At 27.6% G+C, this 57,563-nt stretch carries 48 protein-coding genes, 1 rRNA gene, 1 other RNA gene, 2 pseudogenes and 1 riboswitch; of the genes and pseudogenes, 41 read left to right on the top strand and 11 right to left on the bottom strand.

The features are described 5' to 3' along the window. From rrf to addA, 11 genes and pseudogenes are all read left to right on the top strand, one after another. A 5S ribosomal RNA gene (rrf, locus tag AC11VW_RS00980) occupies window positions 1–116 on the top strand. 159 nt (window positions 117–275) lie between these two features. Next, the gene (locus AC11VW_RS00975) at window positions 276–722 is read left to right on the top strand and encodes a hypothetical protein (protein ID WP_484299523.1); all 447 of its coding nucleotides are present in this window, start codon (window positions 276–278) and stop codon (window positions 720–722) included. A gap of 55 nt (window positions 723–777) precedes the next feature. Continuing rightward, the gene (locus AC11VW_RS00970) at window positions 778–960 is read left to right on the top strand and encodes a hypothetical protein (RefSeq protein ID WP_484299522.1); all 183 of its coding nucleotides are present in this window, start codon (window positions 778–780) and stop codon (window positions 958–960) included. A gap of 108 nt (window positions 961–1,068) precedes the next feature. After that, window positions 1,069–1,182 (top strand): annotated as a pseudogene (locus AC11VW_RS00965) (transposase); the annotation flags it as partial. A 268-nt stretch (window positions 1,183–1,450) separates the two neighbouring features. Further along, entirely contained in the window at window positions 1,451–2,032 is a 582-nt protein-coding gene (locus AC11VW_RS00960) for a hypothetical protein (protein ID WP_484299521.1), read from the top strand. 225 nt (window positions 2,033–2,257) lie between these two features. Further along, window positions 2,258–3,262, top strand: coding sequence for a PTS sugar transporter subunit IIC (locus tag AC11VW_RS00955; RefSeq protein WP_484299520.1), 1,005 nt, complete (start codon window positions 2,258–2,260; stop codon window positions 3,260–3,262). A gap of 200 nt (window positions 3,263–3,462) precedes the next feature. Then, window positions 3,463–5,421: a hypothetical protein gene (locus AC11VW_RS00950; protein ID WP_484299519.1), complete on the top strand. Its 1,959-nt coding sequence runs from the start codon at window positions 3,463–3,465 to the stop codon at window positions 5,419–5,421. Then, a complete protein-coding gene (locus AC11VW_RS00945; RefSeq protein WP_484299518.1) occupies window positions 5,414–7,636 on the top strand; it encodes an ATP-dependent helicase in 2,223 nt (740 codons plus the stop codon). Before AC11VW_RS00950 ends, AC11VW_RS00945 begins: the two co-directional genes overlap by 8 nt. After that, window positions 7,629–8,408 carry a PD-(D/E)XK nuclease family protein gene (locus tag AC11VW_RS00940; protein ID WP_484299517.1) on the top strand — a complete coding sequence of 260 codons (780 nt, stop codon included), beginning with the start codon at window positions 7,629–7,631 and terminating at the stop codon, window positions 8,406–8,408. The genes AC11VW_RS00945 and AC11VW_RS00940 overlap by 8 nt, the downstream gene beginning before the upstream one ends. Continuing rightward, entirely contained in the window at window positions 8,398–11,850 is a 3,453-nt protein-coding gene (gene addB / locus AC11VW_RS00935; protein ID WP_484299516.1) for a helicase-exonuclease AddAB subunit AddB, read from the top strand. The genes AC11VW_RS00940 and addB overlap by 11 nt, the downstream gene beginning before the upstream one ends. Next, window positions 11,850–15,617: a helicase-exonuclease AddAB subunit AddA gene (gene addA, locus AC11VW_RS00930; protein WP_484299515.1), complete on the top strand. Its 3,768-nt coding sequence runs from the start codon at window positions 11,850–11,852 to the stop codon at window positions 15,615–15,617. Before addB ends, addA begins: the two co-directional genes overlap by 1 nt. 63 nt (window positions 15,618–15,680) lie before the next feature. Here the strand turns inward: addA and AC11VW_RS00925 are convergent, their stop codons facing one another. Beyond that, window positions 15,681–16,070 (bottom strand): DUF2500 domain-containing protein, encoded by a 390-nt coding sequence (locus AC11VW_RS00925; protein WP_484299514.1) that lies wholly within the window; start codon window positions 16,068–16,070, stop codon window positions 15,681–15,683. A 647-nt stretch (window positions 16,071–16,717) separates the two neighbouring features. On the opposite strand from AC11VW_RS00925, the gene AC11VW_RS00920 reads away from it, so the two are divergent. Next, a complete protein-coding gene (locus tag AC11VW_RS00920; RefSeq protein WP_484299513.1) occupies window positions 16,718–17,926 on the top strand; it encodes a metallophosphoesterase family protein in 1,209 nt (402 codons plus the stop codon). Continuing rightward, on the top strand, window positions 17,913–21,440 hold the full coding sequence (locus AC11VW_RS00915) for an AAA family ATPase (protein WP_484299512.1): 3,528 nt from the start codon (window positions 17,913–17,915) through the stop codon (window positions 21,438–21,440). The genes AC11VW_RS00920 and AC11VW_RS00915 overlap by 14 nt, the downstream gene beginning before the upstream one ends. Window positions 21,441–22,042: 602 nt before the next feature. Here AC11VW_RS00915 and AC11VW_RS00910 read toward each other — a convergent pair. Beyond that, window positions 22,043–22,714, bottom strand: a complete 672-nt coding sequence (locus tag AC11VW_RS00910) for a nitrite/sulfite reductase domain-containing protein (protein ID WP_484299511.1) — start codon at window positions 22,712–22,714, stop codon at window positions 22,043–22,045. A gap of 277 nt (window positions 22,715–22,991) precedes the next feature. Between AC11VW_RS00910 and AC11VW_RS00905 the strand changes: the two genes are divergently transcribed. Then, the gene (locus AC11VW_RS00905) at window positions 22,992–24,245 is read left to right on the top strand and encodes an HlyC/CorC family transporter (RefSeq protein WP_484299510.1); all 1,254 of its coding nucleotides are present in this window, start codon (window positions 22,992–22,994) and stop codon (window positions 24,243–24,245) included. 336 nt (window positions 24,246–24,581) lie between these two features. Then, window positions 24,582–25,805 (top strand): peptidase T, encoded by a 1,224-nt coding sequence (gene pepT / locus AC11VW_RS00900; RefSeq protein WP_484299509.1) that lies wholly within the window; start codon window positions 24,582–24,584, stop codon window positions 25,803–25,805. Between the two features lie 87 nt (window positions 25,806–25,892). Here pepT and yfcE read toward each other — a convergent pair whose 3' ends face one another. Further along, the gene (yfcE, locus tag AC11VW_RS00895) at window positions 25,893–26,468 is read right to left on the bottom strand and encodes a phosphodiesterase (protein ID WP_484299508.1); all 576 of its coding nucleotides are present in this window, start codon (window positions 26,466–26,468) and stop codon (window positions 25,893–25,895) included. A gap of 24 nt (window positions 26,469–26,492) precedes the next feature. Beyond that, window positions 26,493–27,293, bottom strand: a complete 801-nt coding sequence (locus tag AC11VW_RS00890) for an NAD(+)/NADH kinase (RefSeq protein ID WP_484299507.1) — start codon at window positions 27,291–27,293, stop codon at window positions 26,493–26,495. Window positions 27,294–27,603: 310 nt separating this feature from the next. Between AC11VW_RS00890 and AC11VW_RS00885 the strand changes: the two genes are divergently transcribed. The 6 genes from AC11VW_RS00885 to AC11VW_RS00860 all read left to right on the top strand — a co-directional run bounded on the left by AC11VW_RS00885 (window position 27,604) and on the right by AC11VW_RS00860 (window position 32,975). Further along, window positions 27,604–28,506 carry an RluA family pseudouridine synthase gene (locus AC11VW_RS00885; protein ID WP_484299506.1) on the top strand — a complete coding sequence of 301 codons (903 nt, stop codon included), beginning with the start codon at window positions 27,604–27,606 and terminating at the stop codon, window positions 28,504–28,506. Between the two features lie 18 nt (window positions 28,507–28,524). Then, complete coding sequence (locus AC11VW_RS00880; protein WP_484299505.1) at window positions 28,525–29,529, top strand: nucleoid-associated protein; 1,005 nt, start codon at window positions 28,525–28,527, stop codon at window positions 29,527–29,529. Between the two features lie 273 nt (window positions 29,530–29,802). Continuing rightward, window positions 29,803–30,681 (top strand): pyridoxal 5'-phosphate synthase lyase subunit PdxS, encoded by an 879-nt coding sequence (pdxS, locus tag AC11VW_RS00875; RefSeq protein ID WP_484299504.1) that lies wholly within the window; start codon window positions 29,803–29,805, stop codon window positions 30,679–30,681. 1 nt (window position 30,682) lies between these two features. Beyond that, window positions 30,683–31,249, top strand: a complete 567-nt coding sequence (pdxT, locus tag AC11VW_RS00870; protein ID WP_484299503.1) for a pyridoxal 5'-phosphate synthase glutaminase subunit PdxT — start codon at window positions 30,683–30,685, stop codon at window positions 31,247–31,249. 365 nt (window positions 31,250–31,614) lie between these two features. Then, window positions 31,615–31,694: riboswitch (NiCo riboswitch) on the top strand. Between the two features lie 54 nt (window positions 31,695–31,748). Next, window positions 31,749–32,618, top strand: a complete 870-nt coding sequence (locus AC11VW_RS00865) for a cation diffusion facilitator family transporter (protein ID WP_484299502.1) — start codon at window positions 31,749–31,751, stop codon at window positions 32,616–32,618. A gap of 129 nt (window positions 32,619–32,747) precedes the next feature. After that, a complete protein-coding gene (locus tag AC11VW_RS00860) occupies window positions 32,748–32,975 on the top strand; it encodes a hypothetical protein (RefSeq protein ID WP_484299501.1) in 228 nt (75 codons plus the stop codon). A gap of 51 nt (window positions 32,976–33,026) precedes the next feature. Here AC11VW_RS00860 and acpP read toward each other — a convergent pair whose 3' ends face one another. After that, complete coding sequence (gene acpP / locus AC11VW_RS00855) at window positions 33,027–33,254, bottom strand: acyl carrier protein (RefSeq protein ID WP_484299500.1); 228 nt, start codon at window positions 33,252–33,254, stop codon at window positions 33,027–33,029. Between the two features lie 148 nt (window positions 33,255–33,402). Between acpP and AC11VW_RS00850 the strand changes: the two genes are divergently transcribed. The 12 genes from AC11VW_RS00850 (at window position 33,403) to AC11VW_RS00795 (ending at window position 43,677) form a co-directional block, all read left to right on the top strand. Next, window positions 33,403–33,807, top strand: a complete 405-nt coding sequence (locus AC11VW_RS00850) for a hypothetical protein (protein ID WP_484299499.1) — start codon at window positions 33,403–33,405, stop codon at window positions 33,805–33,807. A 64-nt stretch (window positions 33,808–33,871) separates the two neighbouring features. Continuing rightward, window positions 33,872–34,075, top strand: a complete 204-nt coding sequence (locus AC11VW_RS00845; protein WP_484299498.1) for a hypothetical protein — start codon at window positions 33,872–33,874, stop codon at window positions 34,073–34,075. Window positions 34,076–34,272: 197 nt separating this feature from the next. Further along, window positions 34,273–34,485 (top strand): hypothetical protein, encoded by a 213-nt coding sequence (locus AC11VW_RS00840; RefSeq protein ID WP_484299497.1) that lies wholly within the window; start codon window positions 34,273–34,275, stop codon window positions 34,483–34,485. Between the two features lie 223 nt (window positions 34,486–34,708). After that, window positions 34,709–34,909 (top strand): hypothetical protein, encoded by a 201-nt coding sequence (locus AC11VW_RS00835; protein ID WP_484299524.1) that lies wholly within the window; start codon window positions 34,709–34,711, stop codon window positions 34,907–34,909. A 240-nt stretch (window positions 34,910–35,149) separates the two neighbouring features. Continuing rightward, on the top strand, window positions 35,150–35,335 hold the full coding sequence (locus tag AC11VW_RS00830; protein ID WP_484299525.1) for a hypothetical protein: 186 nt from the start codon (window positions 35,150–35,152) through the stop codon (window positions 35,333–35,335). Window positions 35,336–35,466: 131 nt separating this feature from the next. Then, window positions 35,467–35,664: a hypothetical protein gene (locus tag AC11VW_RS00825; protein ID WP_484299496.1), complete on the top strand. Its 198-nt coding sequence runs from the start codon at window positions 35,467–35,469 to the stop codon at window positions 35,662–35,664. A 220-nt stretch (window positions 35,665–35,884) separates the two neighbouring features. Beyond that, complete coding sequence (locus tag AC11VW_RS00820; RefSeq protein ID WP_484299495.1) at window positions 35,885–36,898, top strand: LacI family DNA-binding transcriptional regulator; 1,014 nt, start codon at window positions 35,885–35,887, stop codon at window positions 36,896–36,898. 213 nt (window positions 36,899–37,111) lie between these two features. Beyond that, window positions 37,112–38,680, top strand: coding sequence for a histidine ammonia-lyase (hutH, locus tag AC11VW_RS00815; RefSeq protein ID WP_484299494.1), 1,569 nt, complete (start codon window positions 37,112–37,114; stop codon window positions 38,678–38,680). Between the two features lie 21 nt (window positions 38,681–38,701). Beyond that, window positions 38,702–40,741: a urocanate hydratase gene (locus tag AC11VW_RS00810; RefSeq protein WP_484299493.1), complete on the top strand. Its 2,040-nt coding sequence runs from the start codon at window positions 38,702–38,704 to the stop codon at window positions 40,739–40,741. Between the two features lie 106 nt (window positions 40,742–40,847). Continuing rightward, a complete protein-coding gene (gene ftcD, locus AC11VW_RS00805) occupies window positions 40,848–41,741 on the top strand; it encodes a glutamate formimidoyltransferase (RefSeq protein ID WP_484299492.1) in 894 nt (297 codons plus the stop codon). Between the two features lie 5 nt (window positions 41,742–41,746). Continuing rightward, complete coding sequence (hutI, locus tag AC11VW_RS00800; RefSeq protein WP_484299491.1) at window positions 41,747–43,015, top strand: imidazolonepropionase; 1,269 nt, start codon at window positions 41,747–41,749, stop codon at window positions 43,013–43,015. A 17-nt stretch (window positions 43,016–43,032) separates the two neighbouring features. Further along, window positions 43,033–43,677 (top strand): cyclodeaminase/cyclohydrolase family protein, encoded by a 645-nt coding sequence (locus AC11VW_RS00795; RefSeq protein ID WP_484299490.1) that lies wholly within the window; start codon window positions 43,033–43,035, stop codon window positions 43,675–43,677. A 74-nt stretch (window positions 43,678–43,751) separates the two neighbouring features. Here the strand turns inward: AC11VW_RS00795 and AC11VW_RS00790 are convergent, their stop codons facing one another. Continuing rightward, window positions 43,752–44,210 (bottom strand): hypothetical protein, encoded by a 459-nt coding sequence (locus tag AC11VW_RS00790; protein ID WP_484299489.1) that lies wholly within the window; start codon window positions 44,208–44,210, stop codon window positions 43,752–43,754. A gap of 234 nt (window positions 44,211–44,444) precedes the next feature. Between AC11VW_RS00790 and AC11VW_RS00785 the strand changes: the two are divergent. After that, a pseudogene (locus AC11VW_RS00785) lies at window positions 44,445–45,242 on the top strand (hypothetical protein); the annotation flags it as partial. Between the two features lie 86 nt (window positions 45,243–45,328). Beyond that, window positions 45,329–45,516, top strand: a non-coding RNA gene (ssrS, locus tag AC11VW_RS00780) — 6S RNA. Window positions 45,517–45,560: 44 nt separating this feature from the next. Here the strand turns inward: ssrS and AC11VW_RS00775 are convergent. After that, complete coding sequence (locus tag AC11VW_RS00775; protein WP_484299488.1) at window positions 45,561–46,571, bottom strand: hypothetical protein; 1,011 nt, start codon at window positions 46,569–46,571, stop codon at window positions 45,561–45,563. A gap of 182 nt (window positions 46,572–46,753) precedes the next feature. Here AC11VW_RS00775 and AC11VW_RS00770 point away from each other — a divergent pair, with 182 nt between their 5' ends. Continuing rightward, entirely contained in the window at window positions 46,754–47,920 is a 1,167-nt protein-coding gene (locus tag AC11VW_RS00770; RefSeq protein WP_484299487.1) for an exosporium morphogenetic protein CdeC, read from the top strand. Between the two features lie 49 nt (window positions 47,921–47,969). Here the strand turns inward: AC11VW_RS00770 and AC11VW_RS00765 are convergent, their stop codons facing one another. The 3 genes from AC11VW_RS00765 to AC11VW_RS00755 are packed head-to-tail and all read right to left on the bottom strand — an operon-like array spanning window position 47,970 to window position 50,806. Further along, a complete protein-coding gene (locus AC11VW_RS00765) occupies window positions 47,970–48,626 on the bottom strand; it encodes a hypothetical protein (RefSeq protein WP_484299486.1) in 657 nt (218 codons plus the stop codon). Window positions 48,627–48,635: 9 nt separating this feature from the next. Further along, complete coding sequence (locus AC11VW_RS00760) at window positions 48,636–49,961, bottom strand: polysaccharide biosynthesis protein (RefSeq protein ID WP_484299485.1); 1,326 nt, start codon at window positions 49,959–49,961, stop codon at window positions 48,636–48,638. 50 nt (window positions 49,962–50,011) lie between these two features. Beyond that, window positions 50,012–50,806 (bottom strand): histidinol-phosphatase HisJ family protein, encoded by a 795-nt coding sequence (locus AC11VW_RS00755; protein ID WP_484299484.1) that lies wholly within the window; start codon window positions 50,804–50,806, stop codon window positions 50,012–50,014. 109 nt (window positions 50,807–50,915) lie between these two features. Here AC11VW_RS00755 and pdxR point away from each other — a divergent pair, with 109 nt between their 5' ends. The 3 genes from pdxR (at window position 50,916) to AC11VW_RS00740 (ending at window position 54,099) form a co-directional block, all read left to right on the top strand. After that, the gene (gene pdxR / locus AC11VW_RS00750) at window positions 50,916–52,337 is read left to right on the top strand and encodes a MocR-like pyridoxine biosynthesis transcription factor PdxR (protein ID WP_484299483.1); all 1,422 of its coding nucleotides are present in this window, start codon (window positions 50,916–50,918) and stop codon (window positions 52,335–52,337) included. A gap of 60 nt (window positions 52,338–52,397) precedes the next feature. Then, entirely contained in the window at window positions 52,398–52,616 is a 219-nt protein-coding gene (locus AC11VW_RS00745) for a DUF896 domain-containing protein (protein ID WP_484299482.1), read from the top strand. Window positions 52,617–52,704: 88 nt separating this feature from the next. Beyond that, entirely contained in the window at window positions 52,705–54,099 is a 1,395-nt protein-coding gene (locus tag AC11VW_RS00740; RefSeq protein WP_484299481.1) for an aminopeptidase, read from the top strand. Window positions 54,100–54,138: 39 nt separating this feature from the next. Here the strand turns inward: AC11VW_RS00740 and AC11VW_RS00735 are convergent, their stop codons facing one another. Next, on the bottom strand, window positions 54,139–55,044 hold the full coding sequence (locus tag AC11VW_RS00735; protein WP_484299480.1) for a selenium metabolism-associated LysR family transcriptional regulator: 906 nt from the start codon (window positions 55,042–55,044) through the stop codon (window positions 54,139–54,141). A 355-nt stretch (window positions 55,045–55,399) separates the two neighbouring features. On the opposite strand from AC11VW_RS00735, the gene AC11VW_RS00730 reads away from it, so the two are divergent. Both AC11VW_RS00730 and AC11VW_RS00725 read left to right on the top strand, forming a co-directional pair. Further along, entirely contained in the window at window positions 55,400–56,128 is a 729-nt protein-coding gene (locus tag AC11VW_RS00730) for a hypothetical protein (RefSeq protein ID WP_484299479.1), read from the top strand. A 147-nt stretch (window positions 56,129–56,275) separates the two neighbouring features. After that, window positions 56,276–57,562 (top strand): ABC transporter transmembrane domain-containing protein, encoded by a 1,287-nt coding sequence (locus AC11VW_RS00725; protein ID WP_484299478.1) that lies wholly within the window; start codon window positions 56,276–56,278, stop codon window positions 57,560–57,562. Window position 57,563 lies beyond the last annotated feature (1 nt).

Below are 57,563 nucleotides of genomic sequence, written 5' to 3'. Positions count from 1 at the left end.
GTGGTTATAATAGCAAAGAGGATACACCTGTTCCCATTCCGAACACAGAAGTTAAGCTCTTTAGCGCTGATGGTACTTGGTGGGCAACTGCCTGGGAGAGTAAGACGTAGCCACGTAGTCTTTTTTTCATGTCTAAAAACATTTCTATAAATATCTTAATACAAAATAATCATCAAATTCTACTATTTTATATAGATTCAATTTATATAAAAATAAATTATCACATTTTAATTTTATCTTATATATAATAAAATAAAGGAATTTGGGGTGAGCATATGCAAAAAGTATTTGATGTAGGACAAAAGTTATTCTTTGACGTATTAATTATATGCCTGGTGTCATTTATCTACTTTAAAATAGTTCCTATGAATGAAATAACGTTCTTTATTGGAATATTAATATGTGCATTTTATTTTGGAGTAAATTTCTATACAGGATATAAATATAATTTAACAACAACAGAAGCCTTATTTGTAGGAATTATGGGGTGTGGAGTAGGAATATTTCTATCTTTTTTTGCAGTATATACGAACTTCATTTTACAAAACCCTATTGGAGCTATATGGATTACAATGCCTTATTTAACTCCAACTACTCCTATAATTGAGTTATTTATTAAAGACCTAAGTATTTTATATGTATTTCAGTTAATGTTTGTGAATATATTATTAGTTATATTTGGTTCTTTTAGTAGAAAAATTATGAATAAATTAGCGCCTTAATTACAATAATTATAATGTAGGATAAAACTTATAATATAAAGGGCTTGGTGATAATATGTATGAAGTACAAATGAGATATATGTATTCAGAAAATAATGGAAATCAATTTAATTTTAGATGTGAAAAATTTAATATAGAGAATAATAGATATAAATTTGAAAATATATTTATGGATAATTTTATTATACGTGATATGGAAGTAAGTAATGAAGATATAGCTTTAATAAAGATTAGATAAAAGGCAGCCGAAAGGTTGCTTTTTCATATATTAAGGGATTATAAAAACATGACACTGTGGATAAGTAATGTATAACATGAGTATGAAGATAGTAAACAGGTAGAGGTATAAATGCTAGTACTTGAATTCATAGGTAAAGTAACTCAATAAATACATAGTAAAGGTTTTAAAATAGTCAGAAGATATGGGTTGTATTCAAGAAGGAAGAACAAAATAAGCCAACAAAGCTAAAGAGAAAGCAGTTAAATATATAATATATCCTTTAAGAGTAAACGATGATCAAGAAAAGATAGCTATTGATACAAAGAAAGATTTTGTAAAAAACTACAATAATATTTTAACTAAAAAAGTAAAGACTACACTTAAAACTTAAAAATCTATTTATTAATTATAAAGGAGTTATGGTTGGTAATGGGTAAATATGGTTTAGAGCTTCACCTTCAGAAAATTCAAAGTATGGAATTATATCTATAAATAAAGGAGGAATCATATGAAAAAAATTATAAGTATTATTATGACATTGACATTAGTTATTGGATTATTAGGATGCACAAAGGAAAGTTCAAATGCGAGTAATTCAAAATCAAAACCAAAGCAAAATATAATAAATGTAAAATCAGAAACGATTAGAGATGTAAAACTTGAAGATGTTATTAAGACAGCATTAGGTGGGTATAACAAAGAAATTGACGGAGAAATTAAGTATTTATACAATAAAATTGATCTTAATGGAGATAAAAAAACAGAAACATTTGTAATGTTAATAGGATCTTATGTTTGTGGAAGTGGAGGATGTACAGCTTTTATATTTAATAATGATTATACTTTAGCTTCCAGATTTACATTAGTAAATTCTCCTATTGTTATAAGTGAAACTAAAACAAATGGTTGGAAAGACATTATAATGCCTGTATCAGGTGGAGGAGCGACGCCATTTAATGCTATAATGAAATTTAATGGCAAGAAATATCCATCTAATCCGTCTGTCCAACCAGCAGTAAAAGATATATCAAAAATTAAAGGGACAGCTATAATATCTGAAAAAGAATTAAAAGGAATAGAACTTCAATAAACTCAAGACTCCTAGAAATAGGAGTTTTTTATATATGCTATAGTAGTAGAAGATTAATAATTACGTCTAGTTAGTATATTAAATGATTATAAGAGAATTTATGCTAAATTTGTTAAATATATTGATTTAAATATACAATATATGAAATAATATAAAATGAAAAGGTCTAGACTTTCATAAAAATAAATTATAAAACAGAATAATTAATGATGAGGGGTATTTAAATTGAAGCAATATTTTATAAAAACATTAAATGGAATGGGACTAGGATTATTTGCATCTCTAGTTATAGGAACTATATTGCAACAAATAGGAATTTTAACAAATATTGAGCTATTACAAACTATAGGAATAATGGCAAAGAATATGATGGGAGCAGCAATAGGAGTAGGAGTTGCCTATTCTTTAGGAGCATCATCACTAGTTATGTTTTCATGTGTAGTTGTAGGGATGATAGGAGCAGGAAGTATAAGTATTGTAGAGAGGGTGAGCACTTTATCAATAGGAGATCCTGCAGGAGCATATATAGCTTCCTTAATAGCAGCAGAAGTAGGAAATAGACTATATAGAAATGGTGGATTAGATATAATTATTGTACCAGCAGGAACTATAGTAATTGGTGGAGTTATAGGCGTATTTGTATCTCCTATAATTTCAGGTATAATAGGTATAATAGGACAAGTAATAAATAGATCTACAGAATTACAACCTTTATACATGGGACCTATAGTTGCTGTAATAGTAGGATTAGTATTGGTATCTCCTATAAGTTCAGCAGCATTAGCAATTGGACTTGGATTAGATGGAATAGCAGCAGGCGCAGCAGTTGCTGGATGTGCATGTCAAATGGTTGGGTTTGGAGTGATTTCATATAAGGAAAATGGATTTTCCGGTTTAATATCTCAAGGATTGGGAACTGCTAAAATTCAATTTCCTAATGTAGTTAAAAATCCACGAATATTAATTCCTACCACGATTTCTAGTATAATAGTAGGAGCATTATCTGCTAGAGTATTTGCAATAAGGTCTAATAGTACAGGAGCAGGGATGGGAACTAGCGGACTAGTAGGTCAGATACAAGTGATAGATGTTATGGGAACTAATGCATTACTTCCTATATTATTATTACATTTTGTCCTACCAGCATTAATAAGTATTATAATAAGTGAATATATGAGAAAAAAAAGACACATAAAGTTGAATGATATGAAATTATATAAAATAGACTAAAGTAATTGAAAACTAAGCCTATAGTTTGGATAATTCCAGATTATAGGCTTTATTATATTTATCACAGTATCATAAACTAAAAGTATTGATTAATGATTTTATGTACATAAAACTTATAGGACTGCTAATCACAATAGAAAATATAAAATTTCACATATGATATAATTAAAATATAAAATAAATAAAAAGAAGGTGTTCAATTGAAATATTTATTTAAAGAAAATAATTTTGAAAACAAAAAAAATCAAATAATAGAAATATATAAACGGTTAGTAAAATCAAATAACAATCAAACAAAAAAAATAATGCTGTTAGTTCCAAATAACATAACTAAATTACAATATGATAGAAAAATAAATATAGAATTTAGTGAAGAATTAAATATTATTACATATATAAGCTTTGTAAAAAAAGAGTTAATAAAATTTTGGCCAGTAGTTTCAGAGAGTTGCGACAAGATAAAAAAGGATGTAGTTTCACCAATTTTTATATCAAGTAGTTTAACTGATTACATAATAAATAACAAAGTAAAAACAAAAAGAAATTTAGACGGCTACTTTGAAGATATAACAGGTACTAACAGAAATATTTCTATGAGTATAAATACAAATATAAATAAGGCGGCATTAAGTTTAATTGATTTTAAGACTATAGGAGAAAAAATTTATCTATCTAAAAAGAATAGAGATAGTATAATGAGATTTTCTTACAGTCAAATGAATGAGATTATAAACTATTATACAGATACGTTATTAGAAAATTCAATGTTAGACAACTCTTTAAGTATATATTTATATAATAAATACCTATTAAATAATGAATTATATAGAAATAACTTAAAAAAAGAAATAAAATATCTTATAGTTGATACTCTAGAAAGTTGTAGCACGGCAGAAATAGATTTTATGAAATTAGTACAAGATTATGCAGAGGATACGTATATTTATTTTAATAGTACAAGAGACTACTCTGTATTCAATAATGTAGACATGGAATATATCTATGAAAGTATACTAAAACAAAACGGTATAAATGAAATGAAATATGATCACGGACAAGAAATTAATATGGTAGCGGATAGTATAGAAACTATAAAACAAAGTTTTAAAAAGAATGTAGATATAGAAGATATATATTTATTACCAGTAGATATAAATTTAAATGAATCTAGCCAGTTATATAGTGAAATGATTGAAGAAGTTTCAAATAAGGTTATAGATATGATATCTAGCGGAGTGCAACCTAAAGATATAGCTATAATATCACCTATAAATAATACTGTATTAGATTATCAAATAAACAATAAATTAGAAAATAATAATATAGATGTATTTAATATTAAAAAAGATAAGAAATCAGTAGATTATCCATATTCAAATGCTTTAGTAATAGCAGCTTGTATTTTTTATGATTATATAGAAAGTATAAAAGAAGAAGAGTATATAAGTTTAATAGAAATAGTATTAAATGTAAATAGAGTACAAGCTTTTAAAATATTCAAGAATAAAGGTGAAAGTGAAGAACTCAATAATCTTTTAGGATATATAGAAGACAAAAAGGATAAGAATTTAAAAATAAGTGAATTCTTAATTCAATTTTATATCGATAAAATGCTTAACCTTAAATATGGACGAGAGAATGTACACATATGTAAGCAAATAATACATGAAAGTGAAGTATTTACTGAAAATATAAGTTTACTAGGAATAGACAAGAATAATGATAAAGAAAAAATATTTATAGATGCATTAAGGACTACAATAAATGATTATTATTCAGTATCAGAGTTACAAGAATTACATGAATCTAACAAAGTAGTTATAACAACGCCATATTCTTATATATCATCAAATATGGACAGACCTATGCAAATATGGATAGATATAGGTAGTAACGCGTGGAACATGAAAATAGAAAAAGATATAAGTAATGTTATAGTACTTAGAAAATCTTTTAAAGAAAATAGAATTTATACTGATGCAATGGAAGAACACTATAAAAAATATTACTTATATAATATGATATATAATCTCTTAATAAATGCAAAAAAGGTTTATGCATATAAAAGTGAATATACTGTAAATGGATATATTCAAGAAAGTATATTATATAGCCTACTATTAAAAATATTAGATAAAGGGGAAAACTCATATGAATAATATAAACTACAGAGAAGACCAATTGCCAATAATAGCATATGAAAATGGAACTATGGCAGTTCCAGCAGTTCCGGGAGCCGGTAAAACCTTTATAGTTACAAACTTAGTAGCAAAGCTCTTATCAGAGAAAAAACATAATAAATCAAAGATATTAATACTTACTTATATGAATAGTGCAGTTAACAACTTTAAAGGTAGAATAAAGAAAATACTGCAAGATAATGAAATAAAAGAAGAAAATTCATATGAAGTTATGACTATACATAGCTTAGCTGTAAAAATAATAAAAGAAAAACCAGAAGTTGTAATGTTAAGTGAAGAATTTAGTATTGCAGATGATCTGCAAAAAAGTATTATACTAGGAGAATGTATACATAAATTCAGATTAAGTGGTGGAGAAGCAGCATTTCAGTGGTTCCTAAAGGATCAAAAGGATGGCGAGTGGAAAGATAGAATGCTTGATGCTTGGGAAAATGGATTTTATGATCTTGTGGGAAATGCAATAGGTGAATTAAAATACAAAGAGATTTCTACTGAAAAATTAGAAGGTATAGTTTCAAATGAATATAAAGGAATATTAAAAATAATACTTCCTATTTATAAAGAGTACGATAAAAAGTTAAAACAGAATGGATTATTAGATTATGATGATATTTTAATTTTAGCATATAGGGCCTTAACACTTGATGAGAACTTAAGATCAAAATTTCAAAATAGATATAAATATATATTTGAAGATGAATGCCAAGATTCAAATGAGATTCAAGGTAAAATCATAAAGTTAATATGTAAAGAAAATAACAATTTAGTTAGAGTGGGAGATATAAATCAAAGTATTACGGGCACATTTTCATCATCAGATCCAAAATACTTTAAAGAATTTATACAAGATGCAGACAATTGTTATAAAATGGACATGTCTAATAGAAGTTCTAAAGACATACTAGATTTAGCAAATAAGCTAGTTAAGTATGTAACATCAGAATTTAGACAAGAAGAATGCAGAGATGCACTAGAGGATATGAAAATAAGAACAGTTACAAGTGGTATGGGATATAAGGAAAATCCGAATCCTGAGATATATAGCATAAATACCAAAAGATACGAAACTTGGAATGATGAAATAAAAAAGACAGTAGCTTATACAAAAGGGATAAAAAAGAAGTACCCAGATAAAAGTATAGGAATACTCGTACCATTTAATGATCAAATTACACAAGTAGCAAAAGAGTTAATGGAAGAAAATATGGAGTTTGAAGAATTAGGACCAAATTCCTTAAGCAAAAGAAAGATACTAAATAATATTGCTTATATTATTGATTTTATATTAAATTGTGATGAAATAGAAAAGCTTATAAGTGCTTTAGATAAGGTATTTATACATAGCGATAATGATTTAGGGAAAAAAGATTTTTTAAACATGCTTAGAAAATATACAGTAGAAGAGCTTATATATGAGGAACAAAAAAATGGTTCTATTATAATCGATAAAAATAGCGATATATATATAGGATTTTTAAATGGAATAAAGATTTTAAAAGAAGTTTTAGAGCATTCTACTGTCAGATTAGATATACTAATTTTATTCATAGGAGAAAAATTAAACTTAGAGAAAGAAGATAAAGCAGTTATAGATTATTTAGCTTTTTATATAAAATTTATTACATCAGATAACATTAATACGAATTTAGTAGATGTTTATAATATATTATTTAATACTAAAAATAAAGTGTTTAATCATATTATTGAAGTAGTTTATGAAATGAATGGATATGAACCACAACCAGGAAGTATAACAGTATGTAATTATCATAAATCAAAAGGTATGGAATGGGATTGTGTATTTTTACTAGGTCTTGTAGAATATAATTTTCCAGATAATGTTACCCAAAAATTCCAATGTGATAAATGGTACTTAAAGGAGAAATACAAAAACCCAACAGCTATTATTAAATCAGAAATAGAAGCCGTATTAATGGGAGAAGCTCCTACAAACTATATGTATACAAGTAAAATAGATTTAATAAATGAAAAAATAAGGTTACTATATGTAGGTATAACAAGAGCTAAAGAAATGCTAATATTATCATGTAGTTCTTATAAAGATAAAAGTGAAGTTGGCAAAAAAAATAAAGAACAAAAACCATCGTTATACTTAAATGAATTAGAGCAATATATAGAAAGAAGAAAAAAGGAAGTGATTATAAATGAATAAAAAATTAAATCATTTTACATATAGTCAAAATTCAATAAATACCTATAAATCATGCCCTTTAAAGTTTAAATATAAATATATTGAAAAAGTTAATTGGAAACATGACGATATAGAAAGTAGAGAATACTACGAGAGTTTAAAAGTAGGTACAGAATTCCATTTACTATGTGAAAGGTATTTTAGCAATATACCCTTAGGAATAAAAGTAAGTACACAATCTAAATTCATAAAATGGATAGAGAAAGTAAAAACATTAATTCCTATGCAGCAGGAGTATACTTATTTACCCGAATATGAAGTAAGATATAATCTAAATGGAAATATAATACAGGCAAAGTATGATTTAATAATAATAAAAGAAAATGAAATTGAAATATGGGACTGGAAAACAGAAAATAAAAAAGTAGATTATAAAAATGCAGAAAATAGAATGCAAACTATTGTGTATATGCTTTTAGCTAAAGAAGCAATACCCAAATTATTGAATATTAATATAGCCACAGAAAATATAAAAATGAAATACTACCAACCAGAGTTTGATACTGATTGTGTTACTATATCTTATAGCGATGAAAAACATGCTATAAATAAAAAAAATATAATATCGTATATAGATAAAATACAAAACACTAAATATGATGATAAACAAGAAACTTATAAATATGATTTAATAAAAGATAAAAAGCATTGTAAATTTTGTGAATTTAATAAGTTATGCAATGGAGTAGACTTAGATTATAGTGTTTTTGAGGAGGAAATTTATGGGCGTTAAATTTGTATTAGGTAGAGGTGGAAGTGGAAAATCTACTTATGTACTTAATGAAATAAAAAAAAGAGTGCAAGATGATGAAACATCTCCAGTTATACTGTTAGTTCCAGAACAGTATACCTTTGAGATGGAAAAAAATATGAGTAAACTTTTTCTAGGGCAGGAAAAAGATAAGTTTTTAAGAGCAAGGGTATTAAGCTTTAAGACTATGAGTAGCATAGTTTTTTCTCATGTTGGAGGATTAACTGATGTTAACATAAATTCAAGTGGAAAAGCTATGATGACTTATAGAGCTATAGAAAGTATAAGTAGTGAGTTGAATATATTTTCAAAATCAGCTTCACAGTCAGGTTTTGTAAGCTCTATATCAGATATGATATCAGAATTAAAACAATATAATGTAAGTCCTGAGATGTTAGAAAATATATCAGGTGAAGTAGAAAATGAAACATTAAGCTTAAAGTTAAAAGATGTAAGCAAGATATACAAAGAGTTTGAAGAAAAACTACATGAAAATTACGTGGATTCTCAAGATATGCTAAAAGCATTAGCAGATAAGTTAGATATATGTGATTATTTTAATGGTGCATATATTTATGTAGATGAATATACAGGATTTACTCCCAATCAGTATAGAGCTTTAAAATCAATATTTCACAAAGCAAAAGAAGTATGTATATCATTAACAGTAGATAATTGTAGTAATATTACATATAACAAGACAGATGCATTTTCAAGGACTAAATTTACATATCAAAAACTTATAAAGCTATGTAATGAAGAAGGTGTATCATTACTTCCATCAGTAAATTTAAATAGTTCGGTTATACCAAGATTTAAAAATAGTGAAGAACTTCAACATTTAGAAAGATATTATCATTCATATCCATATAAGGTGTACGATAAACCAACTCAGAATATAAAAATAAAAGAATTCAATAATTTATATTCTGAAGTAGAGGAAATAGCAAAAGAAATAATATCCTTAGTAAGAGATAAAAATGTTAGATATAGAGATATAACGGTAGCAACAAGAGATTTAAATAAATATGACTTTTTAGTAAATTCGATATTTAATGAATATGAAATCCCAAACTTTATAGACAAAAAAAGAGAAGCTAAAAGTAATCCTATAATAGTGCTTATTATATCAGCACTAGAAATGAGAAATAGAAGATATAGTTATGAAACTATGTTTAGATACTTAAAAAGTGGACTTATTGGGATAAGTAATGAAGAAATTAGTTTACTTGAGAACTATGTACTTGCTAATGGAATAAAGGGTAAGAAGTGGTTTGAAGAAAAGTGGGAGTATAGAATAAACCACAATATAGTAAGTGATGAAAAAGAACATGAAATAGAGATAAGAGAAAAAGTAAATGAAATAAAAGATAAAGTTTTAAAACCTATAATAAAGCTACAAGAAAATTTAAAAGGAAAAAATAAAGTAGAAGATATCTGTAAGTTTATATATGAATTCTTAATAGATATAGATATGCCAACTACTATAGAAAATTTAATAATGAAGTTTAAGGATAAAGGTGAATTAGATATAGCAAATCAATATTCACAAGTATGGAATATAGTAGTAGAGACTTTTGACCAAATGGTAGAAATAATGGGTGATGAAAAAATAGCTTTAGATAAGTTTATAAAACTTATAAGTTTAGGATTTGATGAATATGAGTTAGGATTAGTTCCTCCAAGTATAGACCAAGTACTTGTAAGTAGTGTTGATAGAGTTAAAAATCCTAATACAAAGTATCTTTATTTGATAGGAACAACAGATGGTACATTCCCACTTATAGCGAAAGATAATGGTTTGCTTAGTGATAATGATAGAGCGAATTTAGGTCAAAAAGGTTTAGATGTAGATATAGATAGTAAGACTAAAACATTTGAAGAACAATATTTAGTATATAAAGCACTTACATCAACAAGTGAAAACCTAACAGTAAGTTATCCAATCTCTGATCACGAAGGAAAAACAGTAAGACCATCAGTAATAGTATCTAGACTTAAAAAGATATTTCCAAATATAGATAATCAAAGTTATTTAGTAGAGGTAGATGCAAAAACTGATGAAGAAGTACTTAATAAAATAACTGCAAAATCACCAACTTTCAATGAACTTATTAATAAAATAAAAGAGTTTGATGAGGGCAAAGAAATAAATAATATATGGTTAGATGTATATAGATATTATTGTAATGACAAAGAGTATAAAGAAATATCTAAAAAAGTTATTAGTGGATTAAATTATACAAATCAAGTTCAAAAAATTGAAGAAGAGAAAATAAGAAGTTTATATGATACTAATTTAAGTGTTTCTAGATTAGAAAGATATGCTCAGTGTCCATTTGCGTACTTCATTCAATATGGATTAAAAGCAAAAGAAAGAAAAGAATATGAATTTAGTGCACCAGATTTAGGAACCTTTATACATAATATATTAGATCAATTCTCTAAACAATTAAGTGTAGATAACTTAGACTGGAGAGATATAGATTATACATACATACAAAATAGAGTATCTCAAATAGTAGATGAAATAGTATCAAAAATACCAGGATATATATTAGAAAGTTCAGAAAGATATAGATATCTCGCTTATAGACTTAAAAATATGCTTGTATCAGCGATAAGTATAATTAGTGAACAAATAAAGCAAGGTTCATTTGACCCAGTTGATTATGAAGTTGACTTTGGTAGTAAAGGAAAGTATCCTCCTATAAAAATAATATTACAAAATGGAGAAGAAATAAACCTAAGAGGTCAAATAGATAGAATTGATGAATTTGAAAATGAAGATGGAAAATATATAAGAATAGTTGATTATAAATCAGGAAAAAAAGATTTAAGTTTAACAGATATATATCATGGACTTCAATTACAATTATTAGTTTATTTGGATGCGATACTAGAAAGTGGAAAAGATAATGCTCAAAACTTAAGTCCAGCAGCAATATTATACTCTAGAATTGATGATCCTATAATCAAAGCTGATGAAAACAAAGAAGATGAAGAAATAAGAGAAGAAATATTAAAGAACCTAAAGATGCAAGGTCTTTTAATTAAAGACTCTGATATAATAAAACAAATGGACAAGTCTTTAGCTAGTGGAGAGCGAACTACATCTTTAGTTATACCTGCCAATTTAAACAAAGATGGGACATTAGGAAGATATACAAAAGGTGTAACAAATGAAGAATTTGAAGTAATAAGAAAGTACGTTAAAAATCTTATAAAAGATTTATGTGAAGACATGTTAGGTGGGAATATAAGCATAGCTCCATATAAAAATAAAGATAAAAACTCATGTACTTTCTGTAATTATTCTTCAATATGCCAGTTTGATACAACTTTAAAAGATAATAAATATAAAATAATAAATAAAAAAAGTGATGATGATGTAATAAATACAATGAGAGGAGAGGTGAAATAATGAGTTCTCCTAAATGGACAAATGAACAACAAGCAGTTATAGATAGTAGAGATTGCAACTTACTTGTAGCAGCGGCAGCAGGCTCGGGAAAAACAGCCGTATTAGTTGAGCGTATTATACAAATGATAACAGATAGGGAAAATTCTATTGATATAGATAAGTTACTTGTAGTTACATTTACAAATGCAGCAGCATCGGAAATGAGAGAAAGAGTGGGAGATGCTATAGGAAAAGCCTTAGATAAAAATCCAGAAAATAAGCATCTACAAAGCCAGCTTGTGCTTTTAAACAAAGCCAGTATAACAACAATACATTCATTTTGCTTAGAAGTCATAAAGTCAAACTTCCATAAAATAAACTTAGATCCTAACTTTAGAATAGGTGATACCACAGAATGTACACTACTAAAAGTAGAAGCTATAGAAGAAGTTTTTGAACAACTTTACTTAGATAGAGATAAAGGATTTTTAAATTTAGTTGAAAGTTATGCAGAAAAAAGAGGCGATAATAATTTGCAAGATATCATACTTAGTATATATAATTTTGCAATGGCATCTCCTGACCCAAAGGAATGGTTAGAATTTTCAGCAGAACAATTTAATATAGATGATAACTTTGAGTTTTCTAAATCTATATGGGCAGAGGCGATACTTGATAGTATAAAAATAGAAGTAAGTGGCATGGAAGTTAGTATGAAAAAAGCATTAGATAACATAGATGGAGTAGAAGAGCTTGAAACTTATACTGATAAATTTAAAAGTGATTATAGTTGTATTAAAAGAATATTAGATGGATGTAATGAATCGTGGGATAAAGCTTTTGATGCAGTAACATCTATAAAGTTTGAAAACTATGTAAAAGGAGTAAAAAGACTTCCAAAGGATGCGCCATCATATATAAAAGACATAAAAGATAGAGCTGATGATATAAGAAAAAAAGTAAAAAAATCAGTAGAATCAATGTTAGATTCAACGTTTAGTATGCAAAAAGAAGATATAAATGAAGAAATTAAGTATTTATATAATGTAGTAAAATCTATATCAGAAACTGTAATAAAATTTGAAGAAGCTTATCAAAGTAAAAAAAGAGAAAAAGGAATAATAGATTTTAATGATATAGAACATTTTGCACTAGAAATATTAACAGCAAAAAATGAAGAAGAAAAAGTTATACCATCTGACATAGCTCTTACCTATAGAGATAAATTTTATGAAATATTCATAGATGAATATCAAGATAGCAACTTAGTACAAGAAGTACTACTTAGTACAATTGCAAAAATTAAAACTCCAAATAGATTTATGGTTGGGGATGTAAAACAAAGTATATATAGATTTAGACAAGCAAAGCCAGAAATATTTTTAAAGAAGTACGCAGACTACGATAATGAAAAAGGTTCATTATATAGAAAAATAATGCTATACAAAAACTTTAGAAGTAGAGCTGAAGTAGTAGACTGTGCAAATTATATATTTGAAAATACGATGAGTGAAAATATAGGTGAAATTAATTATACTGAAGAAGAAAGACTTAACTTAGGAGCAGCATTTAAAGAAAATAATGATGAAAATGCTATTGTAGGTGGCCCATCAGAAATACATATAATGCAAACTAGAGCTAAAACTGAAGAAAAAAATTATGATAAAGAAATTGAGAATAATACTGAAGAAGAGCAAGAAGAAATAGACAACATACAACTTGAAGCTAGAATGGTTGGTAACATAATAAAAGATTTAATGAACACTAGTGATGATGAAAAAATACAAAAAATTTATGATAAAAGATTAGATGATTATAGACCGGTACAGTTTAAAGATATAGTAATACTACTAAGAGCAACATCTGCTTGGGCACCTGTATTTGCAGATGAACTTATGAATATGAATATACCAACTTATGCTGATACTGGAATAGGATACTTTGATACTATAGAGATAAAAACTATTATGTCACTACTTCAAGTAATAGATAATCCAATGCAAGATATACCACTTCTTGCAGTACTTAAATCTCCAATTTGTGGATTTGATCCAGAAGAATTGATAGATATAAGAGTAGAAGAAGGCCAAAAAAGTTTTTATGAAGCCTTGGAAATTTTTAGCCAATATGAAGATGAAAAAGGACAAAAATGTTTATGGTTTATAAATAAACTAAAAGATTTTAAAGAAAAGTCATTATATATGAGTACTGATGAATTTTTATGGTACTTATACACTAAAACAGGATACTATGCTTATGTAGGTGCATTACCTGGAGGGTCACAAAGGCAAGCTAACTTAAAAATACTGTTTGAAAGAGCTAAGCAATTTGAAGAAACTAGTTTCAAAGGTATATTTAACTTTATAAACTTTGTAAGCAAACTTAAAAAATCTAACACAGATATGGGTAGTGCAAAAACACTTGGAGAAAATGCTAACGTAGTTAGAATAATGAGTATACATAAAAGCAAAGGACTAGAGTTCCCTATAGTTATTTGCTCAGGAATGGGGAAAAACTTCAATACTCAAGATTTTAAAAAGAATATACTATATCATCATAACTTAGGATATGGACCTCAAGTAGTTGATTATGATAGAAAAATATCTTATCCAAGTATAGCTAAAGAAGCTTTAAAAAATAAGATAAATGTAGAAAATTTATCTGAAGAAATGAGAGTTTTATACGTTGCTTTTACAAGACCAAAGGAAAAGTTAATAATAACAGGTTCTACGAGGAACATAGAAAAAAGTTTAAAAACATGGTCAAATGGAATAAGTGGCAATGAACCAATATCACAATACAAAGTTTTAAAAGGTAAAGGATTCTTAGATTGGATAATGCCATCAGTTTTAAAACATAGGGACTTAGAAAACTTAAGAGATTTTGCTGACATAGATTTAGATAATATAGATGATCATTCATCAAAATGGAGTGCTAAATTATGGTACAAAGATGATGTAGTACTAGAGGAAAAGCAAGAAGATGAAAATGAAAGTGTAGCAGATATTTTAGAAAATTTAGATATGGAAAAGCCGGATAGTGAGTATTATAAACTTATTAAAGATAAATTAGACTTTAATTATCCATACGAAGCATGTGTTACAAAACCTGCGAGTATATCAGTTACTGAAATTAAGAAAATACAAAATACTTATGAAGAAAATGAATTCACACAACAAATATTTAATAATCAAATTACTTTAAAGAAACCTTTATTTATGCAGGAAAATGAAGATAAAGATAAAATAACTGGAGCAGAAAAGGGTACAATAGTTCATTTAGTTATGGAAGTCTTTGATTTTAATAAAATAAATAATGTAGGTGAGATAGAAGAACAAATAAATGGTTTTGTAAAAAAAGATATAATGACACAAAAGCAAGCAAGTATTATAAATCCATATAAGATATATAAATTCTTTAAGTCAAACTTAGGTCAAAGAATGTTAAAATCTGAATTTGTAAAAAGAGAGCAGACAATTTATGCTCAGATAAAAATGAAAGATGTATATATATATGAAGATTTAATTAAAGAAGATAATACTAATATTTATGGAGAAGAAAGTCTTATGCTAAGAGGTATAATAGATGCGTACTTTGAAGAAGATGGAAAAATAGTTCTTGTTGATTACAAGACGGATTTTGTAAATGAAGAAAATAAAGATGAAGTTATAAATATATATAAGAAACAATTAGATTTATATAAAAATGTACTTCAAGAACTTACAGGAAAAGAGGTAAAAGAAAAGTATGTTTATTTATTCGGAATAGATGAAGGTATTTCAATATAAAATATAAAAAAGAGATAAGAAAAAGTATAAATTTCTTATCTCTTTAAATTCTCAAAATATAAACTAAATATCTCTTTTAAAATCTAAAAACCTAGTTCCCTGAAACTTTAATATACCAATATCACCTTCTGTAATAAGACCAAATTCCTTTCCTGAAATACTAAATTCCATTCTATCTTTACTTTCAAATTCGAAAGTAACATAATAGTCTGTAGAAGAATGTCCACTATGGTGAATGCCATTAGCATCAGTATGACCAGCATGATTTGTGACATTAGTTCTTTTAGAAATAATCTTACATTTAATATCTAATATTGGTTGAGAATTATTGTAAGACCACTGTTTGCAACCTTTTACAGCATTGATTATAAACGTAGAAATAACTATACAAAATATAATGAAAAACATTATAGAGAATAAATCAAATCTTGCATCAAATCCATACATACTCATAGTATATCAATCCATTTCTTATATATTTATTATATATTATATAATGAAAATATGTGAAATGCTTATCAATAAAGTTACAAATACAGTTCATATTTTCAAAGATGCAGAATAATTAATTAAAATTGTAGTATTTAAAATAATATTAGATAAAATAAGTACTAATAGGCAAAGTGAATATTTTTCAGATGTGTTTTTGCTAACTGTTATTTTCATAGCAACTATAGCAGACTTTAGCATAAAGTATAGATATTATGAATTTACAAATTTTATAGCTAGTATTAGTATAGTTTTGTACATAGAGAGTAAAAATATATATGAAGAAAGTTTAAAAGTTCATTATAGTATTTATGAGAAGGGAAGATGTTTAGACATCTTCCTTTTGTGATATAATCAAGTTATCAAGGATACGTTAAATTTATATGAAAATCTTTCGTAACAAATATAAGAAAGATTTATTAAAGTACCTTCTAGTAAAATAAAAGAATAGTATATAATTTAATAATTGTACATATTTTCACTATATCGTGAAATAGAAAATTAATTACTTTAATTCAGTATGATTTGTTTAAGTAATATAGATTATTTTTTGAAATTTATAATAAATAAAGTTTAGTATATAAATAGGATTGTAAAATATGGAGGTAGAAATGCGATTTATTCATACATCTGACTGGCATCTGGGAAAGACTCTAGAAGGCTATTCTAGAATAGAAGAACAAATAAAGTTTTGTGAAGATTTTATAAATATAGTAAATGAAAATAATATAGATATGGTAATAATTGCTGGAGATATATATGATACATCAAATCCACCAGCAGTAGCGGAGAAATTATTTTATAAAACAGTTTCTAAACTTGCAAACAATGGACAAAGATGTGTTCTTATAATTAGTGGTAATAATGATAATCCTGAAAGATTACAAGCAGCGTCACCACTAGCACATGAACAAGGAATAATAATACTTGGGAATCCATTAAGTTGTACAGAAATAGCAACGCACAATGGATTTGAAATAGTAGAAGCTAAAGAAGGTTGCGTGAAGTTAAAAATAAATGATGAAAAAGTAGTAGCAATAACACTCCCATATCCAAGTGAAAGAAGACTTAATGAAGTAATGCTTAAAAATGATGAGGACAAAGAAAGACAACAAACATACTCACAAAAAATAGGAGAAATATTTACTGAGCTGCAATCAAACTTTGAAAAGGATGCTATAAATATAGCAGTGTCTCACCTTTTTGTAACAGGTGGAGAAAGCACAGATTCAGAAAGACCAATAGAACTAGGTGGAAATTTATTAGTTGAGAAAAAGGATTTACCAAGTAAAGCTCAATACATAGCACTTGGTCATTTACATAGATCGCAAAAAGCATCTCAACGATTGAATGCTTATTATTCAGGTTCACCTATACAATATAGTAAAGGTGAAAGAGCATATACAAAAGGTGCATACATAGTAGATATTAAGGCTGGTAAAAAGCCTAAAATAGAAGAAATTTATTTTAATAACTATAAGCCAATAGAAGTTTTTAAATGTAATGGAATAGAAGAAGCGCTGCAATTATGTGAAGAAAACAAAGAACGTGATATATGGTCTTATTTTGAAATAAAAACAGAAGAAGTAATATCTCAATCAAATATAAAAAAAATGAAAGATATTCTAAAAGATATTGTAGAAATAAAGCCAATAATAGCATCACAATATGAACATGTAGATATAAAAGAAAAATCTATGGCAGAAATGTTCAAAGAATTTTATACATTTAGTAGAGGATTAGAACCTAAGGGAGAACTTATGGATTTATTCTTAGATATAATAAATGAAGAAGGTGATACACAAGATGAAACCAATTAAATTAGAATTAAGTGGATTAAATAGTTATATAGAAAAGGTAAGTATAGATTTTGAAAAATTAACGGACAGAGGATTGTTTGGTATATTTGGAAATACAGGTAGTGGTAAATCTACAATACTTGATGCTATAACTATAGCCATGTATGGAAATATATCAAGAAATACAAATGAATTTATAAATAGTAGTTGTGATAAAGCTATAATCTCATATGAATTTGAAATCGGAAGCAAGAATACTAAAAGAAAATATATAGTAGATAGAACTATAGTTAGGAGCAATACAGGTATAAAAACTTCATATGCAAGATTAGTAGAAATGTACAATGATGAAAAAGAAACAGTACTTGCTGATAAGGTTGAAGATGTAAATTCAAAAATAACACAAATTGTGGGACTAACAGCAAATGACTTTGCAAGATCGGTAGTATTGCCACAAGATAAATTTAATGAATTTTTAAAATTAACAGGCTCTGAAAGACGTGATATGTTAGAGCGAATATTCAATCTAGAAAAATGCGGAAGAGAATTAATTAATAGAGTTAGAAAAAGAAAAAATAATGAGTTACAAAAATTAAGGGATATAAATGTAAAACTTAGTCAATATGATGGGGTGAGTGAAGACGCTTATAATTGTATAGAAAAAGAGTTAGAAGAATTGAAAAGTTTAGAGATAGAAACTAATAAAAATTTTGAATTAGCTCAGAAAACACATATAGAAAATGCAGAAATTTATGAAAAGCAAATAAAGAAAGATGCTTATGAAAAAAGAAAAAAGGAATTAGATTTAAAAAATCAAGAAATAAAAGATAAGGGTGTTCAATTAGAAAATTCAATTAATGCAGATAAAATAAATCCATGTATATATACAGTTCAAAGTCTTGAAAAAAAATTGAATGAAGATACTTCTAATACTGAGATTCTAGATAGGAAGTTAGATATTCTAAATAAAGAACTTTCGATTACTAAGAGTAAATACGAAGAAATATATTTATGTAAAAATGAGAAGATGCCAAAATTAACAGAAGAAAAAACAAAACTTCAAAGAGCATCTGGATTAGAAAAAGAATTAATATTTTTAGATGAAGAGTTAAAAGAAATAAAAGAAAAAAGTAAAAACTTAGGTAAAGAAAAGGAAATTTTAGAAAAAGCTAAAAATAATTTAGAGTCTGAAAAAGATAAAATATTTAAGTCTATGAAAGAATTAGAAGTAAATATAAATAAGCTGAAAATAGGAGCAGATTTAAAACAAAAAATATTCTTGGCTTATGAATATGAAAAAGAATACAATAAACTCGTAGAAGAAAAAACTGTGAAACGTGATAAAATAAATGAATTATCTAAGCTTTTAGATGAAGTAAACTTGAAAATGAAATATGTGCAAAAAGATAAAAATATAATAGAGAGTAAGCTAAATGAAGTAGAACTACATCAGGATTGTTTATTGAAAAAATCGCCTGGAGAAAATGAAAATATAGTAAGTAAAACGAAATATATAACTGAACTAAGGATAAAATTAGATATTTCAAAAGAAAATGAATACAAAAAAAATAATTTACAAGTAGAATTAAATTCAATTTTAGAAAATAAACATCATATTGAAAGAGAAATAAATGTACTAAATGATAAACTAGAAATCACTAGAAGAAATATAGGAGACTTAGAAAAAGAAATAGACAAATTAAGATATTTAAATCTAGCATCGGAGCTTAGAAAACAGCTAAGTGAAAATATGGCTTGTCCAGTTTGTGGGTCTAGACATCATGAAAACTTAGGGCAAAGTAACAATGATGAAAAAATATCATTTACTGAATCTAAACTAGAAAAATTAAAACAAGAAAAATCCTTTATAAAAAATAATATAGATGAGCTAAATGGACGCAACAGTGAACATATCTCTGCTGAAAAAATAAAGATGAAAGAAATGCAAGAATTAAAGTCTAAAATAGGAGAGATTAAATCAAGTGAATTGTCAAAGAAATTAGATGATGAAACTATAAAGTTAGAAGTACTAAAAGCGAATATACAAAGATGGCAACAAGATAAAGAAGAAACACAAGTAAAACTTAATAAATTAAGAGAAGAAAAAAACTCGATAGAAAAAGAAGAATTAAAATTACAGGAAAGTATAAATACATATAAAGAATCAGCTAAAGCAATGAAAGAAGACTTAGAAGTAATAGAGAGCAAATTTAAGAAAGTAAAAGATGAATATGTAGGTCTTAAAACTATAGTAAAAATACAAGAATTAAGTAATAAAGTAGTTGAAATAAATAAAAATGAAAAGACTATAGAAGAATTAAATAATAATTATTTGAACGTAACTCAAAATAAAGAAAAAATAGAAGAAGAAATTAAAAATTATCAAAATAATCTACATAAAACTGAATTGGAATTAATGAAAGCTAGAGAAGTGCATGGTGAAAAGAAAAAGGTAAGAGAAGAGAAATACAATGATATTATAGCTATAACAAAGGGAGAACAATCAAACTCACTTCTAGAAAATCTAGAAACAAACATAAATATGTTAATAGCTCATGAAGAAATAGCTAAGAAAAACTTAGAAGAAAAAAGAATAGAGCATGATAAATATAGCTCTGAAAAATCAAATGTTGAAGGTAGATTAAAAACTACAAGAGAACAATATAAACTTCAATCAGAAATATTAAATCAATTACTTATAGACTATAAATTTGATAGTATATATGCTGTTAAAAGAGCATTGCTAGAACCTGACCATGCTAGAAGGCTCCATGATGAAATAACTGAATATGAAGAAGAAGAAAAAATATTAATTTTAAAAATTAAAGAATTAAAAGATAATCTATGCGGAAGAAAGATAAAACAAGAAGACTTTGAAAAGTTAAAAAATGATATATATACACTAAAAGTAGAAGTAGGTCGTATAGCACAAGATATAGGAGCTAAACAAAATATATTAAAGACAGTACAAGAATCCCTAGTTAGAGCCAAAAAATTAAATACAGAACTGAAAGTGATTCGCCACCAAGTAGACTTACTCGAAGATTTAGACAAGATAGTTCAGGGAAATAGGTTTGTAGAATATGTTGCAACTAACCAGCTAAAATACATAGCTTTAGAAGCGTCAAAAAAATTAGAAGGAATAACTAAAGGAAGATATGCTTTAGAAATAGATTCTACATTAAACTTTGTAATAAGAGATAATTTCAATGGAGGACAAAGAAGAAGTGTAGATACTTTATCTGGAGGGGAAACTTTTTTAACTTCACTATCATTAGCCTTAGCACTATCATCTCAAATACAACTTAAAGGCAGTGAGCCATTAGAATTTTTCTTCTTAGATGAAGGATTTGGATCACTTGATAATGAATTATTAGAAGTTGTTATGGGATCTTTAGAAAGATTACATAGTGATAAATTGAGTGTAGGAATAATAAGTCATGTTGAAGAACTTAAAAACAGAGTCCCAATTAAGTTAGTGGTATCATCAAGTGAAGTTGGAACAGGATCTAAGGTCAAAATAGAGTATAGTTAAGAAAATTTTAGTGCTTTTGTATAAATTATAAAATTACTTTTAAAGCTTTATGCTTGCTGAGAATAAGCATAAAGCTTTTTTATAGCACATAGGAAATTATATTCGTTTTAAAATTGTCGATAACTACAATTTTCGTATATGTGCTTCAAAAAAGTCTTCCTTAATAAATCTTTAATTGAAGACTTTTTTATTATACAAAAAAGTGACGCCTACGAGGGGGAATTCGTAGGCATCATATATATACTTATTAGGGGGAGAGATACATAATTTCCGCTCTCATTCATAATTATTAACTAAAATTCATTTTATATACATTTAAAATTAAATTTAGTTAATAAAAATTTATTATTTTTACACAAAGAAAAAGCCACCTAAACAAGGGGGGAGAATAGGTGGCTAAGAATATTTTCTTTGGGGGGGAAATTTTTTTTTTATATCCGATCACTAATTAGAATATTAACAGGAGTTTTGATATTCATATTATTTTTTTAAGAGAAACTATTATTTGTTTTTTAAGCTTCTCTTAATATAACATATGCATTAACCGCAAAAAATGACACATTATAATAAAAAAAAACTAAAAAATATTTTATTGCTATTTATTAGTTATATTTGTCTAAATTTATCATAGATTTAAATTCATCAAACCCTATTCTATCTATGTAAGCACCTAAACGTTCTTTTCCAGTTCCATTGTTTGCATATACATTTACTATTTCATCAACTAAATCTAGAACTTTATCGTCAGCAACATTTATAATTAATTTATCTCCAAGTCTAGGCATTGTTCCACCCTTTCCACCTACGAATACAGCCCATCCCTTAGGCATACCCATTAATCCTATATCACGAGTATGATTATCAGAACAGCTATTAGAACATCCACTTACACCCATTTTTAATTTATTAGGCAGGTCCATACCATGATATCTATCATCAAGTTTTAACCCTATAGATACAGAGTCTCTAAACCCTCTTTTACAAAAGGCTGTACCTGGACAAGTTTTTATACTCCTAACACATAAACCTATTGCAGCCCCAGGTGACATTCCTAAATCATTCCAAGCTTTATCTATATCATCTTCTTTTAATCCAACCAATGCTATACGTTGTGCTGCTGTAATTTTTATTGCTGCTACTTTAAATTTATCAGCGACATCGGCAAGTTTTCTAAGCTGATCAGATGTGACAAGTCCAGCAGGAATATGTGGTGCTATAGCATAAGTTTCTTTATCTCTTTGAAGAACAGCTCCTTTATCAAGTAAATCATTCATAAAAAAGACCTCCATTTTATATTTTATATTAGTATATGGATATATTAGAATTTTTATAAACTAAATAATAATTTAGCTTATATATACATATATGTATATATAAGCTAAGCAGTTCATCCTATATATAACATCTAAATAAGTAAATATTTATCATGGTTATTAGGGAATAATATTTTAAGAATCTTAACTTATTAGCTATTCGCATTATTTCCTAATTATTCTTAAATGTGCTATAATATATTAACATAAAAACATAAAACGAGGAGTGTGGTAAAGGTTGGAATCAGCCAGTATTTTGATTCAAGTTGTCATTTTAGCAATATTGCTTATGGCTTCAGGATTTTTCTCAGCATCAGAAACAGCATTGATGTCATTAAGTAAGATAAGAATGAGACATATGAAAGAAGAAGGAATAAAGGGTGCTAAATTGGTAAGTAATTTAATAGAAGACCCAAATAAGCTATTAAGCTCAGTATTAGTTGGTAATAACGTTGTAAATATAGCAGCGACATCTATATCTACATCATTATTCATAACTTTAATGGGGGGATCAGAAGGAGTACCTGTTGCAACAGCTGTAATGACTGTATTAGTATTAATATTTGGAGAAATAACTCCAAAAACTATAGCAGCTAATAATTCAGAAAAAATAGCTATTTTAGTATCTAAACCAATTAAATTGATTATAATGATATTAACACCTATAGTATGGATATTTAATATAGTTACAAATGTAATATTTAAACTGTTTGGAATCCAAAGTAAAGGAGTTCAACCATATATAACTGAAGCAGAATTAAAAACTATGGTTAATGTAAGTCACGAAGAAGGAGTACTTGAAACAGAAGAAAGACAAATAATAAATAATGTATTCCAATTTGGAGATATGCAAGCCAAAGAAGCTATGGTACAAAGACTAGATATGGTAGCTATAAATTCAGAAGATTGCTATGAACAAATCATAGAAATGTTTAAAAATGAGAAATTGAGTAGGATGCCAGTATACTATGATTCTATAGATGATATTATAGGTGTACTTAATATAAAAGATATAATATTTTTGAATAATGAAGAAATATCTAAATTTGACATTAAAAGTTATATGAGAGAGCCATTCTTCACATATGAATTTAAGAAAATCACCCAACTTCTTGAAGAAATGAAAATTGAAAAAAATCAAATGGCTATAGTTGTAGATGAGTATGGTGGAACAGCTGGTCTAATAACTATAGAGGACTTAGTAGAAGTAATAGTTGGAGATATAGAAGATGAGTTTGATGAAGAAGAAGAAGATATAATAGTAATAAAAGAAGATGAATATATTGTTGAAGGTAACATTAAAATTAGTGATGTAAATGAATTTATAGGGATTAAATTAGAATCAGAAGAATTTGATTCTATAGGTGGATTTATAATAGGGCATTTAAGAAGATTACCTGAAGAAAATGAAGTCATTGAAGTTGATAATATAAGATTCTGTATAGAAAGTTTAGATAAAAATAGAATAAAGAAAATAAGGATTTTTACTTAAAATAAAACACTGCTTATAAGCAGTGTTTTATTTTAAGTAAAATGTAACATTATTTTGTTGCTATACATACCATAGTTTTATCTTTACTCAGACAAATATTAGAGCCAAGTTAGTATTAATAAATATAGGGCTTAGCCAGTTAGCAATATTAGGAATAATATTTATAGGAGTACAAGTAAAGGGATAATAGGAATTATTTTTTGTCTTGAATTAGTCATGATGCACCCAATGTTAAAAAAGGTAGATATACTTTAATGTTATTTTGTAATATAATGTAAGTAATTAAATGTATATACCATTTACTTATTAATACAACCAAAGAAAGAAGGATAAAACATGAGAGAAAAAGTAGTAGAGAGATTTTTAAAATACGTTGCATTTGATACAACTGCAGACCCTAAAAATGCAAATTGTCCATCGACTGAAGGTCAAAGAGTATTTGCTAATTATTTAGTAGAAGAATTAAAAGGATTAGGATTAAGTGATGCAAATGTAGATGAAAACAGCTACGTTATGGCTACGTTAAAAGGAAATACTGAAGGAGTAGAGACAATAGGATTTATAGCTCATTTAGATACAGCTCCAGATGTTACAGGAAAAGATGTTAAGCCTAGAATAGTTGAAAATTATGATGGAAAAGATATCATATTAAATGAAGAATTAAATATAGTTACTAAAGTGAAAGATTATCCAGAGCTTGCAAATTTGGCAGGTGAAGATTTGATAGTTACAGATGGTACTACATTATTAGGAGCAGATAATAAAGCTGGTATTGCGGAAATCGTTACATCTATAGAATATTTAATAAATCATCCAGAAATAAAGCATGGTGATATAAAAATAGGATTTACTCCAGATGAAGAAATCGGGAGAGGAGCAGACTTATTTAAAGTAGAAAATTTTGGAGCTAAATATGCGTATACTATAGATGGTGGTATAGAAGGAGAACTTCAATATGAAAACTTCAATGCAGCAGCAGCAACTATAACTGTACAAGGAAGAAATGTACATCCAGGTAGTGCTAAAAATAAATTAGTTAATGCTCTACATATAGCAGCAGAGATATCTGAAATGTTACCTGCTAATGAAAGACCTGAAACTACTGAAGAATATGAAGGTTTCTATCATTTAAATGATATAAATGGAAATGTTGAAAGTGCAAATATGGTTTATATAATAAGAGACCATGATAAAGCTAAGTTTGAAGAAAGAAAAGAATTTATGCAAGCTGCTATAGCTAAAATAAATGAAAAATATGATGGAAGAATAACTCTAGATTTAAAAGATCAATACTACAATATGAGAGAAAAAGTAGAACCTGTGAAATTTGTAGTTGATATAGCTGAAGAAGCTATGAAAGACTTAGATATAAATCCATTAATAATACCTATAAGAGGTGGTACTGATGGAGCTAGATTATCATTTATGGGATTACCTTGTCCAAACATATTTACTGGAGGATTAAACTTCCACAGTAAGAATGAGTGTATATCAGTAACAGCTATGGAAAAATGTACTCATCTTATCGTTAAAATAGCAGAAAAATATGCACAAAGATAAGTTTATAATAATAAAAAGCACTATGTATTAAATTACATAGTGCTTTTTCTGTAAGTAATAAAATTTAACATAATTGATAATGAAAAATTATTCTTCTTCTTCACTATTTATATGTAGAATTTCTCCTGTATTTATGTCTATTAAATTAAAATCCATATCAAGCTCATCTTCACTTTGAATTACATCAATAATTGCTACAGAGTGAGTACCATCCTTTGGAATAGAGGTACTTCCAGGATTTAAAACCACTAAATTTTCATCACAATATAATTCTTTAACATGAGTATGTCCAAGTATGAGTATATCAGCGTTCATATTTTTAGCATTTCTTATAGTATCTTCTTTAGAATCAGTGTATCCATGAGTCATAACTATTCTAACTTCACCAAATTGACTCATAACATAAGGGCTTTGTATTGGATGATTTATAACCATTTGGTCTACATCAGCATCACAATTTCCTCTAGCTATAAGTATGTTATTAACATTATTTATTTTTGTAATAAGACCCTTTGGGTTGTACCCTTCAGGTATATCATTTCTAGGTCCATGGTATAATACATCACCACCATGAAGAATAACATCACACTCAGATAATGTATTTAATGCTTTTTCAAAATAAAGTAAACTTCCATGAGTATCACTCATCACACCTATTTTCATATTTCAATTCCTCCTAAGTATGTATTATAAAAATTTTTCAGCAACTCTACTCCAAAATTCGTGGTTTGACATTCTAAGTAAATTTATTTTTATATCAGATACAAATATTTTTATATCAGATATCTGACTATATCTATGTTCAACTCCATCAATAACTACCAATATAGAATCTTCAAATCTATATTCAGGTGTAATTTTTATTATTGAATCATTAGAAAAAATTATACTAGAAGTAAAACTTCTATAAGCATTTGTGTTTATAGGGTGAAGAGGAGTAAGTTGCATAAGATTTAAACTTGGGTCAACAATACTTCCTCCAGCTGCATAATTGTAAGCTGTGGAACCTGTAGGTGTAGATACTATCATACCATCACCACAAAAATTTTGAATATGTTTATCATTTACCTTTAAATTAATATGTATAGTTCTAGATTTATCGCCTTTTACTACTACTTCATTTATAGCAAACATATCAAAACAGTGTTTATTAGTACAAACACTAGCTTGGATAAGAGATATATCTTGAATAAAATAATCTTTTTTTAGATAAGCATCAATAAATTTATCTATATTATCGGGAGAAATTTCTGGGAAAAAACCAAGGTGTCCTGTATTTATTCCAACAACAGGTACTTCAGGAAAATCAAAATCGTGAATAGTCTTTAAAAAAGAGCCATCACCACCTATTGATATAACAAGTTCTGTATCTGGATGGAAATCATAGCTTACTTCAAATCCCATATTTATTAGTTTCTCAGTTAGTAGTTTTTTAGTCTCAATAGACTTACTTACTTGGTTTGAATTTATAGTTATAATTCTTCTCATTTTTCCACCCCTTTATACTTTGTATTATAGCATAATTTAATAAAACTATTGATAGTTAATTAAAATTGAACATACTAAATGTAGAATTTACAGACTAAATAATAAATACTATGATGAAGAATTAGTTAAATTATACTATGGTGTAATTAAGAACTTAGTTAAATAATATTTATAGCTATACATTAATTGTTACAGAATAGGAGATAAAAATAGATAATAGCAAATTTAAATACAAAAAATCCTTATCTATTACTGAAAAATAGTATAAAATAGATAATGTTATTATTGCAAAAAGAAAGTAGGTGCAGATTTGTTTAAAAAAGAAAGTCAGAGATATAACCTTATATCATATACAAGTGATGAGGATTCAACATTAAAAGAGATACTACTAGATAAATTAAATTTCTCAGTAAGATCTTTATCAAAGATGAAGAGAGAACAAAGCGTGTTAGTTAATGGAGAATTTAAAAAACCTAGTACTAAAATAAAAAATGGCGACTTAATAGAAGTTAAAATAGAAGAAGATATGGCTAATTTTGAGCCACAGGACTTAAATCTAGAAGTAATTTATGATGATTTTGATATAATAATGTTAAATAAGCCACCATTTATGGTAGTCCATCCAACAAAAAGCCATTATGACAATACAATAGCTAATGGTATAGCTGATTACATTATCAAGAAAAAAGAAAAAGTAAAAGCAAGATTTGTAAATAGATTAGATATGAATACATCGGGCCTTCTTATAATAGCTAAGAATGCTTATGCTCATCATACTTTATCAAATGACATGAGTGAAGATAAGGTGGAAAAGAAGTATATAACAGTAGTTAAAGGAATTGTAGTAGATGATTGTGGGACTATAAACAAACCTATATATAGATCTGCTGAAGATAGTATAAAAAGAGTAGTTGATGAAAGAGGTCAAGATTCAGTTACTCACTATAAAGTAATAGATAGATTAAATGATGCAACAGTTCTAGAAGTTAGGCTTGAAACAGGAAGAACCCATCAGATAAGAGTTCATATGGAACATATAGGTCATGGTATAATAGGTGATGAGTTATATGGTTATGTAGATGAAAATCTTATAAATAGACAAGCTCTTCATGCATATAGTTTAGCTTTTGAGCAACCTAGAACTAAGGAAAAATTAGAATTTAAAACTAACTTACCAAAAGATATAGAAGAATTAATAAATAAATTAAAATAATAAATTAGAGGTGTAATTATGATAATACATAAGTTTATAATACATGTACTAGATAAAAATAGTGATGTGCCAATATTAAATGACTACGAAGGGAAAATAAACCCAGAGGTAGATAAATTTTTACAAAAAATTATAAAAAGAGTTACTAAAGATGATGATTTAAGAAAAGGTGCTTTTAAGAACTATAGTGAGAATACGATTAAAGACTGTTGTGAACAAATGATATATGATGAAAACAATTTCTTAGAAAATTCTAAGGAAATAGCAGCATATTTATTTGAAATTATGAAAATAAACTCAGAAATAGATTCTTGTGACCTGGCAGTTTGTCTATATACTGTCAAAGACGAAAAATATGTAGCTATATTAAAATTAGATTATAAAAGGCTATATACTCATTCAATTGAATTTATAGATGATAAATTCAATATACAAATGATTGCTAATGAAATAGGTATACCAGAGACAGGAAGACAAAAGCAATGTGCAATAGTAGGAATAAGCGGTATAAATGATGAGTTCCATTTAAGACTTTTAGATAAAGATGCAGAAAAAGAAGAAAGTGAATCTAAATTTATAGTAGAGTTCTTAAACGCAGAAAAAATAGATGATGATAAATATAAAACTAAAGTATTTAAAAATTCTGCTGAAAACTGGATAACTAATGCATTAAGTGATGATATAAAACAAGCTGAAGATGTTAGAAGTATATTAAACTATACATTAAAAGAAAAGCATGAAATAGATATAAATGACTTTGTTGAAAGCTCTATAAAAGATGAAAACTTAAAAGACAGTTTTAAAGAGCATATGGAAGATAAGGGATTAGATGAAGGATTTAATATAGATAAAAAATGGGTAGAAAAGAAGCTTAAGAAAAGAGGTATAAAAACAGATAACGGATTTGATGTAAAAGGAAATTTAGATGATTTTGAAGATCCTATGAAGTATAGCGTAAAACAAAATCCTGATGGAACTATAGATATAACTATTAAAAATGTAAGATTCTACGAAGAAAAATAGCAAAAAGGCACAAGAATAAATTAATTTCTTGTGCCTTTTTAGTGCTTAAAACTAAAAAAGATCTATATGACAAACTTAACTAGACATTATAAGTACTTATTGTAAAGAAGAGAATTAATGATAGATATGTATCGTATGAAGAATTGTACTAGTACAATTTTAGGAAAATGTTATTATTGTATACAAATCATTGAACTAAATGCAAAATTGTACTATAATTCAATTAGAAAAGGCAATACAAATCAAACAATTATAAAATAGGGGGATACAAAAATGAACAGTAGATACATATTAAATAAAAACTTAGCACAAATGTTAAAGGGTGGAGTAATAATGGATGTTACAACTCCTGAAGAAGCAAAAATCGCTGAAGAAGCTGGTGCTTGTGCTGTTATGGCTCTTGAAAGAGTTCCTGCTGATATTAGAAAAGATGGTGGAGTTGCACGTGCTTCAGATCCAGAAATGATTAAAGGTATTCAAAAAGCTGTTTCTATTCCAGTTATGGCGAAAGTAAGGATTGGACATTTCGTTGAAGCACAAATTTTAGAAGCTCTTAACGTTGACTATATTGATGAAAGTGAAGTTTTAACACCTGCTGATCCGACTCTACATATTGACAAAAAAGCTTTCCAAATTCCTTTTGTTTGTGGAGCTAAAAACCTAGGGGAAGCTTTAAGAAGGATTGGTGAAGGTGCTTCAATGATTAGAACTAAAGGTGAGCCTGGAACAGGTGATGTTATCGAAGCAGTTAGACACATGAGAATGATGAACTCTGAAATCAGAAGAATCCAAGGTTTATTGAAAGATGAATTAATGAACGCTGCTAAAGAACTACAAGCTCCTATTCATTTAGTTGAATATGTTCATGAACATGGAAAACTTCCTGTTGTAAACTTCGCGGCTGGTGGTGTTGCTACTCCTGCTGATGCTGCAATGATGATGCAACTTGGTTGCGATGGTGTATTCGTTGGTTCTGGAATTTTCAAATCTGGAGATCCGAGAAAAAGAGCTAGTGCTATTGTAAAAGCCGTTACACACTTTAATGATGCAAAGATACTAGCTGAGGTATCAGAGAATCTTGGAGAAGCAATGGTTGGGATCAATGTTTATTCAATAGACGAAGAAGAAAGAATGGCTAATAGAGGGTACTAAAATGAAAAAGATAGGTGTTTTGGCACTTCAAGGTGCATTTAATGAGCATATAGAGATAATAAAATCACTAGGTCACGAAGGTATTGAGATAAGAAAAGCCGAACAACTCAATAATCTTGATGGAATTATTTTACCTGGTGGCGAAAGTACAGCAATGGGAAAACTGCTTGATGATTTTCAAATCAAAGAAACTTTAATAAATAAAATCAACAATGGTCTACCTGTGTGGGGAACATGTGCAGGAATGATTCTTCTTGCGAAAAAGCTTGATGGTGATGAAAACTCTCACCTAAAAGTTATGGACATCAAAGTGAAACGAAATGCATATGGATCTCAACTAGATAGCTTCATCACTAATGAAGTGATTGAAAAGATATCTGAAAAGGAAATTCCTATGGTGTTCATCAGAGCTCCATACATTGTTGATATAGATGAAAAAGTTGATTTGCTTCATAAGGTTGATGGAAATATCGTAGCAGCACGTCAAGGAAATATGCTTGCAACTTCTTTCCATCCTGAACTGACGAATGATACGACTTTCCATGAATACTTTATCAATATGAGCTAAGTTTCATAAATGGACACTGTAAACATTTCAGTGAACCGTCAATAAGCCGTTGAATTTTGCGGTAAGATATTGAGATGAGGATGTAGATAGATTTGTGTAAAAATAAATTTATCTACATCTTTTTTAGTATATTAAATTAATAAATTAATAAATTTGGAATGATATTTATATAAGAAAATGTAGAGGTTTAGAAAATGTTTATGGTCAGTTATTAAAGGTTATAATGCACCTGTGATAACTATAGAAATAACTAATTTATTAAAAAAATTTAGATAGATAGGAACATAATTAGTTTAAAATGAATATAAATTAATATTTACACTGTTATCTTACTTTGATTAAATTTAATTCAATATTAAACCTTAAATATAATAATTTATCAGGCACTATTTATAGATGCTGGGCTTTTTAAGAAGCAGTGGAGATATAAATCCATGGGATAGTTTGAAAAAACTTTTCTGTGGATTTTTTTAATTTATGTAGTTTAGGAGGACCATTTATGGTAGTTGAAAATTACAAAAAGGTAAAGAAAGTTTTATGGATAATATTATTTGCAAACTTAGGGGTTGCGCTATTAAAAATAATAATAGGCTGCTCTATTAAAAGTGCAAGTATGACAGCAGATGGATTCCATTCTATATCTGATGGAACATCTAATATAGTAGGACTAATAGGTATTAGTCTTGCATCGAAACCAGTAGATAAAGATCATCCATATGGACATAAGAAATTTGAGGTTATATCAGGATTGTTTATTGGAGGAATGCTTCTTTTTATTGGAGGAAAAATAATTGTAGATGCATTTTTAAGATTTAAAAATCCAGTTATGCCATCTATAACTATTGAAAGTTTAATAGTTTTAGTTATTACTTTATTAATTAATATATTTGTATGTACATATGAATATAGAGTAGGTAAAAAACTAAATAGTTATATACTTACTTCAGACTCACTTCATACGAAGAGTGATATATTTGTATCTGTAGGAGTATTAATAACATTAATAGGTGTAAGATTAGGTCTTCCAGCTATAATTGATCCAATAGCATCCTTGATTGTTGCAGGATTTATACTTCATGCATCTTATGAAATATTTAAGTCTACTATTGATGTATTAGTAGATAAGGCAATAATAGACGAAGATGATATAAGAGGTATCCTTAAAAATTTTAAAGAAATAAAAGAAGTTCATAATATAAGAAGTAGAGGTAGCGAAAGTGATGCTTATGTTGATATGCATGTAATGATTGCCCCTAATATAACAGTTGAAAAAGCTCATATGCTAAATCATGATATTGAAGAAATGATAAGAGTAAAGATTAATAAAAGTGCTCAGGTTATAGTTCACATTGAACCTTATTATGAATAATGAGTACTATATTAGTGGAATACAATTATATTATAATAAATAACATAGACAGGCACTAGAATCTATATATTATCATATAATTAAATAAGACAAATCTCAAAGTCTATTACATATTAAGGAGGATATGAAATGGAACAATTACAAGGGCTTTTTAGAGGATGTGATTTTATAGATGATAACCCAATGATGTTATTTTTAATAATAGGGGCAGTAGTACTATTATTTATGAATAGCAACGGAGGTTTAGAGTGCTTCTTTGAACAAAGTAATTCATTAGTTTGGATTATACTTATAGTATTTTTATTATTTATGTTTAATAATAATAACGATTGTTGTGATGATGATTGTTGTTGCTAATTTAATCAATAAAAACCGAGCTAAATAAGCTCGGTTCTTTATTTTTAAGAATTATTTACTTTCTTCTACAAATTTATAAATATCTCCAATTGTCTTAAAATGTTCAGCTTCTTCATCTGGTATTTCGATACCGAATTCATCTTCAATAGCCATTATAACTTCAACAGCGTCTAAAGAATCTGCTTCTAAATCATTTATTAAAGATGTGTTCATAGTTATCTTATCTGTATCATCTATCCCTAATTGGTCTGCGATGATTGATTTCATTTTTTCAAACATTAGTGTACCCTCCTAAAATGGTTTTATAAATTTAATTGTAGTTTAATATAATATTGGAAATTTTACAATATAGATTTAAGAAAAAGTAATAAAGTTTTATAAAATGAATATAAATTAGTATAGAAGTTTAAACATAGGAGGAATTGTTATGAAGTATATAGGTTTACTAGTATCATCTGTAGGAGTATTTCTAGTAATATTAGCAAATTTTTACTATAATTCAGTAACACTAGATATGCAAAAGATTAGAGATTACGTAGTTGAAAGTAACATTATACTAGAAGATGTAGTTAAGAAAGAAGAATATGTAATTGAAAAGAAAGACGAGTACATATCAAGATTAGTAACATTAAAAAAAGGAATAAATAATTCACACACAACGTTTTTAATGAGTGACTACAAAGAATATAAAATAAAATCAATAAATAGTTTAATACAAAGCATATCAGAATATGAAAATAAGGAAATATCTTTAGAAAAAGTAAATAAATATAATAAAATGTGTAATGAAGAAATAGATAAATTAATAGTTAATAGAATTTTATATAGGTAACTTACTTTATTTAAAAACATATATATTTAACAAAAGGTACTTTAAACTTAAAGGGGGGAAGGTCATGGCAAAATTAGAAGATACATTATCCCGTTTTTTTGGAGGCAATAATGGCCTTTTTAGTAATGGCATGCTAATAATAATAGTATTAATATCTCTTGTACTATGCACAGATATACTAGAGAACTTTTTAGAAAATGATAGTGCCTGGATATGGATTATATTAGTGATGCTTTTATTATTTAATTTTGATGATAGCTGTTGCTAGTAAATTAACTTAAAGAAATCTCTTTGATTTCTTTTTTTTTGTTTAAATAATAAATAACCTTTTTAATTAAATTTTGTACAAGTAAAACTATAAACTTATAAATCAATAAAAAGTAACAATTTTACACATTATTACATAATATTTATTAAATAGGTATTAACAAGATATACCTATAAATCAAAAATGGGGGTATAAAAATGTCAAATGAGCAAGGCTTATCACGTTTCTTTGGAAATGATCTATTTTGCGGAGGAGGAGGATTAGTAATATTATTAATAGTAGGGGCCATTCTTTTGTTAGGAGAAGATTTACTTGAATGGATATTCTGTGATGATATGGCATTAATATGGATAGTATTATTAATTTTACTTTTAACTAATTTTGACTTTGATGGTGGATGTTGTTGTTAAGAACATAGGGGCTCTAGATTGAGCCTCTTTAAATTATATAAAACTAAATGTTACAAAATTAGTAAAAGTAAAGATAAAAAAATATATAAAAAATAATAACACTTTCTAGAAAATTACATACTATATTAAAGAAAGGGTGAAGGCCCTACAGACAGCTAAGTACTTGCATAAATAAGTATATTATATTTAGGAGGGGATTTGTGTGAGTAGCAAATTAACTAGAATGTTTGATTGTTTTGGAGGAGGAGGATGGTGGATAATAGTATTATTCTTCCTATTCTTAGCTTTCCAAGAGTGTTGGAGTGAAATATGTATAACTGATTGGATTCCATTCTTAATATTACTATTAATTGTATGTTCATGTGGAGAAATAGGAGACGGAGATTGTGGATGCCTTGACAACAATTTTGATTGCGGATGTTAATTAATTAAGTTAGTATAAACATAAAAAGGTGCAAATTGCACCTTTTTGTGTATGTATCTAGAAGATTTATTTAATGTAGGTTCCAAAAGGAGTATTAAAACAATATGATTTAGAATGTAAAAGAGTGATGATATATAATAAAAAAAATAATCTCAAATCGCTATCACAAATTATGTAAGTTGCATATTATATCTTAAGAGCGAAAGCTCAATAAATTAAATATCAACAGGAGGTAGCAAAATGAATAAAATGTTAGATAGATTTTTTGGTGGCGATGATGGATTATTTGGAGGCGCTTGGTGGATAATAATACTATTTTTCCTATTCTTAGCATTTGGAGATAGCTGGAATGAAATATGTATAACAGATTGGATACCTTTCTTAATTTTATTATTAATACTTTGTAGCTGTGAAGAATGTTTTTAGTAACAAATTTTAAATAAATGTATAGTATATAATATGTAAAAAAGTCAGCATGAAAATATATAGTTGACTAACAAGCAAATATACAGAAAGCCTATATTATGGATTAAATATTTTAATGGGAGGATTTTATTATGCTAAGTAGATTTTTTGGTGAAGGTGGATGTTTCGGCGGAGGTGCATGGTGGATCATAGTACTATTTTTCTTATTCCTAGCATTTGGAGATAGCTGGTGTGACATAGATATAATGGCATGGATACCATTTTTAATATTATTATTAATAGCATGTTCTTGTGGAGGAGGACTTGGCGACGATGATTGTTGTTGCTAATAAATAACTCTCAAGAAAGCATCAGTATTTAATACTGATGCTTTTTTATGTATATTATTTTGAATAAAAATATAAAATAAATACATAATTAAGATAAGAAAGATTTACATAATACTTAAGAATCTATTTATATAATTAGAAATATATGATAAAATAGAATTTTAATAAAAAAGTAAAATAACTTTTAAATAAATAAAATAAAGACAAGGAGGGATTGGACATGAAAAATAACATAACTATAAAAGATGTAGCGAAGCAAGCAGGTGTTTCTATATCTACTGTATCTAGAGTTATAAATGATTCAAAACCAGTAACGGACGAAGTGAAGCAAAGAGTTTTAGATGTCATAAAGGAGACAGGATATATTCCAAATCCGCTTGCAAGAAGTTTAGTAACTAAAAAAAGCCAGCTAATAGGAGTAATAGTACCAGAGTTATCGGATTCTTTTGTAAATGAAATATTAAATGGAATTGAAGAAGTAGCTAAGATGTATAACTATGATATCCTTTTAGCAAACACTTATTCTAGTAGAGAACAAGAATTAAAGAGTATAAACTTATTAAGAGCTAAACAAGTAGAAGGTATGGTAATGATCTCTTGGAGAGTAGAAGAAGAGCATGTAGACTATATTCAAAATTGTGGAATGCCAGCAACATATATAAGTAAAACTGCTAGAAATTACGATATACACACAGTAAGTACAAGTAATAAGAAAGCAACTTATGATATGACTAAGTATCTTGTAAGTAAAGGACATGAAAAAATAGCATTTATAATGACAAGTAAAGATGATACTGTTCTTGAAATGGAAAGACTATCAGGATATGAAGATGCTTTAAGTGAAAATAATATAAAACTAGACAAGACTCTAATAAAAAATGGTGGAACTACTTATGAAACAGGTTACCAAAGTATGAAAGAATTATTAGATGACGGTATAATTCCTCATGCAGCATTTGTAACAGGTGATGAAGCTGCTATAGGAGCTATAAATGCAATATGTGATGCTGGATATAAAGTGCCAGAAGATATATCTGTAGCAGGATTTAATGATGTTAAAATAGCTAAGATGTATAGACCTAAATTGACGACAGTATATCAACCGTTATATGATATGGGAGCAGTTGCTATGAGAATGGTAATAAAAATGATAAATAAAGAGCCATTAGAAAATAAAAAAATAGAACTACCATATAGAATAGTAGAAAGAGAAAGTGTTATAAATAGAAAATAAATATAATTTTTTTGAAATAGAGAGCATATTATCTAAAGAGGTAATATGCTTTTTTGATATATAAAAATAAATAGCTAAAATAAGAGAAGGATTGTCAATATAGGCATAGAAGTATTTAGAATGATATTATAAATATATCATTTATAAATTTACTTATTTTAAAATTATTTACTTTTAAAACAAGTAAATTAATAATGGTAAGGGGGATAAATTATGGATAGAGTATTAATTGATGGAAATAGTTTGACAATAGAAGATGTAGTTAATGTTTCTAGAAAAAATTATGAAGTTATATTAACTGAAGAAGCCTTAAGTAAAGTAAAGATAGCTAGGGATTTAGTTGACAAGCTAGTTGATGAGGAAAAAATATCATATGGTATAACAACTGGTTTTGGAAAGTTTTCAGATGTAGCAATATCAAAAGAAGACGCAAAACAACTTCAAAGAAACTTAATAATAAGTCATTCTTGTGGAGTTGGAAATCCTTTAAGTGAAGACATAGTAAGAGGTATCATGTTGCTTAGAGTAAATGCACTTTCCAAGGGTCACTCAGGTATAAGAATAGAGACATTGCAAACTTTAGTAGAAATGATAAATAAAGGTGTTCATCCAATAATACCAGAAAAAGGATCTTTAGGGGCATCGGGAGATTTAGCACCACTGTCTCACATGGTACTAACTATGTTGGGAGAAGGAGAAGCAATATATAAAGGAGAGAGATTAAGCTCTAAAGATGCTATGGAAAAAGCAGGTATAAAAGTTTTAGAGTACCTATCATCAAAAGAAGGATTAGCACTTATAAATGGAACTCAAGTAATGACATCAGTTGGTTTATTAACTGTATATGATTCGATTAACCTATTAAAAACAGCAGATATAGCATTAGGACTTACTATAGAAGCTTTAAATGGAATAACATGTTCTCTGGATGAAAAAGTACATAATGTAAGACCACACAAAGGTCAAATAAATACAGCAAAAAATATATTAGAAATAATAAAAAATAGTGAAATGACTACTAAGCAAGGTGAAATGAGAGTACAAGATGCATATTCTCTAAGATGTTCTCCGCAAATTCATGGAGCAAGTAAAGATGCAATAGAGTATGTAAAAAATAAAATAAACATAGAAATCAACTCAGTAACGGACAATCCAATAATATTCCCACAAGAAGAAGAAGTTATATCAGGAGGTAATTTCCATGGACAACCAATGGCACTAAGTTTTGACTTTTTAGGAATTGCTTTAGCGGAAATGGCAAATATATCAGAAAGAAGATTAGAAAAATTAGTTAACCCAGCACTAAGTCATGGATTACCAGCATTTTTAGTAAACCAGGGAGGGTTAAATTCAGGATTTATGATAGTACAATATAGTGCAGCATCATTAGTATCAGAAAATAAGGTTTTAGCACATCCAGCAAGTGTAGATTCAATACCATCATCAGCAAACCAAGAGGACCATGTATCTATGGGAACAATAGCAGCGAGAAAAGCAAAAGAAATAATGGAAAATGCAAGAAAAGTAATAGCTATGGAAATTTTAGGAGCAGTTCAAGCGATAGACTTAAGAGGTAAGAAAAAATTAGGTATAGGAACAGAAGCAGCTTATAAAGTAGTAAGAGAACATACTCCTTTTGTAGATAAAGACAGAGTAATGTATAAAGATATTAATATTAGTGAGGAAATAATTAAGCAAAACTTATTAGTTGAAGCTGTAGAGAAAGCATTAGAAGATAGTTTATTAATAGATGAAGATGTTTTAGCTAAAAGTACAGTTTAGTATAAATTAGGAGGTATAAATATGGAAAAAATATTAAATAGGTTAAATAAAGATATAGAAGAATCTATGAGTATAAAAATAAAATATATTCCTAAAGAAGTACCAAACTTTATAGAAGGAATAAGAAGAGCACCAAAAAGAGAAGCAAAGTTATCAGATAGCGATATTAAGTTAGCATTAAAAAATGCATTAAGATATATACCAGAAGAATACCATGAAGAATTAGCACCTGAGTTTTTAAATGAATTGATGACTATGGGAAGAATATACGGTTATAGATTTAGACCAGAAGGTAGTTTAAAAGCAAAATCTATAGATGAATATGAAGGAAGATGTATTGAAGGAAAATCATTTCAAGTTATGATAGACAATAATTTGGATTTTGATATAGCGCTTTATCCTTATGAACTTGTCACTTATGGGGAAACGGGGCAAGTGTTCCAAAACTGGATGCAATATGTAGTAGTTAAAGAATATTTAAAAGTTTTAACACAAGATCAAACATTAGCAATTCAATCAGGTCATCCAGTGGGATTATTTAAATCAAAACCAGATTCTCCAAGAGTAATACTGACGAATGGGCTTATGATAGGTATGTTTGATAATCAAGAAGAATGGAAAAGAGCAGCAGCAATAGGAGTATCTAACTATGGACAAATGACTGCAGGTGGTTTTATGTATATAGGTCCTCAAGGAATAGTTCATGGAACGTATTCGACACTTCTAAATGCAGGAAGATTAGTACTTGGAGTAGACCAACATTCTGATTTGGCAGGGAAGTTATTTGTAACATCAGGGTTAGGAGGAATGAGTGGAGCACAAGGTAAGGCAGTAGAAATAGCTGGTGGTGTTGGAATAATAGCCGAAGTTGATTATTCTAGAATAGAAACTAGATATACTCAAGGATGGGTAAGCAAAGTTGCAACAACTTGCAAAGAAACTTTTGAAATAGCTAAAGAGTATATGGAAAATAAAAAGCCTTGTGCAATTGCATATCACGGTAATATAGTTGATTTACTAGAGTATGCAGTAGAAAATAATGTACATATAGATTTACTTTCAGACCAAACATCTTGCCATGCTGCTTATGATGGAGGATATTGTCCAACTGGAATTACTTTTGAAGAAAGAACTAGATTATTAGCTCAAGATAAGGAAAAATTTATAGAGCTAGTTGATAAGACTTTGATAAAACATTTTGATTTAATAAGAAAGTTACATGATAGAGGAGTTTACTTCTTTGATTATGGAAATAGTTTTATGAAAGCTGTTTATGATGCAGGATGCAGTGAAATTTCTAAAAATGGCGTAGATGAGAAAGATGGATTTATATTCCCATCATACGTTGAAGATATATTAGGCCCTCACTTATTTGATTACGGATATGGTCCATTTAGATGGGTTTGTTTAACTGGGAAAGAAGAAGATTTAGAAAAAACAGATAAAGCAGCTATGGATATAATAGATCCTAATAGAAGATATCAAGATAGAGATAATTGGGCTTGGATAAGAGATGCAAAGAAAAATGCATTGGTAGTTGGTACACAAGCAAGAATACTTTATCAAGATGCTATGGGAAGAACAAATATAGCACTTAAGTTTAATGATATGGTAAGATGCGGTGAAATAGGACCAGTGATGTTAGGTAGAGATCATCATGATGTATCTGGAACAGATTCTCCATTTAGAGAAACATCTAATATAAAAGATGGAAGTAACATAATGGCTGATATGGCTACTCATTGTTTTGCAGGAAACTGTGCAAGAGGAATGAGTTTAGTAGCACTACATAATGGCGGTGGCGTTGGTATAGGTAAATCTATCAATGGTGGATTTGGAATGGTTCTTGATGGATCTCAAAGGGTTGATGATATATTAAGAACATCTATGCCATGGGATGTTATGAGTGGCGTTGCGAGACGCGCCTGGGCTAGAAATGAAAATTCTATAACTACTGTTATTGAATATAACAAAATGTGTGAAGGTAAAGACCATATAACACTTCCATATATAGTTAATGAAGATTTAATAAATGAAGTTATAGAAAAAAGTATTTTATAAAAATAAATTTTATTTACAAATTTAATAAATAGTAAATAGTGAGTTAAATAGTTCACGATTTACTATTTGTTATCAAGATTGACAAATCATAAAGGGGGGGCTAAAAATGGCTATAGTACAATGTGTACCAAATTTTAGTGAAGGTAGAGATTTAGAAAAAATAGAGAAAATAGTTACTCCATTGAGAGGTAAAGAAGGAGTAAAACTGCTCAATTATGAAGCTGATGAAAATTATAATAGAGTTGTGGTTACAGTAATAGGGGATCCTAAAAAAGTAAAAGATGCGGTATTAGAAGCAATTGGAATTGCAAAGGATGTTATAGATTTGAATGTTCATAGGGGACAACACTCTAGATTTGGGGCTACAGATGTATGTCCATTCATACCTATAAAAGATATGACTATGGAAGATGCTATAAATATAGCGAAAGAATTAGGAGAAGAAGTAGCGAAAAAGTATGAAATACCAGTATTTTTATATGAACAAGCTGCGATTAAACCTGAAAGAGAAAATTTGGCTACTGTTAGAAAAGGTGAGTATGAAGGCTTAGATACTAAGTTTGAAGATGAAAATTGGGCTCCTGATTTCGGACAAGCTAAAAAGCATCCAACTGCAGGGGCAATAGCAATCGGAGCTAGAAGACCTCTTATAGCTTACAATATAAATCTTGATACACAGGATTTAAATATAGCAAGTAAGATTGCTAAAACTATAAGATTTTCAAGTGGAGGATATAGATATATAAAAGCAGGACCAGTAGAAATACCAGAAAGAAAATTAACTCAAGTAACTATGAATTTAACTGATTATACTAAAACTAGCATGTATAGAGCTTTTGAAGCTGTAAAAATGGAAGCAAAAAGATATGGAGTTAATGTTACAGGAAGTGAAGTTGTTGGATTATGCCCAATGGAAGCATTAATAGATGTAGCAGGATATTATTTAGGATTAGAAAATTTTAGTCTAGATAAAGTACTAGAGACTAGCTTAATGGAGTAGATGATATGAGAGTAGACTTAGTTATAAAAAATATAGGAAAACTTGTTACATGCAAAGGTTTAGAAAGACCTAAAGTGGGTCAAGAAATGAATGAATTAGAAATTATTGAAGATGCATATATAGCGATAAAAGATGGTAAAATTATAGATATAGGAACCAAAAATGACTATAAAAAAATAATAAATAATTATACAAAGATAGAAGATGTAAAAGGTCTTTTAGTAACACCTGGTTTAATAGATTCTCACACTCACTTAGTTCATGGAGGTTCTAGAGAAAATGAATTTTCTAAAAAATTATCTGGACTACCTTATATAGAAATATTAAAACAAGGTGGAGGTATATTAAGTACTGTAGAGTCTACTAAAGAAGCAAGTAGTGAAGAATTATACGATAAGGCAAAGAAGAGTTTAGATAGAATGCTAGAATTTGGGGTTACAACAGTAGAAGCAAAAAGTGGGTATGGCTTAGAATTAGATGCAGAAATAAAGCAATTAAAAGTGGCAAAAGACTTAGAGAAAAAACATCCAGTAGATTTAGTTCATACTTTTTTAGGAGCTCATGCAATTCCAATAGAACATAAAGAAAATCATAAGTCATTTATAGATATAATAGTTGATGAAATGATGCCTAAGGTTAAAGAATTAGGATTAGCGGAGTTTTGTGATGTATTTTGTGAAGAAGGCGTATTTACAATAGAGGAAACAGAGTACATATTATCCAAAGCAAAAGAAATGGGATATAAATTAAAAATTCATGCAGATGAGATTGTATCACTAGGAGGAGCTGAATTATCGGCTAAATTAAAATGTACATCGTCAGATCATTTGATGGCAGCAAGTGAAGAAGGTTTGAAAATGATGGCTGAAAATAATGTAATAGCAAATATACTTCCAGGAACATCATTTAACCTAAATAAAGCATATGCAGATGCAAGAAAGATGATAGAGTTAGGAGTACCTGTAGCATTATCTAGTGATTACAATCCAGGAAGTTGTCCAAGTGAGAACTTACAGTTTGTAATGCAATTAGGATGCTTAGGTCTTAAAATGACACCGAATGAAGTATTAAATGCAGTTACTATAAATGCAGCCTATGCTATAGACAGACAAAATGAGATAGGCTCAATAGAGATAGGTAAAAAAGCTGATTTAGTAGTATTTGATGCACCTAACGTAGAATACCTTATGTATCATTTTGGAATAAATCATGTTGATAGAGTATATAAATCAGGTGTATTAGTTGTAGAAAATAAACAGGTAGTATATAAATAAAGGGGGAAAAATAATATATGAAGTTAATAGATATGAGCCTAGCTGAATTTTCAGAGGAAGTAGATTCTAATTCGCCAGCTCCGGGTGGTGGATCTGTAGCAGCTCTAGCAAGTAATATAGGAATTGCACTTGCAAGAATGATGGCACATTTAAGTTTTGGAAAGAAAAAATATGAAGCTTTAGATGAAAGTATAAGATTAGAATTTGTTGATAGATTTAATAAAATGGCAGACATAAGACAAGAGTTATTAGAACTTATAGATAAAGATACAGAATCTTTTACTGAAGTTATGAAAGCTATGAGAATGCCAAAAGAAACAGAAAATCAAATAAAGCTTAGAAAAAATGCTATTCAAGATGCAACTTTATTTTCTATAGATGTGCCATTTAAAACAGCTAAATTATCTCTTAAAGCATTAGAATCATTAGAATACTTAGTTACATATGGAAATCAAAATGCAATAACAGATATAGGAGTAGGAACGTTAATGTTATATACAGGATTAGAAGGAGCAATACTTAATGTAAAAGTAAATTTAATGGGTCTTGAGAATAAAGAACTACATGATAGCTATAGTAATAGTTGTAAAGAAATTTTATCAAGTGCAAAGGTTATAAAAGATACTCTAATTCAAGATATTCATTATAAATTAGAAAACTAAAAAATATAGCTAGAGTTAATTTTGACTCTAGCTATATTTTTTATATATTAAGACAACTTGTAATATACTGATTATTAATCTTGATTAGATTTTTTAACTTTTTTCACAACTTTCTTTACCTTTTTATTAGATGTAGCATCTGGTGTTTTTTCATTTACAGAAGAACTATTTTTAGTGGATTTAGGGTTTTTGCTAGTTTTTTCAGGTAGATTTGATTGATTAGATGATTTAGTATTTGAACTAGATTTTTTTTGTTTAGACTTTTTACTGTCTAATTTAGTTTGTACTTCAGCATCAGATATTTTATTCATTATTAAATCTAATTTTTTACGCTGGTCTTCATCTAAAAAAGTTTTGAATTTAGAAACAACTTCTTCTCTTCCTTGTAATGTTTGACCTATTTTCACCAATTCATCCATAAGTTCATTTTCTGATTTACCTTTATAATTATCAGCAATCTTTTCTATTTTGTCTTTATCTATATTTTTTTGCTTAGCCATTTTTTCTAAAGCCTCTGTGTTTAGTTTTTTCATAAAAATTCCCCTTTCTATAATATATATTGAACTTACCTCATACTATTTATATATAGAAATAATTTATAAATTATGAAATATATATTGAGATAAATAAAATTTCTTATAGGTAATGTATATGCAGAAGAATTAAAAAAAGTAACACTAATAACAGAGGAAACATACTTTATATATGAGGGAGAAGTATATCTTAAGGGGTGATTATGATTGAATAATATACTATTGATACTTGGAATGATTGCATTAAGTAACGGAAATATATCGCTAGGGGACCTATCGTTATTTGATAATAAAAATAAATCAAAATCAAAGAAGATAACGGACGATACAACAAGAAATTCATCAAATCAAAAACAACGGGTAAAAAAAGAGAATTCTACAAAACCAAAAGAATCTAAAAAAGTTAAAAAGAAAAAAGAAACAAAGAGAAGTGAAAATTTATTTGGATTTAACATGGATGATATAAATAAAGGTATGAAGTTAATGGATTTAAGTGATGAAGATTTAGAGCGTGGGATGGAGATAATAACAAGAACTAAGAAATATATGTCTAGAGATGAAAAAAAAATATTAGTAAAAGTAGAGAGTTTATTAGATTTAGTAAAAGGAATTAAAAAACTTAGTAGTATAGAAGAAATAGAAGAAGATGAAGCGAACTTTTTTAGAAGTATGGATGAACAAGATAAAAAAAATATGATGATAAAAGAAATACTAGAAGTATTTCCAGAAAAGAGAAAAGAGTCAATTAATAAAGCTATAGATATGAAAAAGAAAATAGATTTATTTGCAGAATTATTTTTGCCAGATGATTTTGGAGAAGGTGGATTTAGTTTAAGTTCATTAGCAAATATAAATAATCTAGGAAGTATGAATAACTTAAAATTATTAGGAAGTCTTTTAAGAGTAGATAATGATGACAATAATGATAATGAAGAGTATGAACAAGATGAATATTATGATGAGGAATATGAAGAAGAGTATTATGAGGAAGAAAATGACGAAATTAGTAACTACATAGATGAAAATGAGGATTAATGTGGAAAAAAGTCTTAAATTTATATTAATTACTATATAAAACCACTTTAAAAATATTTGATTTTATTATATAATAAGAATATGAAATCCTGAATCACTCGATAAGCTTTGTGTAAATTCAACCGACAAATGTTGTTCGGGAGACTGAGTTTAGTAATAGATGACATGCCTGTACAATTTTTTATAGGAAGTTAAAAGTTATTAACAGGTCACCCACCTGGGAGTATCTCGGGTATGAATTTGCATGGGCCACCGGTGTTTTGGGATTTCAGTCATAAAAAAAGTGTTGCTAATTTAGCAACACTTTTTTTATAATTAAAATCCTAAAATCCCCACATCATCACAAGTTGTAAAAATAGAAGTTACATTATAAGATAGATCGTCTTTGTAATTAGATACAAATTTTGCTCTAGTAAACTCTTCTTCTATACTAAAATCATCTACTTCATGCTCACCCCATGTTTTGCCTAAATCAGTAGATACAGTAGTATTTAATTTGCCGTAGTTAACCCACATCAAATATAAATTAGATTCATTCTTTACCAAATTAGGATACATACAAGTGGAAGGACCAGTGATATATTTTGATATATTCACATCTAATTTATTTTCCATTAAATATCCATTTATGTATTTTACAGAATATCCATTATCTACATTTTCACAAAAAGTTAGATGATAGAAATTCATACTGTCTTTAAGTACAGATAGATAAATTTTATTTTTCTTAGAGCTGGTAATTTGTATAGGATTACACCAAGTAAGAGTATTATAATTAAATCTAGACAAGAATACTTCTTCATATCCGTTAACTAAATTTAAATAAAAAATAATAGGAGAATCTTGAATCCACAATACCACAAAATTATCTAAGACTATATGGTTTATAAAATCTATCTTATTTTCTGCCCATATTCCATTATGGTTATAGTGATGAAATAGTGCGCATGTATTAGTTGAATTATTACTACATAGATAATATAGAATATGTATATCATCACTACATTTTCTTATGTATGGAAATAAAATATTAAATTTCTTATGATTATAAGTTAAGATATCCCTTTTAGAAAATACAGTATTATTTTTTTTGATTTCAAACATCTTTAAGGAATTATCTTTATAGACACCATACACAGAATCATCTTTATCTAAAGTAAAATAAAAATTAGTAAAATCTATAGGTGTTTTAGTTATAGGTGTAGATGAAACCAGATTACCATCATTATCAAAGTAATCATATACCAGATTTTCCTTTAAATGAAAATAAAACATATCTTTGTTAGAACGTCTAATAATAGTTGAATAGTTATTAATAAAACTCATGAGCACCCTCCTTGAAAAAGTGTTTATAGTAAATGTATATTTGCAAAAAAAAAAAATATTCTATTTTATGTTAATGAAGACTACGAGTAAGTAACAAATAGTAATTAAAATGCATATTATTAATTAGGCAAAAAAAAGCCAAGACACTTAGAATAATTCGTTCAAGGGGAGGATAATGAGATATGCAAGATCTAAAAAAGAATAAAAGAAAAATAATGAATCATCAAGTAAGTTCAGATACTAGTAAAGTTAATAAAGAACAAATATACGAAGAAGATGTATGTGACGAACTAGATAGATCATGTGGATGTAAATCAAAACCAAATTGCGATCACGGCCACGATCACGACTGTAATTGTGAATGTCATTGCCATTGTGATTGCAATTCAAAGCCAAAGTGTGAACCATGTGATATAGAATCAGAAGAGTGCATACCAAATAATTGTGTATCAGGATGTTGTAGCCCAATAGCACCAAAAAATTTCTGTGTATCAAATAGTGTACCGATTGCAATAGAAGCGAATAGAATATTTGATACTATGGAATTCCAAACATTTACAGATGCAACATCTCCAAGTGGAGAACCATTAAATTTTGATTACGAAATAATTGAAATAGATGGTCATGTACCAAAATCTGGTAAAGTAAGTATAAATATATATGAAGTATGTTTAAACTATAGTGCAATAGTAATCGATCCTGGGCAAACTACACTAGAGGATTATGACTTACAACCACTAGATATAAATGGTAAAGAATGTGAAACTAAATTTGAATATGCGGTATGTGGACAAAAAAATGCTATATGTTCTAATCAAGGAAAAGGTGAAAGTACAGCATATAAACAAAAAGGCTTAACTGTAATTGTAGAAGATTTAGTACTAGAGTTAAAAGGTAAATGTGGATGTACTGAAATTAGAGCATTAGCATATCCATCAGTTAGAGGAGCAGGAGGACAAAAAAGACAATGTGGAGATGTTGAGTTTATATTCAATACATTATCTGCTCCTATATGCTTACCAGTAGATGGAAGAGGTTTTACTTTAAGACAGGATTTTCAAACTAGTTTAACGGTAGATTGTATAGGTAAGGCATTTTTAAGATATGTAGATCATGATGGATGTGAGGGTTATTTTGATTTATGTATACCAAATGATATAGATTTAGTATTATGCTTACAATGTATAGTTAGTGCATTAATAAGTGATCAGATAGTAGTTTTAGGAGCATCAAATAGTCTACAACCAAGAATAGTAGATACATTTAATAAAGTATGTGATTTTGGCAGAGGTGAAGACACAAATAATAATAAAGAATGTAATAAAAGAAATTGTGGTTGTGGTAGATAAATAATATTAAGAAGGCTATCAATAATTTTGATAGCCTTCTTTGTATTATTTAAAGTTTATAATTTATACTATAACAGTATTCAAAGATATCATCTTTTATGTTGGAGTTACCATGAGAATCGGCTTTAGAATTGTTATCAGAACTTCTTATTAGAGAAGTTGTATTTATCCATTTTCTGGAAGAATTATTAAAAATAATAGTATTGTCATTTACATCTCTAGCGCCTGCATTTGAGGATTTATATTCAAATACAATATTTGATAACTCATCAATATTTAACTTATAGATATGTTCATTATCTTTATAAATGTTATTAATAGTATATCTATAAATCTTATAATCACTAGCATTAAAATTAAAGTGAGAAATCTTATATAAATTTTCAGACATTGGATATTTTTCAACTACGAATATATTCAAAATGTCATTAAGAACGTATAGCCTCATATCTTTAATATTTTTAATATTATTAAATATCTTACCAACTGGTTTTTTTAACCAATACCCATTATTATTGAAAAAATGGGTCAACTTTCCTCTAAAATCTAGCCCGCAAATATGAATATTATTATTATCATCAATATTCGCAGAATAAGCACAAATATTACTTGCTAACCTCTCAGTTTGTTCATTTATATTTTTTATATATAGAGAATTTTTATCTGCATATATATAAAAGGGTTTTATATCTTTATTATTATTCATTTTAGCCTCCTAATGTTTAAAGTTTTTCAAAGCTCTAGCAAGAACTATAAGATGTAATAAACATGTGAAAAGTGAAACTATCGTCACTGTATATATATAAGCATAAATATTTATATCTGGAACTGGAAGTAATATATATATTGATATTAACTGCACAACCATGCTAATAATTGTAATTACACTAGAAGCTACTTCTTTTCTTATAGAATGTAATATTCCTGACAAAGTTTGATTCAAAGACATAAACAAAGGTACTAAAAACATCGCTTTTAAATAAGTACCAGCTAAAGCATTATCAAATATAGCCAAGCATAATCTATTTCCAAAAAAATAAAAAAATATAGAAGATATAATTCCAACAATAAAAGTGAGTGATAAAGCATAAATGATTTTTCTTACTACATTTTTGTATTTGCCTAAGGACATTTCTTGAGAAATGCTAGGTATTAAATTAACTACTAAAGCTGAACCTAAAGTAAAAGGAAGATAAACAAATGGCATTACCATCCCACTTATAACACCATACATACTCAATGCTTGACTGTAACTAATACCTGATAGAACTAGTCTAGATGGAACTATCATAGAGCTAATTGAATGAAGTGATATATTAGACATACGATTGCAAGTTATAGGTATAGACATTTTCATTGTTTCTATAGATGCATTATAAAAATCTTTTACTTGTATAGTATACTTATTATATAAATTAGAATTTCTACATAAACAGGCTGTTATAAATAGTATGTTTATAGTTTCTCCAATAGAAATACCTAAAAGTGCAATATAGCAATTCATAGCCTTATTATTTATATACATAATAAATAAAAATACAAATATGATTCTACTTATTTGCTCTAAAATTTGACCTATAGCAGGAACAGTAACATCTTTTAGTCCATAGTAGTATCCTCTTAAAACATTAGATATAGTTATGACAACTATAGCAGGACATATTGCTAATATAAGCATACTTAAATTAGCATTTTTTAATAACTTAAGCGATATGTAACTTGAATTAAAAGAAATAAATAATGATATAACTAAAGAAATAAAAAAAGCTACATACAAAGTAGAAATAAAAAAAATATTACTACTCTGTTTATCACCCAAAGCTTTTTTATTTGCGACAAGACAACTAAGGGTAGTGGGTATTCCAGTTGTGGTAAAAGCTAGACAAATCATTAAGAAATTAAAAAGAATATGATATATTCCAAGACCAACTTCTCCCATAACTTTAGATAAAAATATTTTATATAAAAAACCAAGAACTCTAACTATTAGATTAGATAAAAATAAAATGATAGTGGAGAATACAAGATTGGGAATTTTCAATAAATCACCCCCTTATATTTAACTATATTCATAAGGGGGTGAAAAAATAATTATATCTTTATAAATTCTGGTTTCATTTGATCAAATTTACATACATAATTAAATCCAGAGTCTTTTAAATAGGAGTATATGTAATCAAATTTATATGCAATTTGAGTTGGATTATGAGAATCAGAACCTGTAGTTATGATTTCACCGCCTAAATCTTTATACATATTAATTATATTCCTAGAGGGAGTTAAATCTGGAAGATTATATCTATAGCAAGATGTATTTATTTCTATTCCTTTTCCATCATAAATAACTTGTTTTAATATAGCTTCTATAATATCTGAAAACAAACTATCTTCTAAAATTTTATTATAGTCACCATAACGTTTAATTAAGTCTAAGTGACCTAAAACAGAATAATCTTTGTATTTTTTTATAACAATATAAAGTTCATTAAAATAAGCTTCATATGCTTCATGCTGAGTTTTGCTTTTGAAAAATTCGCCAAAGTATAAATCTAATTTATTTATAGCATGGATAGAACATATTATAAAATCGAATGGATATTTGCTTGCATCTTCACTACATCTATCTGTTATTTGCTTTTGAAGACCTAATTCAATCCCTTTTTTTATTGAGATTTTATCACGATATTTATCTTTCAAGAAGTTAAGTTTCTCGAAGTATTTATTGTAATCAATACCCCAATCAAAATCAGTATCAAGGTCATAATCAACGTGATCAGTAAAACAAATTTCTTTAAGCCCTAAATCTATAGATTTTTTTATCATATCCTCCATAGCAGTTTTACTGTCATTAGAGAAATTAGAGTGCATGTGATAGTCATAAAACATAAAAAGTTCCCCTTTTTATTAAAATTTTGGTATTATATATACATACTACATATTAGCAAATATAAATATAACCATCAAGGAATTAATGAAAAATATAAGTGGTGATAAAATGGAAAAATACGATATAAAATTAGAGAAAGAAGCTGTAAAATATCTACAAATATATAATTATATAAAAAAGATGATAGTTGAGAAAGAAATAAAAGAACATGAAAAACTACCACCAATAAGAAAGTTAGCTCAGTATATAGGGGTAAACAATACTACAATTGTAAAAGTATATGAGCTATTAGAAAATGACGGATATGTATATAAAGCTGTAGGAAGTGGAACTTTTGTATCTGTACTTAAAAAAGACAAAGAAGAAATGAGTGTAAAAAAGGATGGGGTTATTTATTTTGATAGTGGAAATCCTTCAACAGATATGTTTCCTATAGAAGATTTTAAAAGTGCAGTAAATATGGCATTATCAGAAGAAGGAAGCTCTATATTCGAATATGATGAAGGTCTTGGATTTGATGATTTAAGACAAAAGATGGTAGAATATTTAGAATATAGAGGAATAAGAACTACAAAAGAAAATGTTCAAATAATATCTGGAGCGCAACAAGGAATTGATATTGTTTGTAAAGGACTTATAAACTACTCAGATGTAGTATTTGTAGAAGAACCAACCTATAGTGGTGCGCTACAAGTATTTAAAAGTAGAGGCGCAAAAATAATATCAATACCGATGCTAGATGATGGAATTGATATAGGTATATTAAAACTAAAGCTTGAAAAAATAAAACCTAAATTAATCTACATAATGCCAAATTTTCAAAATCCAACAGGAATATCGTATTCTACGTATAAGAAGAAAAAGCTAATAGAATTAGCTGAAGAATATAATTTTTATATAGTAGAAGATGATTTTATGAGTGATTTTAAATTTGACTCAGAGGATAACAAACCTTTGAAAAGCTATGATGATAAAAATAGAGTGATTTATATAAAAAGTTTTTCGAAAATTTTAATGCCTGGGCTTAGAATAGGTATTGTAGATATACCAAGTGAATTATTAAAAAAAGTATTATGGGCAAAGTACTCATCAGACATATCAACACCAGGGCTTATTCAAAAATCAATGTATTACTATATGGAGTACTTTAATTGGAATGACTATTTAGATTCAGTAGAAAAGGTATATAATCAAAAATATACCTTAGTAAAAAAATTGATTAATGAAAAATTAAGCGATAGACTAAAAGTAAGAAATAGTAATGGAGGAATTAACTTTTTTCTAGAGTTACCAAGAGGATATTCTTCTCAAGAATTCACTGATTTTTTATTAAATAAGGGTGTATCAGTTCTTCCAGGAACTTATTTCTTTGATAACTTGATTGATGATAGATTTTTCAGGATAAATATAGCAAAGTCAAGTATACAAGATTTAGAAAAGGGAATATCTATAATAAGTGATAATTTAGATGAATTTTTACAAAAATATAAAAATACATTAACGTTAAAAAGCAATAAATGGTTTTATTAAATAAAAAAAGAAAGGAGAATACTTAAAATAACAAGTATATATTTTAAGTAGAACGACAAAATGTTTGATCAAAAAAAATTAGATAGAATAAATGAATTAGCTAAGAAAAATAAAAATGAGGGATTAACTGAAGAGGAAACAAAAGAAAGAGACAAATTAAGAGGAGAATACTTAGAGAACTTTAGAGCTCACTTTAGATCTAGATTAGATACTGTTAAGGTAGTTTCTCCAGAAGAGTATGAGGAGCATATGAAAAATAATAAGGAAAACAAAAACTAAGTATTTACATATCTAAAAAATCACACATAAAAGTGATTAATATAAAATAGTTAAGAGTAGAATATAGTATAAATTTGGGAGGGGCACCATGAAACTAAAGCATGAATTTAAGAATGCATGGGAAGTAGAAAGAGAAAACAATAAGTTAGATGAAATTATGTCATACTCTAAAGAATATATGAATTTTTTAGATAATGGTAAAACTGAAAGAACTTCCGCTAGAGAAATAGTAAAGATAGCTAAAACAAATGGATACATATCAATCGAAGAAGTAATAAAAAAAGGGAATGTAGTATCTGGAGATAAGATTTATGCAGTCAATAAAGATAAAGCAGTAGCTTTATTTGTAATGGGTAAAAATTCATTAGAAAAAGGTATGAAGGTAATCGGTGGGCATATAGATGTTCCTAGAATAGATTTAAAGCCAAATCCATTATACGAAGAAGCTAATTTAGGATTTTTCAAAACTCATTACTATGGTGGTATAAAAAAATATCAATGGACAGCAACACCACTTGCTATACATGGAGTAGTTATTTTAAGTGATGGTAGTAAAGTAGATATTTGTATTGGTGAAGATGAATCAGACCCAGTATTTTGTATAACTGATTTATTGGTACATCTTGCAGGTGACCAAATGCAGAAAAAACTTTCAGATGGAATAACTGGAGAAGGTTTAAATATATTAGTAGGGCATATTCCGCTAGAAGGCGAAGAAAAAGAAGCTATTGAACAAAATATATTAAAAATACTAAATGATAAGTATGGCATGATAGAAGAAGATTTCTTAAGTGCTGAAATAGAAGTTGTTCCAGCTGGACGTGCTCGTGATTTAGGGTTTGATAGATCAATGGTATTAGCATATGGACATGATGACAGAGTATGTTCTTATGCAGCTGTGAAAGCAATAATTGAAACTAATGAACCAGAATACTGTGCAGTTACTTTATGCGTTGATAAAGAAGAAGTTGGTTCTCAAGGAAATACGGGTATGCATTCAAAGTTCTTTGAAAACACTGTAGCAGAACTTATGGCATTAGAAGGAGAATATTGTGAATTAAAAGTAAGAAGAGCCATGGCTAATACAAAGGTTTTATCTGCTGATGTTTCAGCAGGATATGATCCTAATTTCCCAGATGTTTATGAAAAAAGAAACTCTGCATATATGGGACATGGAGTAGTACTAAGTAAATATACTGGAGTTAGAGGAAAAGGTGGATGTAATGATGCTAATGCTGAATTTGTGGCAGAGGTAAGAAGAACATTCAATACTGCAGATGTAGTATGGCAAACTGCTGAGCTTGGAAAAGTAGACCAAGGAGGCGGTGGAACTATAGCTTATATCTTAGCTAACTATGGAGCTGAGGTTATAGATTGTGGTGTAGGAGTATTAAATATGCATGCTCCACATGAAATAGTTTCGAAAGTTGATATATATGAAATGTATAAAGGATATAAAGCGTTTTTTAATTTAAATGTATAATATATAGTAAAAAGATAGACCTGTATTTAAATACAAGGTCTATCTTTTTACTTCAAAATAATCACATATATTTTTCTTAAACTTGTCCTCTAGGGGATTGAAAATTTTCTTCTTAGAATATATAAAATAAAACTTTCTTGTGAAATTAACATTCTTTATTCTATAAAAATTAATTTTATTAGAGTATAAGTAGTCAATACAAGATGCATAAGATATAAAAGAAACGCCAAAACCTAGTCTAACCATTTCTTTTATAGACTCATTTGATTCTACATGAGCTAATATATTTAGCTTATCAATCGCAAAATTATTTTTTTCGAGTGTATTTAATATTAAGTTTCTAGTACCAGAGCCTTCTTTTCGCATAATAAATTTAAGATTATATAGTTCATTTATATCTATAAATTCATTTTCAGCATCGAGATTTAAATCTGAAGGAGTTATAAGAACAAGTTCATCATCAATTAAATCTATATACTCTATTTGAGAATTATTTACTTTTGAACCTACTAATCCAAAGCTTATTCTTTCATTTAAAATTTCAGATATTGCATATTGAGAATCATAGTGGCTAATGCTAAATCTAACATCTGGATAATTATTAGAAAAGCTTTTTAAAAAATCAGGAAGTATATAAGTTTCAGGAATAGAACTACAAGCGATATCGATGATACCCTCTATTTTACCTGCATACTCCTTTATATCATAAATAGCTTTCTTGCAATTATTTAGTATATATATAGCGTGATCATAAAGAATTTCACCAGATTTAGTTAACGTTATATTTTTACTATTTCTATTTACGAGTATAGTATCTAGTTCCCTTTCAAGATTTTGAATATGAGAACTTACAGTAGGTTGAGTCAAAAACAATTCTCTTGCAGCTTTAGAGAAGCTTTGATGTTTAGAAACGGCAATGAAAACTTCTAGTTGTTTAAAATCCATTATCAATGTCTCCCTTTAATTATTATATTTATATTATAACATACATAAAATCTAAAAATATTTAGTTATTAAAGTATGAAAATTTAATATAGGTCATGCCATTTTGCCTATTTAGTATAAATCTGATATAATATTAAAGTGATTTGACTTTAATTTTTAAATGTAAATTGATATAAGATTAAATTTAGAAAAGATATCATGTTACAAAAATATTACATAATAGGACTATATATTATTATTTTTGAATAAATCGTATACAATTTATAGAAGGTAATTAATAAATACTATTTAAAATAAGTGATATTTTTATATAATTATAAATAAATATTGAAATTAACGGAAGGAGGACTAATCAATGAATTTAAAGAGATCATTAGTTAGTATTGTTGTATTTAGTATATTTATTACAGGTTGTAGTAAACAGTCTATAATAGAAGAATCAACTATAGCAGATGAAGCAACTCAACAAAAAACTATGACAAAAGTTCAAAACGATGTTAATGAAATAATGAACAAAGATTATGAATATATTCTGAAAAACATGGGTACTCCTTACTGTGCTACGTATTATGTAGATATGGAAAATGGAGATACATTAGAGAAACTTGATGAAACAAGTAATATAAGATTAATATATCCTAAATATACAGCAGATAACGAATTAGAGGGAAGTGCGTTATATATAGAGTTAAGTAATAATAAGGTTATAGAAGTTCAAACTTATGAGTTTTCTGATTATAATATTAAAACAGACGCTATAAGTAATAATGTAGATATAATTGTAGATAAGTACAATGAAGAAGGAGTATTGCAACGAGAGAGAGTAGATAATATTGACTTTGATACTTACAGTGGTAAAAGTGAAGAAGAGATATACAATGTAGTAGGAGAGAACACGGCTAATATAGAAGCCTATGATAAAGCTAGAAATCAAAAGGTGAAAGCATATTTTTTACAAGATAAAAATCAAGATATAACTAAAATATTAACTGTTTTTGAAAATAAAAACAATATAGACGAAATCAAAATAGTTGGTGAAGATGAGATTATGGATATCATAGCAGGGTATTTATATAAATATTAACGTAAAAAAGTTATAATAATTTATTATAACTTTTTTTATTTAATATATTTTATTAGATATAATATTATATGGATCTTCATATAATAACGAGTATTTTAGTTATGATATACTTATATTAGAATAAGATAGATAGGAGAAAATTTAAATATGATAAGTAGATTTATTAAATATTATAACCCATATAAGAAACTTTTTATATTAGACCTTATAGCAGCATTTTTATTTGCTTTATGTGATTTAGTTTATCCGATGATAACTAGAAATATAATGGATGATGTTGTTCCAAATAAAAACTTGAGAATGTTAGTAGTATTTGGTATAGCATTGGTGGTTATATTTATATTAAAAGCATTTTTAAGTTATTTTATGCAGTATTGGGGGCATGTAGTGGGTGTAAGAATGCAAGCTGATATGAGAAGCGATGTAATTACACATTTACAAAAACTTCCTAATGAGTATTATAACAATAATAAATCTGGTGTAATTATGTCTAGAATAGTAAATGATTTGATGGACATATCAGAGCTAGCACATCATGGTCCAGAAGATTTATTTATATCTATAGTTATGTTAGTTGGTTCTTTCTTTATATTAATAGATATAAATGTAACCCTTACGTTAATAATATTTGCAATATTACCATTTGTAATTTGGTTTTCATTAGCACAAAGAAAAAGAATGAACAAAGCTTTTAAAGAAACTAGAGTTAAAATAGGAGACGTAAATGCAACTTTAGAAAATAGTATAGCAGGTATGAAAGTAACAAAGTCTTTTTGTACAGAGAAAGAAGAATTAGAAAAGTTCAATAAAAGTAATAATATATTTAGGCATGCAAGAGAAGGTGCATATAAAGTTATGGCACAGTACTTCTCAGGAATGAATTTACTTATGGATATATTGGAACTTATAGCATTAGTATCAGCTGGATATTTCGCATATACAGGAAAAATAACATTAGGAGATTTTGCGGCATATTTATTATATGTAAAAATGTTTATTCAGCCGATAAAAAAACTTATAAACTTTATGGAACAATATCAAAATGGTATGACTGGATTTGAAAGGTTCATAGAAATAATAGATCAAGAAACTGAAACACAAGCTAAAAATCCAATAGAGTTAAAAAATATAAAAGGTAAAATTGATATAGAAAATGTGTCATTTACCTATGAAGATGAAAATGAAGTATTTAATAACTTAAGTTTATCAATAGAAGCTGGAAAAACTATAGCGTTAGTTGGTCCATCGGGTGGAGGAAAAACTACTCTTTGTAATCTTATACCTAGATTCTTTGATTTTACTGAAGGTGATATAAAAATAGATGGCGTTAGTATAAAAGACACTAGCTTAAAGTCTTTAAGAAGTAATATTGGTGTAGTAGCTCAAGATGTGTTTTTGTTTACAGGAACGGTTAAAGAAAATATAGTTATATGAA

Source organism: Romboutsia sp., from assembly GCF_056995035.1.
This window is presented reverse-complemented; position numbering and strand designations above follow the sequence as displayed.

Excerpts from the sequence above, each read along its gene's own strand:
- AC11VW_RS00925 (WP_484299514.1), bottom strand. The coding sequence starts at position 16,070 with ATGAGTATGTATGGATTTGATGCAAGATTTGATTTATTCTCTATAATG.
- ftcD (WP_484299492.1), top strand. The coding sequence starts at position 40,848 with ATGGCTATAGTACAATGTGTACCAAATTTTAGTGAAGGTAGAGATTTA.
- pdxT (WP_484299503.1), top strand. The coding sequence starts at position 30,683 with ATGAAAAAGATAGGTGTTTTGGCACTTCAAGGTGCATTTAATGAGCAT.
- AC11VW_RS00730 (WP_484299479.1), top strand. The coding sequence starts at position 55,400 with ATGAATTTAAAGAGATCATTAGTTAGTATTGTTGTATTTAGTATATTT.
- AC11VW_RS00920 (WP_484299513.1), top strand. The coding sequence starts at position 16,718 with ATGCGATTTATTCATACATCTGACTGGCATCTGGGAAAGACTCTAGAA.
- AC11VW_RS00910 (WP_484299511.1), bottom strand. The coding sequence starts at position 22,714 with ATGAATGATTTACTTGATAAAGGAGCTGTTCTTCAAAGAGATAAAGAA.
- AC11VW_RS00960 (WP_484299521.1), top strand. The coding sequence starts at position 1,451 with ATGAAAAAAATTATAAGTATTATTATGACATTGACATTAGTTATTGGA.
- hutH (WP_484299494.1), top strand. The coding sequence starts at position 37,112 with ATGGATAGAGTATTAATTGATGGAAATAGTTTGACAATAGAAGATGTA.
- AC11VW_RS00835 (WP_484299524.1), top strand. The coding sequence starts at position 34,709 with ATGTTTGATTGTTTTGGAGGAGGAGGATGGTGGATAATAGTATTATTC.
- AC11VW_RS00880 (WP_484299505.1), top strand. The coding sequence starts at position 28,525 with ATGATAATACATAAGTTTATAATACATGTACTAGATAAAAATAGTGAT.
- AC11VW_RS00765 (WP_484299486.1), bottom strand. The coding sequence starts at position 48,626 with ATGAATAATAATAAAGATATAAAACCCTTTTATATATATGCAGATAAA.
- AC11VW_RS00745 (WP_484299482.1), top strand. The coding sequence starts at position 52,398 with ATGTTTGATCAAAAAAAATTAGATAGAATAAATGAATTAGCTAAGAAA.
- AC11VW_RS00845 (WP_484299498.1), top strand. The coding sequence starts at position 33,872 with ATGGCAAAATTAGAAGATACATTATCCCGTTTTTTTGGAGGCAATAAT.
- AC11VW_RS00840 (WP_484299497.1), top strand. The coding sequence starts at position 34,273 with ATGTCAAATGAGCAAGGCTTATCACGTTTCTTTGGAAATGATCTATTT.
- AC11VW_RS00915 (WP_484299512.1), top strand. The coding sequence starts at position 17,913 with ATGAAACCAATTAAATTAGAATTAAGTGGATTAAATAGTTATATAGAA.
- AC11VW_RS00755 (WP_484299484.1), bottom strand. The coding sequence starts at position 50,806 with ATGTTTTATGACTATCACATGCACTCTAATTTCTCTAATGACAGTAAA.
- yfcE (WP_484299508.1), bottom strand. The coding sequence starts at position 26,468 with ATGAAAATAGGTGTGATGAGTGATACTCATGGAAGTTTACTTTATTTT.
- addA (WP_484299515.1), top strand. The coding sequence starts at position 11,850 with ATGAGTTCTCCTAAATGGACAAATGAACAACAAGCAGTTATAGATAGT.
- AC11VW_RS00825 (WP_484299496.1), top strand. The coding sequence starts at position 35,467 with ATGCTAAGTAGATTTTTTGGTGAAGGTGGATGTTTCGGCGGAGGTGCA.
- acpP (WP_484299500.1), bottom strand. The coding sequence starts at position 33,254 with ATGTTTGAAAAAATGAAATCAATCATCGCAGACCAATTAGGGATAGAT.
- AC11VW_RS00830 (WP_484299525.1), top strand. The coding sequence starts at position 35,150 with ATGAATAAAATGTTAGATAGATTTTTTGGTGGCGATGATGGATTATTT.
- AC11VW_RS00725 (WP_484299478.1), top strand. The coding sequence starts at position 56,276 with ATGATAAGTAGATTTATTAAATATTATAACCCATATAAGAAACTTTTT.
- AC11VW_RS00775 (WP_484299488.1), bottom strand. The coding sequence starts at position 46,571 with ATGAGTTTTATTAATAACTATTCAACTATTATTAGACGTTCTAACAAA.
- AC11VW_RS00865 (WP_484299502.1), top strand. The coding sequence starts at position 31,749 with ATGGTAGTTGAAAATTACAAAAAGGTAAAGAAAGTTTTATGGATAATA.
- AC11VW_RS00820 (WP_484299495.1), top strand. The coding sequence starts at position 35,885 with ATGAAAAATAACATAACTATAAAAGATGTAGCGAAGCAAGCAGGTGTT.
- pdxS (WP_484299504.1), top strand. The coding sequence starts at position 29,803 with ATGAACAGTAGATACATATTAAATAAAAACTTAGCACAAATGTTAAAG.
- AC11VW_RS00740 (WP_484299481.1), top strand. The coding sequence starts at position 52,705 with ATGAAACTAAAGCATGAATTTAAGAATGCATGGGAAGTAGAAAGAGAA.
- AC11VW_RS00945 (WP_484299518.1), top strand. The coding sequence starts at position 5,414 with ATGAATAATATAAACTACAGAGAAGACCAATTGCCAATAATAGCATAT.
- AC11VW_RS00770 (WP_484299487.1), top strand. The coding sequence starts at position 46,754 with ATGCAAGATCTAAAAAAGAATAAAAGAAAAATAATGAATCATCAAGTA.
- addB (WP_484299516.1), top strand. The coding sequence starts at position 8,398 with ATGGGCGTTAAATTTGTATTAGGTAGAGGTGGAAGTGGAAAATCTACT.
- AC11VW_RS00860 (WP_484299501.1), top strand. The coding sequence starts at position 32,748 with ATGGAACAATTACAAGGGCTTTTTAGAGGATGTGATTTTATAGATGAT.
- AC11VW_RS00810 (WP_484299493.1), top strand. The coding sequence starts at position 38,702 with ATGGAAAAAATATTAAATAGGTTAAATAAAGATATAGAAGAATCTATG.
- AC11VW_RS00940 (WP_484299517.1), top strand. The coding sequence starts at position 7,629 with ATGAATAAAAAATTAAATCATTTTACATATAGTCAAAATTCAATAAAT.
- AC11VW_RS00970 (WP_484299522.1), top strand. The coding sequence starts at position 778 with ATGTATGAAGTACAAATGAGATATATGTATTCAGAAAATAATGGAAAT.
- pepT (WP_484299509.1), top strand. The coding sequence starts at position 24,582 with ATGAGAGAAAAAGTAGTAGAGAGATTTTTAAAATACGTTGCATTTGAT.
- AC11VW_RS00850 (WP_484299499.1), top strand. The coding sequence starts at position 33,403 with ATGAAGTATATAGGTTTACTAGTATCATCTGTAGGAGTATTTCTAGTA.
- AC11VW_RS00735 (WP_484299480.1), bottom strand. The coding sequence starts at position 55,044 with ATGGATTTTAAACAACTAGAAGTTTTCATTGCCGTTTCTAAACATCAA.
- AC11VW_RS00795 (WP_484299490.1), top strand. The coding sequence starts at position 43,033 with ATGAAGTTAATAGATATGAGCCTAGCTGAATTTTCAGAGGAAGTAGAT.
- AC11VW_RS00790 (WP_484299489.1), bottom strand. The coding sequence starts at position 44,210 with ATGAAAAAACTAAACACAGAGGCTTTAGAAAAAATGGCTAAGCAAAAA.
- hutI (WP_484299491.1), top strand. The coding sequence starts at position 41,747 with ATGAGAGTAGACTTAGTTATAAAAAATATAGGAAAACTTGTTACATGC.
- AC11VW_RS00890 (WP_484299507.1), bottom strand. The coding sequence starts at position 27,293 with ATGAGAAGAATTATAACTATAAATTCAAACCAAGTAAGTAAGTCTATT.
- pdxR (WP_484299483.1), top strand. The coding sequence starts at position 50,916 with ATGGAAAAATACGATATAAAATTAGAGAAAGAAGCTGTAAAATATCTA.
- AC11VW_RS00975 (WP_484299523.1), top strand. The coding sequence starts at position 276 with ATGCAAAAAGTATTTGATGTAGGACAAAAGTTATTCTTTGACGTATTA.